This is a genomic window from Streptomyces sp. NPDC059696, assembly GCF_042733745.1.
Lineage (GTDB): Bacteria > Actinomycetota > Actinomycetes > Streptomycetales > Streptomycetaceae > Streptomyces.
On the sequence record NZ_JBHWFG010000030.1, the window covers coordinates 57,282 to 105,873 of the forward strand.

General features: G+C 71.9%; 42 protein-coding genes, 1 tRNA gene and 1 riboswitch (1 of these 44 running past the window's edge). Of the genes, 11 read left to right on the plus strand and 32 right to left on the minus strand.

Annotation, left to right across the window (positions count from 1 at the left end):
* The 3 genes from ACFV20_RS28130 to ACFV20_RS28140 form a co-directional block, all read right to left on the minus strand.
* Positions 1 to 458, minus strand: the 5' portion of a protein-coding gene (locus ACFV20_RS28130; RefSeq protein ID WP_385661245.1) for an LPXTG cell wall anchor domain-containing protein. Its footprint begins 262 nt before the window's first position; 458 of the gene's 720 nt are visible here — the first part of the coding sequence; the start codon lies at positions 456 to 458; its stop codon lies off the left edge, out of view.
* A 348-nt stretch (positions 459 to 806) separates the two neighbouring features.
* Positions 807 to 1,361, minus strand: coding sequence for an ATP-binding protein (locus ACFV20_RS28135; RefSeq protein ID WP_385661247.1), 555 nt, complete (start codon positions 1,359 to 1,361; stop codon positions 807 to 809).
* A 243-nt stretch (positions 1,362 to 1,604) separates the two neighbouring features.
* Positions 1,605 to 1,982 (minus strand): STAS domain-containing protein, encoded by a 378-nt coding sequence (locus tag ACFV20_RS28140; protein WP_385661249.1) that lies wholly within the window; start codon positions 1,980 to 1,982, stop codon positions 1,605 to 1,607.
* 250 nt (positions 1,983 to 2,232) lie between these two features.
* Between ACFV20_RS28140 and ACFV20_RS28145 the strand changes: the two genes are divergently transcribed.
* Complete coding sequence (locus ACFV20_RS28145) at positions 2,233 to 3,147, plus strand: RNA polymerase sigma factor SigF (protein WP_385661252.1); 915 nt, start codon at positions 2,233 to 2,235, stop codon at positions 3,145 to 3,147.
* 82 nt (positions 3,148 to 3,229) lie between these two features.
* On the opposite strand, the gene ACFV20_RS28150 is transcribed toward ACFV20_RS28145, so the two are convergent.
* The 5 genes from ACFV20_RS28150 to hutU form a co-directional block, all read right to left on the minus strand.
* Positions 3,230 to 3,550 carry a hypothetical protein gene (locus ACFV20_RS28150; protein WP_385661254.1) on the minus strand — a complete coding sequence of 107 codons (321 nt, stop codon included), beginning with the start codon at positions 3,548 to 3,550 and terminating at the stop codon, positions 3,230 to 3,232.
* Positions 3,551 to 3,617: 67 nt separating this feature from the next.
* On the minus strand, positions 3,618 to 4,913 hold the full coding sequence (gene hutI, locus ACFV20_RS28155) for an imidazolonepropionase (protein ID WP_385661257.1): 1,296 nt from the start codon (positions 4,911 to 4,913) through the stop codon (positions 3,618 to 3,620).
* Complete coding sequence (locus tag ACFV20_RS28160; protein WP_385661259.1) at positions 4,910 to 6,262, minus strand: formimidoylglutamate deiminase; 1,353 nt, start codon at positions 6,260 to 6,262, stop codon at positions 4,910 to 4,912. Before ACFV20_RS28160 ends, hutI begins: the two co-directional genes overlap by 4 nt.
* Complete coding sequence (locus ACFV20_RS28165; protein WP_385661262.1) at positions 6,253 to 7,470, minus strand: allantoate amidohydrolase; 1,218 nt, start codon at positions 7,468 to 7,470, stop codon at positions 6,253 to 6,255. The genes ACFV20_RS28160 and ACFV20_RS28165 overlap by 10 nt, the downstream gene beginning before the upstream one ends.
* Positions 7,467 to 9,131: a urocanate hydratase gene (gene hutU / locus ACFV20_RS28170; protein ID WP_385661265.1), complete on the minus strand. Its 1,665-nt coding sequence runs from the start codon at positions 9,129 to 9,131 to the stop codon at positions 7,467 to 7,469. Before hutU ends, ACFV20_RS28165 begins: the two co-directional genes overlap by 4 nt.
* Before the next feature lie 128 nt (positions 9,132 to 9,259).
* Here hutU and ACFV20_RS28175 point away from each other — a divergent pair, with 128 nt between their 5' ends.
* Positions 9,260 to 10,633: a diaminopimelate decarboxylase gene (locus ACFV20_RS28175; RefSeq protein ID WP_385661268.1), complete on the plus strand. Its 1,374-nt coding sequence runs from the start codon at positions 9,260 to 9,262 to the stop codon at positions 10,631 to 10,633.
* Between the two features lie 154 nt (positions 10,634 to 10,787).
* Here ACFV20_RS28175 and ACFV20_RS28180 read toward each other — a convergent pair whose 3' ends face one another.
* Both ACFV20_RS28180 and ACFV20_RS28185 read right to left on the minus strand, forming a co-directional pair.
* The gene (locus ACFV20_RS28180) at positions 10,788 to 11,372 is read right to left on the minus strand and encodes a hypothetical protein (protein WP_385661271.1); all 585 of its coding nucleotides are present in this window, start codon (positions 11,370 to 11,372) and stop codon (positions 10,788 to 10,790) included.
* A gap of 89 nt (positions 11,373 to 11,461) precedes the next feature.
* Positions 11,462 to 12,304: a MurR/RpiR family transcriptional regulator gene (locus ACFV20_RS28185; protein WP_234846903.1), complete on the minus strand. Its 843-nt coding sequence runs from the start codon at positions 12,302 to 12,304 to the stop codon at positions 11,462 to 11,464.
* Positions 12,305 to 12,477: 173 nt separating this feature from the next.
* Here ACFV20_RS28185 and ACFV20_RS28190 point away from each other — a divergent pair, with 173 nt between their 5' ends.
* Positions 12,478 to 12,903, plus strand: coding sequence for a hypothetical protein (locus tag ACFV20_RS28190; RefSeq protein WP_385661352.1), 426 nt, complete (start codon positions 12,478 to 12,480; stop codon positions 12,901 to 12,903).
* Positions 12,904 to 12,921: 18 nt separating this feature from the next.
* Here the strand turns inward: ACFV20_RS28190 and ACFV20_RS28195 are convergent, their stop codons facing one another.
* Positions 12,922 to 13,683, minus strand: a complete 762-nt coding sequence (locus ACFV20_RS28195; RefSeq protein WP_385661274.1) for an SDR family oxidoreductase — start codon at positions 13,681 to 13,683, stop codon at positions 12,922 to 12,924.
* 145 nt (positions 13,684 to 13,828) lie between these two features.
* Here ACFV20_RS28195 and ACFV20_RS28200 point away from each other — a divergent pair, with 145 nt between their 5' ends.
* Complete coding sequence (locus ACFV20_RS28200) at positions 13,829 to 14,680, plus strand: helix-turn-helix transcriptional regulator (RefSeq protein WP_385661277.1); 852 nt, start codon at positions 13,829 to 13,831, stop codon at positions 14,678 to 14,680.
* A 370-nt stretch (positions 14,681 to 15,050) separates the two neighbouring features.
* Here ACFV20_RS28200 and ACFV20_RS28205 read toward each other — a convergent pair whose 3' ends face one another.
* Positions 15,051 to 16,439 carry a cystathionine beta-synthase gene (locus tag ACFV20_RS28205; RefSeq protein WP_385661280.1) on the minus strand — a complete coding sequence of 463 codons (1,389 nt, stop codon included), beginning with the start codon at positions 16,437 to 16,439 and terminating at the stop codon, positions 15,051 to 15,053.
* A 158-nt stretch (positions 16,440 to 16,597) separates the two neighbouring features.
* Here ACFV20_RS28205 and ACFV20_RS28210 point away from each other — a divergent pair, with 158 nt between their 5' ends.
* The 3 genes from ACFV20_RS28210 (at position 16,598) to ACFV20_RS28220 (ending at position 20,086) form a co-directional block, all read left to right on the plus strand.
* Entirely contained in the window at positions 16,598 to 17,623 is a 1,026-nt protein-coding gene (locus tag ACFV20_RS28210) for an SGNH/GDSL hydrolase family protein (protein ID WP_385661283.1), read from the plus strand.
* 186 nt (positions 17,624 to 17,809) lie between these two features.
* Positions 17,810 to 19,030, plus strand: coding sequence for an acetyl-CoA C-acetyltransferase (locus ACFV20_RS28215; protein WP_385661286.1), 1,221 nt, complete (start codon positions 17,810 to 17,812; stop codon positions 19,028 to 19,030).
* Positions 19,031 to 19,303: 273 nt separating this feature from the next.
* Positions 19,304 to 20,086 carry a hypothetical protein gene (locus ACFV20_RS28220; RefSeq protein ID WP_385661288.1) on the plus strand — a complete coding sequence of 261 codons (783 nt, stop codon included), beginning with the start codon at positions 19,304 to 19,306 and terminating at the stop codon, positions 20,084 to 20,086.
* 85 nt (positions 20,087 to 20,171) lie between these two features.
* Here the strand turns inward: ACFV20_RS28220 and ACFV20_RS28225 are convergent, their stop codons facing one another.
* On the minus strand, positions 20,172 to 20,483 hold the full coding sequence (locus ACFV20_RS28225) for a hypothetical protein (protein ID WP_385661291.1): 312 nt from the start codon (positions 20,481 to 20,483) through the stop codon (positions 20,172 to 20,174).
* A gap of 101 nt (positions 20,484 to 20,584) precedes the next feature.
* On the opposite strand from ACFV20_RS28225, the gene ACFV20_RS28230 reads away from it, so the two are divergent.
* Complete coding sequence (locus tag ACFV20_RS28230) at positions 20,585 to 20,815, plus strand: DUF4287 domain-containing protein (protein WP_234846895.1); 231 nt, start codon at positions 20,585 to 20,587, stop codon at positions 20,813 to 20,815.
* A 72-nt stretch (positions 20,816 to 20,887) separates the two neighbouring features.
* On the opposite strand, the gene ACFV20_RS28235 is transcribed toward ACFV20_RS28230, so the two are convergent.
* The 3 genes from ACFV20_RS28235 to ACFV20_RS28245 all read right to left on the minus strand — a co-directional run bounded on the left by ACFV20_RS28235 (position 20,888) and on the right by ACFV20_RS28245 (position 23,409).
* Positions 20,888 to 21,796 carry a Bax inhibitor-1/YccA family protein gene (locus ACFV20_RS28235; RefSeq protein WP_385661294.1) on the minus strand — a complete coding sequence of 303 codons (909 nt, stop codon included), beginning with the start codon at positions 21,794 to 21,796 and terminating at the stop codon, positions 20,888 to 20,890.
* A gap of 180 nt (positions 21,797 to 21,976) precedes the next feature.
* The gene (locus tag ACFV20_RS28240; RefSeq protein WP_385661297.1) at positions 21,977 to 23,152 is read right to left on the minus strand and encodes a 4-hydroxybenzoate 3-monooxygenase; all 1,176 of its coding nucleotides are present in this window, start codon (positions 23,150 to 23,152) and stop codon (positions 21,977 to 21,979) included.
* A gap of 170 nt (positions 23,153 to 23,322) precedes the next feature.
* Positions 23,323 to 23,409, minus strand: a tRNA-Leu gene (locus tag ACFV20_RS28245).
* A gap of 415 nt (positions 23,410 to 23,824) precedes the next feature.
* Here ACFV20_RS28245 and ACFV20_RS28250 point away from each other — a divergent pair.
* Positions 23,825 to 24,595, plus strand: a complete 771-nt coding sequence (locus ACFV20_RS28250) for an ABC transporter ATP-binding protein (protein ID WP_385661300.1) — start codon at positions 23,825 to 23,827, stop codon at positions 24,593 to 24,595.
* A 38-nt stretch (positions 24,596 to 24,633) separates the two neighbouring features.
* Positions 24,634 to 27,165, plus strand: a complete 2,532-nt coding sequence (locus ACFV20_RS28255) for an ABC transporter permease (RefSeq protein ID WP_385661303.1) — start codon at positions 24,634 to 24,636, stop codon at positions 27,163 to 27,165.
* 75 nt (positions 27,166 to 27,240) lie between these two features.
* Here ACFV20_RS28255 and ACFV20_RS28260 read toward each other — a convergent pair whose 3' ends face one another.
* The 15 genes from ACFV20_RS28260 to ACFV20_RS28330 all read right to left on the minus strand — a co-directional run bounded on the left by ACFV20_RS28260 (position 27,241) and on the right by ACFV20_RS28330 (position 44,259).
* Positions 27,241 to 28,548, minus strand: a complete 1,308-nt coding sequence (locus tag ACFV20_RS28260; RefSeq protein ID WP_385661306.1) for a class I SAM-dependent methyltransferase — start codon at positions 28,546 to 28,548, stop codon at positions 27,241 to 27,243.
* Between the two features lie 505 nt (positions 28,549 to 29,053).
* A complete protein-coding gene (locus ACFV20_RS28265; RefSeq protein WP_234846889.1) occupies positions 29,054 to 30,442 on the minus strand; it encodes an NAD(P)/FAD-dependent oxidoreductase in 1,389 nt (462 codons plus the stop codon).
* Positions 30,443 to 30,863: 421 nt separating this feature from the next.
* Positions 30,864 to 31,805 carry an exopolyphosphatase gene (locus ACFV20_RS28270; protein ID WP_385661309.1) on the minus strand — a complete coding sequence of 314 codons (942 nt, stop codon included), beginning with the start codon at positions 31,803 to 31,805 and terminating at the stop codon, positions 30,864 to 30,866.
* Positions 31,802 to 32,332 carry a DUF501 domain-containing protein gene (locus tag ACFV20_RS28275; protein ID WP_385661312.1) on the minus strand — a complete coding sequence of 177 codons (531 nt, stop codon included), beginning with the start codon at positions 32,330 to 32,332 and terminating at the stop codon, positions 31,802 to 31,804. The genes ACFV20_RS28270 and ACFV20_RS28275 overlap by 4 nt, the downstream gene beginning before the upstream one ends.
* A 53-nt stretch (positions 32,333 to 32,385) precedes the next feature.
* The gene (locus ACFV20_RS28280) at positions 32,386 to 32,862 is read right to left on the minus strand and encodes a septum formation initiator family protein (RefSeq protein ID WP_385661315.1); all 477 of its coding nucleotides are present in this window, start codon (positions 32,860 to 32,862) and stop codon (positions 32,386 to 32,388) included.
* Positions 32,863 to 32,984: 122 nt separating this feature from the next.
* Complete coding sequence (gene eno, locus ACFV20_RS28285) at positions 32,985 to 34,274, minus strand: phosphopyruvate hydratase (protein ID WP_385661318.1); 1,290 nt, start codon at positions 34,272 to 34,274, stop codon at positions 32,985 to 32,987.
* Between the two features lie 284 nt (positions 34,275 to 34,558).
* Positions 34,559 to 35,260, minus strand: coding sequence for a transglycosylase family protein (locus ACFV20_RS28290; protein ID WP_385661321.1), 702 nt, complete (start codon positions 35,258 to 35,260; stop codon positions 34,559 to 34,561).
* Positions 35,261 to 35,264: 4 nt separating this feature from the next.
* A riboswitch (cyclic di-AMP (ydaO/yuaA leader) is annotated at positions 35,265 to 35,431 on the minus strand.
* Between the two features lie 228 nt (positions 35,432 to 35,659).
* Positions 35,660 to 36,634, minus strand: coding sequence for a transglycosylase family protein (locus ACFV20_RS28295; protein WP_385661324.1), 975 nt, complete (start codon positions 36,632 to 36,634; stop codon positions 35,660 to 35,662).
* Between the two features lie 121 nt (positions 36,635 to 36,755).
* Positions 36,756 to 38,081 (minus strand): cytochrome P450, encoded by a 1,326-nt coding sequence (locus ACFV20_RS28300; protein ID WP_385661327.1) that lies wholly within the window; start codon positions 38,079 to 38,081, stop codon positions 36,756 to 36,758.
* Between the two features lie 259 nt (positions 38,082 to 38,340).
* Positions 38,341 to 39,360, minus strand: coding sequence for a nucleoside triphosphate pyrophosphohydrolase (locus ACFV20_RS28305; protein ID WP_385661330.1), 1,020 nt, complete (start codon positions 39,358 to 39,360; stop codon positions 38,341 to 38,343).
* Between the two features lie 95 nt (positions 39,361 to 39,455).
* Positions 39,456 to 40,103: a SurA N-terminal domain-containing protein gene (locus ACFV20_RS28310; protein WP_385661332.1), complete on the minus strand. Its 648-nt coding sequence runs from the start codon at positions 40,101 to 40,103 to the stop codon at positions 39,456 to 39,458.
* A 139-nt stretch (positions 40,104 to 40,242) separates the two neighbouring features.
* On the minus strand, positions 40,243 to 41,739 hold the full coding sequence (locus tag ACFV20_RS28315) for a protein kinase (protein WP_385661354.1): 1,497 nt from the start codon (positions 41,737 to 41,739) through the stop codon (positions 40,243 to 40,245).
* Positions 41,740 to 41,777: 38 nt separating this feature from the next.
* Complete coding sequence (locus tag ACFV20_RS28320; RefSeq protein WP_385661334.1) at positions 41,778 to 42,473, minus strand: hypothetical protein; 696 nt, start codon at positions 42,471 to 42,473, stop codon at positions 41,778 to 41,780.
* A 187-nt stretch (positions 42,474 to 42,660) separates the two neighbouring features.
* On the minus strand, positions 42,661 to 43,407 hold the full coding sequence (locus tag ACFV20_RS28325; protein ID WP_385661337.1) for an N-acetyltransferase: 747 nt from the start codon (positions 43,405 to 43,407) through the stop codon (positions 42,661 to 42,663).
* Between the two features lie 75 nt (positions 43,408 to 43,482).
* Positions 43,483 to 44,259, minus strand: a complete 777-nt coding sequence (locus tag ACFV20_RS28330; RefSeq protein ID WP_385661340.1) for an HNH endonuclease family protein — start codon at positions 44,257 to 44,259, stop codon at positions 43,483 to 43,485.
* Positions 44,260 to 44,423: 164 nt separating this feature from the next.
* Here ACFV20_RS28330 and ACFV20_RS28335 point away from each other — a divergent pair, with 164 nt between their 5' ends.
* Complete coding sequence (locus tag ACFV20_RS28335; protein ID WP_385661343.1) at positions 44,424 to 44,609, plus strand: antitoxin; 186 nt, start codon at positions 44,424 to 44,426, stop codon at positions 44,607 to 44,609.
* A 168-nt stretch (positions 44,610 to 44,777) separates the two neighbouring features.
* Here the strand turns inward: ACFV20_RS28335 and mfd are convergent, their stop codons facing one another.
* Positions 44,778 to 48,311, minus strand: a complete 3,534-nt coding sequence (gene mfd / locus ACFV20_RS28340) for a transcription-repair coupling factor (protein WP_385661346.1) — start codon at positions 48,309 to 48,311, stop codon at positions 44,778 to 44,780.
* Positions 48,312 to 48,592 lie beyond the last annotated feature (281 nt).

Here is a 48,592-nt window from a genome sequence, read left to right on the forward strand (position 1 = left end):
CAGGTGGTCGTCGTGCCGAGTGCCGTGATGGTGAGGACACCGGCCGTGAAGGTGACCTCGCCGCTCTTCTTCGGCGTGTACGTGCCGCTCAGGTCACTGATCTTGATCGGTGTGTCGGCCGGGATCGCGGCGTCGTTGGCGGGGCCCGTCACCGAGAGGGTGCCGCTGTCGGCGCCGCCGAGGGCGATGGTGGCGCTCGGGGTCATCGCGCCCTTGCCCAGTTCGACCGGGCTGGAGGAGACGCCCTTCTGCCAGGACATGGTGATCCGGTAGCCGTTGCCGCGCTCGACGCTCTTGATGTCGATGGGAGAGACGGCACTCTTGTCGCCGATCGGCGTCTTGCACTGGTAGTTGACGTCGACGACCTCGGCCCGGGCGACGGGGGCGGCCATCCACACCGCCGAGCCGGCCAGGGCCGCGGCGGACACGAGCGCGGCGGTTCGTTTCCGGTACGACACGGTGCCGCTCCCCTTCCTGTTCCTGACGGCTTATCAGATAGGGCCGTCAAGGTACGCCCGGGGCCTTGAGGAAGGAAGAGACGGCGCACGCCGGATCTGTGCCGACCTGGCGTGCGGTGAGTGAGGCATGGGAGAGGAACGGGGAAGGCATGGGGGTGCTGCGCGGCGGAGCCCGGGGCGGACATCACCCGTTCGGACGCATCCCGGACCTGTCGAACAGAGCCGGGTGCGCGAGATCACGCGGGCGCGCCAGGACAACACCAGTGGGCCGGGACCTCGGGGGTACCCGGAGCGGGCCGGGAAGCCGAGCTCAGGCGGGTGGCCCCGACCGAACACGGTCCCCCGGAATCACGCAGGCGCGCCCAGTTCCGCCCATACCGTCTTGCCGGAGAGTCCCGGCGTGCGGATGACGCCCCAGTCCAGGCACAGCCGCTGCACGATGAACATGCCGTGACCGCCCGGGCGCCCCGCGCGGTGCGGGGTGCGGGGTGCCGGCTGACCGGTGCCCTTGTCGGCGACCTCGACGCGGATGACCTTGTTGTCACAGCTGATCCGCAGCTGGTCCGGCCCCCCGGCGTGCAGGCAGGCGTTGGTGACCAGCTCGGAGACGACCAGCAGCACGTCCTCGGCGGCGGCCCGCTGGTCGGCGGAGGCGGCGGGCAGCCACCCCCACGCGTACAGCGCCTGGCGGGTGAAGTCGCGAGCCAGCGGAACGACGCCGCTCTCGTCCTGGAAGCTCAGCCGGCGCACCTGTGGGCCCCCGGGCGGCGCCGCGGCCCCGGGCGACGCTTCCGCGCCCTCGCCGGACGCGCCGGCCGCCGCTACGCCACCCTCGGACGCCCCGGAAGCGCCGCCGGGCTCCGGCCCGCGGTCGCCCGGCGGGTAAGGCCGGGTGGTGCTCATCAGCGCTTCACCTCACCGATTCACCAGTTCACGATTCAAAGAAATCACTACACCGTCCGTCACGCAGTGCGCGGTACGTCGGTTTCGCGGCAGCTCTGCCACCGCGGCGCCCGACAGGTTCAGGATGACTCCTGCCCTGGGGGGCCGGGTGAACACCCATGCATTCCGCACGAAAGGCGTGACGGAACCGGGACACCGGCCACAAAGGGGTCGCCGAGGCACCGCGCGCCGACGCACCGCCGGTCAGTCCGACTCGTCGGCCAGGGCCGCCTCGAGCGAATCATGGACGCTGAAGACCGCATCCGCACCCGTGATCTCGAAGACGCGCGCCACCACCGGCTGCATACCGGCGAGGGCGACGCCGCCACCGGCGGCCTCCGCCTTCAGCCGCGCCCCGAGGAGCACGTTGAGGCCCGTGGAGTCGCAGAACTCCAGGCGCGTGCAGTCGATGACCAGGCGCTTGAATCCCTTGGCGAGGCAGTCCTCGAGTGGCTCCCGCAACAGATCGGCGGTGTGGTGATCCAACTCACCCGCCGGGGTCACGACGGCACTGGAGCCCTCTTCCCGCACCTCCACCAGAAGCCGGCCAGACTGTGCGCTGCCGACCGTCCCGCGGTCCATGCCGTCTCTCTCTCCCGACGTCGAAGTGGTTGCTGACGCACTCGAACACTACGCCTTCCCCACACGGTCCGACACCCGAACAAGTACACACAAACGGACATATGCCCACAGAACGCACTTGCGGTGGGCTCCGGAAAGCGGGTAGGCCTAGTAAGGACACGTACCCGACACGGCCGGCTTTGGAGGCGCCGCACACCGCAGTGCACCTAACGGCTCCGGCAGCCATATGCCGAGAACGATGGAGGACATCATGTCACCCCGGCTCGACGGATCGCGTACCCACAAAGCGACGTCGACACCCCTTGCGGAACATCTGGATCCCATCGAGCAGGCCGAGATGCTCGTCACACAGGACGGCCTTCTCGCCGGACTTCCGGACATCCCGCCGTACGAGGAAGTCGACGCGGTCGACGCCCGGGCGCTGTCCAGGACCCTCTTCGAGCGTCTGGAGACGCTGGAGGAAGGCACTCATGAGTACGCGTACGTCCGCAACACGCTCGTCGAACTGAACCTCGCGCTGGTCAAGTTCGCCGCCTCCCGGTTCCGCTCCCGCAGCGAGCCGATGGAGGACATCATCCAGGTCGGCACCATCGGCCTGATCAAGGCGATCGACCGCTTCGAGCTGTCCCGCGGTGTGGAGTTCCCCACGTTCGCGATGCCGACCATCGTCGGCGAGATCAAGCGTTTCTTCCGCGACACCTCGTGGTCCGTGCGCGTGCCGCGGCGGCTGCAGGAGCTGCGGCTCGACCTGGCCAAGGCCGGTGACGAACTGGCCCAGAAGCTCGACCGCGCCCCCACCGTGGCCGAGCTGGCCGAGCGCCTCGGCATCTCCAACGACGAGGTCGTCGAGGGCATGGCCGCCTCCAACGCCTACACGGCCTCCTCGCTGGACGCCCAGCCGGAGGAGGACGACTCCGAGGGCGCGCTCGCGGACCGCATCGGCTACGAGGACCACGGACTCGAAGGCATCGAGTACGTCGAGTCGTTGAAGCCGCTGATCGCCGAACTGCCGCCGCGCGACCGGAAGATCCTGTCCCTGCGGTTCGTCGCGGGCATGACCCAGTCGGAGATCGGCGAGGAGCTCGGCATCTCGCAGATGCACGTCTCGCGTCTGCTCTCGCGGACGCTGGTACGGCTGCGCAAGGGGCTGACCGTCGAGGAGTGATCCTCGACCCCGGTGTACGTGTCCCCCGGGGGCGGGCCGACCGGCCCGCCCCCGGGCGCGTGCCACCGGTGGCGGCGGCCCTTCAGGAATGGAGGAACAGCGCCGCGGTCGGCAGCAGCGGGGCTGTGAGGCTCAGCAGCCAGTAGGTGTGCGGGGCGAGTGCCGTCCGGCGCCGGAGCGGCCTGTTGGCGAGCCACCAGATCAGCCCGTACAGCACCACGACGGGCACCACGATCACCAGCCAGAGGGCCATGCCGTCGTTCTCGGTGGGTTCCCGTACGGTCCAGCCGGCTTCGGCGAGCGGCCAGTTCACCGCGAGGTACCACAGCAGCCAGAACGGCACCACGCCCGGTATCCCGAGCAGTACGTTCACCACGAGTGGTGCCGACCAGTGCCGCAACATCCGCCCCGCCCTCCGGTGATGCCCGTCGCCCGCCGACGCGGCACACCCCATTCTCACCGGACGGCGCTCACACCACGCGCACTCCGCGTCGCCACACCCCGCTGACCAGGGGGACGCCGGGGCGGTAGGCCAGGTGGACGTGGCTCGGGGCGTCGAGGAGCGTCAGGTCCGCGTACGCGCCCGGGGTGAGGCGGCCGACGTCGTCCCGCCGCAGGGCCGCGGCCCCGCCCGCCGTGGCCGACCACACGGCCTCGTCCGGCGTCATCCCCATGTCCCGTACGGCCAGCGCGATGCAGAACGGGACCGACGAGGTGAAGGACGAGCCGGGGTTGCAGTCCGTGGACAGCGCGACGGTGACGCCCGCGTCCAGCAGCCGCCGCGCGTCCGGCCATGCGGCCCGCGTGGAGAACTCGGCGCCGGGCAGCAGGGTGGCGACCGTGCGGCCGCCGGCCAGGGCGTCCACGTCCGCGTCGGTGAGGTGCGTGCAGTGGTCGGCGCTGGCCGCGTCGAGTTCCACCGCGAGCTGCACGCCCGGGCCGTAGGACAGCTGGTTGGCGTGGATGCGGGGGTGCAGGCCCTTCGCCTTGCCGGCGGTGAGGATCGCGCGGGCCTGGTCGCCGTCGAAGGCGCCCTTCTCGCAGAAGACGTCGATCCAGCGGGCGTGCGGGGCGCAGGCGTCGAGCATCTCGCCGGTGACGAGGGCGACGTAGCCGGCCGGGTCCTCGGCGTGGTCCGGCGGGACGATGTGGGCGCCGAGGTAGGTCACCTCGTCGGTGTGGGCGGCGGCGATCCGCAGGGCGCGGGCCTCGTCCTCGACGGTCAGACCGTAGCCGGACTTGGTCTCGAAGGTCGTCGTGCCCTGGCGGAGGGCTTCGGCGAGGTAACGGGTGACGTTGGCCTCGAGTTCCGCGTCGCTCGCGGCCCGGGTGGCCGCGACGGTGGTGCGGATGCCGCCCGCGCTGTACGGCCGCCCGGACATGCGGGCGTTGAACTCCTGCGTCCGGTCGCCCGCGAAGACGAGGTGGGAGTGGGAGTCCACGAAGCCGGGCAGGGCCGCCCGGCCTTCGGCGTCGACCCGGTTGTCAGTGGCGGGTGCTTTGCTTTGATCACCGGTCCACACGACGCGGTCGCCCTCGATGACGACGGCCGCGTCCTGGACCAGTCCCAGGGGGGAACCGTCGCCGGAGGAGGGGTCGTTGGTGACCAGGGCTGCGATGTTGGTGATGAGCGTGCTGGCGGTGCTCGCGGAGTGGGCGGGGCTGACGGTCGTCGCGTTGCTCATGGCGTCCTCGGTGGCCTGGTCGGCGGTGTGGGCGGGTTCGGGTGCGGTGGCGGGCCGCGCGTGCGGGCGGCCCGCGGTCATCCGCGCAGCTCTTCGACGGCGTCCGCGAGGGCGCGCGGCACATCCGGTACGAGACGGTGGACCCCGTCCCGTACGACGTGCCGCCCTGCCACGACCGTATGCGACACGTCCGCTGCCGACGCGGCGAATACGGCCGTCTCGGCCCCGAGCCGCGGAAGCGGCCCTGCCGTCCTGACCGAGTCGAGGGCGAGGGTGGTGAAGTCGGCGAGCGCGCCGGCCTCCAGGACCCCCGCCCCGTCCCAGCCGAGGGCCGCGTGGCCGTCCTCCGAGGCCGCCCGCAGCAGGGCCGCCGCCGTCCAGTGACCCCGGGTACGGGTGCGCAGCCGCTCGTTCAGCTCCATGGCCCGGGCCTCTTCGAGCAGGTCGATCACGGCGTGGCTGTCGGAGCCGAGACTGAGCGGTGAGCCCTCGTTCTGCAGGGCGACGGCCGGTCCGATGCCGTCCGCGAGGTCCCGCTCGGTCGTCGGGCACATGCAGGTGCCGGTGCCGCTGCCGCCGATGAGGGAGATGTCCTCGGCGGTGAGGTGGGTGTTGTGGACACCGGTGGTGCGCGGTCCGAGGACCCCGTGCAGGGCGAGGAGCTGGGCCGGGGTGCAGCCGTGGATCTCCCGGCAGGCCTCGTTCTCCGCGGTCTGTTCGGACAGGTGCACATGGAGCGGTGCCCGCCGCTCCTCGGCCCACCGCGCGACGGTCGCCAACTGGTCGGCGGGCACGGCCCGTACGGAGTGGATCGCCGCGCCGATCCGTGCGTGATCCCGTTCCTTGAGAAGTGAAGAGCGTGCCGCCCAGGCCTCGGCGTCCCCGTCGGAGAAGCGGAGCTGGTGGGCGGTGGGCGGTTGTCCGAAGCCGGAGGAGAGGTAGGCGGTGTCGAGGAGGGTGATGCGGATCCCGGCGTCGGCGGCTGCCGCGATGAGGGCCTCGCCCATCGCGTTGGGGTCGGCGTAGGGGGTGCCGCCGGGGGCGTGGTGGACGTAGTGGAACTCGCCGACGGCCGTGATGCCGGCCAGCGCCATCTCGGCGTACACCGCGCGGGCGAGGGCGTGGTAGCGGTCCGGGGTGAGGCGGGCGGCCGTGGCGTACATGACCTCACGCCAGGTCCAGAAGGTGCCGGAGCCGACCTGGACCGTGCCGCGCAGGGCGCGGTGGAAGGCGTGGCTGTGGGCGTTGGCCAGGCCGGGCAGGGTCAGCCCGCGCAGGACCTCGGCGGCGGGGGGCGGGGCGGGGACGCCGGTGCGGACGGCGGTGACGCGGCCGTCGGCGACCCCCAGGACCACTCCCGGTTCCACATGCGTGCCGAGCCAGGCGTGCTCCAGCCAGTACGTCCGCGGGGCTGCTGTCGTCACCTGCACGCCAGTCCTTCCAGTACGTCGGCGAGTGCGAGCACCCCGGCCACGCAGTCGTCCTCGCTCGCGGACTCGGCCGGGGAGTGGGAGACGCCGGTGGGGTTGCGCACGAACAGCATGGCGGTCGGGATGCTCCCGGACAGGATTCCGGCGTCGTGGCCGGCGCCGGTGCCGAGGACGGGGACCGTGAGGTCGGTGTCCGTGCCGAGGATGCGGGCCAGTTCGTCGCGCAGGGCATGGTCGAACTCGACGACGGGGGTGAAGGACTCACGGACGATGTCGAGGTCGACGCCGTGCGCGTCCGCGTAGCTCCGGGCCGCCTTCTCGATGCCGCCGACGACGGTGTCGAGGCTCGCCTGGTCCTCGGCCCGGGAGTCGAGCCAGCCGCGCACCAGGGAGGGGATGGCGTTGACGCCGTTGGGCTCGACGGCGATCTTGCCGAAGGTGGCGACGGCCCCGGCGAGTTCGGCCTCGCGGCGGGCGGCGAGGACGGTCTCGGCGTAGGACAGCATGGGGTCGTGGCGGTCGGCGAGGCGGGTGGTGCCGGCGTGGTTGGCCTCGCCGCGGAAGTCGAACCGCCAGCGGCCGTGCGGCCAGATGGCGCTGGCGATGCCGACCCGGTCGCCGGACAGGTCTAGGGCGCGGCCCTGTTCGACGTGCAGCTCGACGAAGGCGCCGATGCGGGCGAGCCGTTCGGGGTCCGGGCCGATGGCGTCCGGGTCGTATCCGGCCGCCTCCATGGCCCGGGGCAGGGTCACGCCGTCGCCGTCGGTGAGCCGGTGCGCCTGTTCGCGGGTGAGCTGCCCGGCGGTGAGCCGGGACCCGACGCAGGCGAGCCCGAACCGGGCGCCCTCCTCGTCACCGAAGTTCACGATGGCGAGGGGCCGCTCGAAGCGGGCGTCCCGGCCGCGCAGCTCGTCCAGGGCGGCGAACGCGGACACGACGCCCAGGGGGCCGTCGAAGGCGCCGCCGTCGGGCACCGAGTCCAGGTGTGATCCGGTGACGACGGCGTCGCCCTCGGCGGGGTCCCCGAGCCAGGCCCACTGGTTGCCGTTCCGGTCGCGCTCGTAGCGCAGCCCGCGGGCCGTGGCCTGCTCTTCGAACCAGGCCCGGCAGTCGGTGTCGGCGTCCGTCCAGGCGAAGCGGCGGTAGCCGCCGGACGCGGAGCTGCGGCCGACCGGCAGCAGCTCCGCCCACATGCTGTGGAAGGTCACGCGTCTTCACCCTCGCGCATGGGGACGCGGACGCCCCGCTCCCCCGCCACCGACTCGGCGATGTCGTACCCGGCGTCGACATGCCGGATGACGCCCATGCCCGGGTCGTTGGTGAGCACCCGGCGGATCTTCTCACCCGCGAGTGCCGTGCCGTCGGCCACGGTCACCTGGCCCGCGTGGATGGACCGGCCCATGCCGACGCCGCCGCCGTGGTGGATCGACACCCAGGACGCCCCGGAGGCGACGTTCACCATGGCGTTCAGCAGCGGCCAGTCGGCGATCGCGTCGGATCCGTCGAGCATGGCCTCGGTCTCGCGATAGGGGGAGGCGACGGAGCCGCAGTCGAGGTGGTCGCGGCCGATGACGACCGGCGCGGCCAGCTCCCCGCTCGCGACCATGTCGTTGAACCGCTCGCCGGCCTTGTCGCGCTCGCCGTAGCCGAGCCAGCAGATGCGGGCGGGCAGGCCCTGGAAGTGGACGCGTTCGCCGGCCATCTTGATCCAGCGGGCCAGGGACTCGTTCTCCGGGAAGAGGTCGAGGATCGCCTTGTCGGTCCTGGCGATGTCGGAGGCCTCGCCGGACAGGGCGGCCCAGCGGAAGGGGCCCTTGCCCTCGCAGAACAGCGGGCGGATGTAGGCGGGGACGAAGCCGGGGAAGGCGAACGCCCGGTCGTAGCCCGCGAGCTGGGCCTCGCCGCGGATGGAGTTGCCGTAGTCGAAGACCTCGGCGCCGGCGTCCATGAAGCCGACCATGGCCTCCACGTGCCGGGCCATGGACTCGCGGGCTCGCGTGGTGAAGCCGGCCGGGTCCTTCGCGGCGGCGTCGGCCATGTCCTCGAAGGCGGTGCCCAGGGGCAGGTAGGCCAGCGGGTCGTGGGCGGAGGTCTGGTCGGTGACGATGTCGATGGGCGCGCCCATGGCGAGCAGCTGCGGGAGCAGTTCGGCGGCGTTGCCGAGGACGCCGATGGACAGGGGGCGGCGGGCGTCGCGCGCCTCGGTCGCCAGCTTCAGGGCGTGGTCGAGGGAGTCGGCCCTCACGTCGAGGTAGCGGTGCTCGATGCGGCGCTCGATGGCGCGCGGGTCGCAGTCGATGCAGATCGCGACGCCGTCGTTCATCGTCACGGCGAGCGGCTGCGCGCCGCCCATGCCGCCGAGGCCGGCGGTCAGGGTGATGGTGCCGGCCAGGCTCCCGCCGAACTTCTTCGCGGCGACGGCGGCGAAGGTCTCGTAGGTGCCCTGGAGGATGCCCTGGGTGCCGATGTAGATCCAGGAGCCCGCGGTCATCTGGCCGTACATGGTCAGGCCGAGGTGTTCGAGGCGGCGGAACTCCTCCCAGTTGGCCCAGTCGCCGACGAGGTTGGAGTTGGCGATGAGGACGCGCGGGGCCCACTCGTGGGTCTGCATGACGCCGACGGGCCGACCGGACTGGACCAGCATGGTCTCGTCCTGCTTGAGGCCCTTCAGGGTGCGCACCATGGCGTCGAAGGAGCGCCAGTCGCGCGCGGCCTTGCCGGTGCCGCCGTAGACGACGAGCTTGTCGGGGTGCTCGGCGACCTCGGGGTCGAGGTTGTTCTGCAGCATCCGCAGGGCGGCTTCCTGCTGCCATCCCAGGGCGCTCGGTTCCGTGCCGCGCGGCGCTCGGACGGGGCGGGGTCCTGACATGGTCTGCCTCCTGGTGGGTGCTCCCGGCGGAATGTTGCTGCTTCTATTCACATCCTGGACTCATGAATAGAGCTAGTCAATACGTGGGGGCGTCGGCGCGGCGGCGCCGTGGATGTTTGGCTGGATGCATGGGCGCACACATCGAGACGGAAGAGACGGGCGACAGCGGGGCCGGGCGGGCGGCCCGGCGGGACGAGGCGGTGCGGGCCGCCGTCGAGCAGGGGCTGCTCGGGCCGGACAGTCCCGTGGTCGGGCTGCTGGACGTCACCGGCATCCGGGAATCGGCGGCGGAGCTGCGGGCGGCGTTCGAGGCGGTGGTGGCGCCGGGCACGCCCCTGCTGCACGCCTTCGCGGTGAAGGCGACCCCGCTGGTGCCGGTCCTGCGGCTGCTGCGCGAGGAGGGCGTGGGGGCGGAGGTCGCGAGTCCGGGTGAGCTGGCGCTGGCGCGGGCCGCGGGGGTGCCGTCGGACATGACGGTGCTGGACTCGCCCGCGAAGACGACGGCCGAGCTGCGTGAGGCGCTGGCCCTGGGCATCGCCGTCAACGCGGACAATCCGCAGGAGCTGGACCGCGTGGACTCCCTCATGCGGTCGCGGACGAGCCGCTCTCCCGTGGGAATTCGGGTGAATCCGCAGGTGGGCGGGGGTTCCATCGAGGCGCTGTCGACGGCGACGGCCACCTCGAAGTTCGGGGTGGCACTGCGCGACGAGGGCGCCCGGGAGTGGGTCGTCCAGACCTGTCTGGATCGGCCGTGGCTGACCCGGCTGCACACGCACACCGGGTCCCAGGGCGTCCCCCTGGCCCTGATGGCCCGGGGCGTGGCGGAGACGTACGCGCTGGCGGAGGAGATCAACCGGCGGGCCGGGCGGCGGCAGATCGACACGCTCGACATCGGCGGCGGCCTGCCGGTGAACTTCGCGTCGGAGGAGACGGCCCCGACGTACGCGCGGTACGCGCGGCTGCTGGCCGAGGAGGTACCGGGGCTGTTCGACGGACGGTACGGGCTGGTCACCGAGTTCGGACGGTCACTGCTGGCGAAGCACGGGACGGTGGTGGCGCGGGTCGAGTACGCGAAGGCCTCCGGCGGGCGGGCCGTGGCGGTGACGCACGCCGGGGTGCAGGTGGCCGCGCGGACGGTGTACGCGCCGGAGAGCTGGCCGTTGCGGATCGCCGCGTACGACGCGAAGGGGCGGCCGAAGGACGGGCCGGAGGTGGTGCAGGACGTCGCGGGGCCGGCCTGTTTCGCGGGGGACCTGCTGGCGCGGGGGCGGTCCCTGCCGCTGCTGGAGCAGGGGGACTACGCGGCGGCGCTGGACACCGGGGCGTACTACTTCGCGCACCACTACGGGTACAACTCGCTGGTCCGGCCCGGGGTGTACGGGTTCGGGCCGGGCGGGAGGTTCGCGGTGGTGCGGCCGGCGCAGACGGTCGAGGAGGTCGTCGCGGAGTCGGGTGGGGCGCAGGCCGATGCGTTGACGCGAGCGCCGTGGGGGGTTCCGTAGTTTCCCGGCTGCGGGTGCGTCGTGGCTTGTCGCGCCGTTCCCCGCGCCCCTGAGGGGACGCGAGCCGGGGGTTCGCCCAGGGCCCCCGGCTGCGGGTGCGTTCTGGCTTGTCGCGCCGTTCCCCGCGCCCCTGAGGGGGCGGGGAAGCGGGCGGTCAGACGAGGGCTGGTGTTTTCTTTCGGGCGCCTCCCGGGGCGGCGTCTCCCGCCGCGATGCCCGTGCTGCGGTAGGCCTTCACCCGCTTGCCCGTCGGGTGGGCCGCTCCGCCGCGCAGCCAGTCCACGCGGACCCACAGCAGTGCGTCGGCGTCCCGCTCCCGGCGGCCCAGCCAGGCCGACTTCAGCCACAGGCCCGCGCCGCAGCCGGCCAGGAGCATGCCCCCGGCCGCAGGGGCGGCGAAGGCGCTGCCCAGGGCGGCGAGGAAGGCGAGGAGGAGCCACCAGCGGTGTGCCCGGCGCCAGTTGCGCACGGTGACCGCGCGGTCCTGGAGCACGTCGTGCTTGCCGGCCCGGGACGCGGAGGCGGCCAGGGCCACGTAGCGCTTGCGGCGGCCGACGCCCACGACGGCCACCGCCACGACGAAGAGGGCCGCTCCGGCGAGGACCCCGATACGGCGCCCCGTCAGACCCGGTGCGAGCAGGCCGATGCCCGTCGCGAACACCCCCAGCCACCACAGCGGGGCCGCCCCCGCCCGTACGACGACGGCCACCCGGGCCAGTCCCTGTCCTCCACGCGTCACGTCCAGCCTCCGTCCGGTCTCCGAAGCCTTGGGGAGCCGTAGGGTAGCGCCGCAATGTGAGACGAATCTGAGAAGCCGAGGGGTGCGGTTCAGTCGACGAACAGGCCCCGCGCCGCGGCCTTCGCGTCGAACTCCTCCAGACGGGACTGCGCCTGGGGCAGGTCGTCGCACATGGCCTCCAGCAGGACCCGGCCGAGCAGCATCGGCGCACAGGCCGTGTCGAAGGCGAGGCCGGTGCCGACGGCGGCGGGCAGCAGCAGGTCGGACACCTTGGCGACGGGTGCGAAGGCGGAGTCGGCGACCGTGACGACGGTCAGCCCGGCCTCCCTGGCGTAGCCGAGGGTGTCGACGACCTCGCGGGGATGCCGGGGCAGGGCGAAACAGAGCAGTGCGCTCGCCCCGGCCCGGACGGCGGCGTCGATGCGGTCCTGGAGCATCGTGCCGCCCTCGCCGAGCAGCCGTACGTCGGGGTGGACCTTGGCGGCGAAGTAGGCGAAGCCGTGTGCCTGGGCGGCGGCCGCCCGCAGACCCAGGACGAGGAGCGGGCGGGAGGCCGCGAGGAGACGCCCCGCGCGCTGCACGGGCGCGGGGTCGGCCAGCGCCTCCGCAAGGTGCCGCAGGTTCGCGATCTCGGCCTCGACGGCCTGCTGGTACTCGTTGTGGACCCCGGCCTCCTCGGCCGGTTCGGCGGGGGCGACCTCGCGCAGGTGGCGGCGCAGGGCCGGGTAGCCGTCGAAGCCGAGGGCGACGGCGAAACGGGTCACGGACGGCTGACTGACCCCGGCCAGTTCGGCGAGTTCCACGCTCGACAGGAACGGCACGTCGGCGGCGCGTCGCACCATGCTGTGCGCGATGCGCCGCTGGGTCGGCGTCAGCCGGTGGCCCTCGAACAGGGCCTGCAGCCGCGCGGCAGGGCTGTCGGTCACGCTCATGACGTGCTCCCCCTCGCCTATTCAGTAGCTGAGGATTCTGCATGAGCATATGCAGGGCGGCAAGCCGGACCGGTGGGCGGCCGGGCCGGGACCGGCAGGCCCCTGGGGGAACAGGGGGGCTAACCCCAGTGCGGGCGGCGGCGGCGCTTTCTACCGTGGGGCGCATGACGGGAATGGACGCGCGGGACACCGAACTGAAGAAGGAACTCGACGCCACCCTGCACGCCCGCAGGGACCTCGGCGAGGAGTACGAGTCGGCGCTGGTCGAGTCGTTCCTGGAAAAGGTCGACCAGCGCATCGACAGCGCGGTGGAACGCAGGGTGCGGCGGCAGCTCGCCGAGCAGCAGATGCAGACGGCCCGGGACGCGCGGGCGCCGCGGGCCACCGACACCTGGGGCGAGCGGTTCGGTTTCGGGATCGTCTCCCTGGTCCTCGCGGTGCCGCTGTCCGCGATCGGCGGGGGCGTGGCCCGCCTGCCCGGCATGCTGGTCGCCTGGGCGGGCATCGTCGGCGTCAACCTCGTCCAGGCGGCCCGCAGCAACCCGAACCTCTTCGGACGCCGGCGGGAGCCCTCCCAGAGCGGTGACTGGCAGGACTGAGCGCCTCCCCGCCCCCTGTCAGACCTGCCGGGTGGGCAGCGCGACGATCTGCCGCAGATTGACCCGGCGCGGCCGGCTCGTCACGTAGGCCACCAGGTCGGCCAGCTCCTCGGCGGACAGCGCGCCCACCGCGTCGAGCATGCCCTCGACCTGCCGGGACAGTTCCGCGTCGGCGATGTGGGTGCGCAGCTCGCTCTCGACGAAACCGGGCTCGATGTTGGTGACCCGGACGTCCCGGGGCCCGAACTCCCCGCGCAGGGCCTCCGACAGATAGGTCACGGCCGCCTTGGTCGCGCCGTACACCGCGTAGTTCGGGAAGCTGACGTGCGCGGCGATGGACGAGATGTTGACGATGTCGGCCGTACGGCCGCTCGCTGCGGCGTCCACCAGGTCGCCGGTGAAGGCGCCGATCATGCGCAGCACCCCGGCGACGTTGGTGTCGAGCATCCGCTGCCACTCGTCGGCGCGCCGGGCGTCGAAGGGGTGCGGCAGCATCACGCCGGCGCAGTTCACGACCAGGTCGACGGTCCCGTACTCGGCGTGGACGCGGTCGGCGGCGTCCGTGACGGACGTCTCGTCGGTGACGTCGGCGGCGACCACCAGGGCCTGCCCGCCGTCGGCCCGGATCTTCCCGGCGATCGCCGTCAGCCGTTCCGCGCGCCGGGCCACCAGCGCCACCCGGGCGCCCTGAGCGGCCAGCAGCACGGCGACGGCCTCGCCGATCCCGCTCGCGGCTCCGGTGACGACGGCGGTGCGGCCGGCCAGGTTGTCGTACGACATGGGATACCCCTTCGGTGGCGGCCGGGGCGTCTCCCCGGCCTCGGACACCACCCTCGGCGGCTTCGGGCGCCCTACCCAGGGATGCGCTTTTCCTGGGTCTGCCGGTACCAGGTTCGCCGGGCCCGGACGGCCTAGGCTCGGGCCCATGGACGGAGAACTGGGAGACTTCCTGCGCTCGCGCCGCGCCCGGATCCGGCCGGAGGAGGTGGGGCTGCCGTCGTACGGCCGCCGCCGCGTCCCGGGCCTGCGCCGCGAGGAGGTGGCGCAGCTGGCCGGGGTGAGCGTCGACTACTACGTCCGCCTCGAACAGTCCCGGGGCCCCGGGGACCCGACCCGCACCAGGTCCGGGGGCGTGTCGGACGCCGTGCTGGACGCGATCGCGCGGGTGCTGCGGCTGGACGGGGCCGAGCAGGCGTACCTGCGGGCCGTGGCCCGGCCCCGTCGGCAGGACGGGCCCGACCCGGCCGCGTCCCGGGTGCGGCCGGGTGTGCGGCTGCTGCTGGACGGCATGGACCGCAGCCCGGCCTACGTCCTGGACCACCGGATGGAGGTGCTCGCCTGGAACGCCCTCGCCGGCGCCGTGCTCGGCTTCGACGGCCCGGGGGACCTCAGCCTGCCGCGGCGTCTGTTCCTCGATCCGGACGCGCGCGAGCTCTACCCGGACTGGGACGGCGTCACCGAGCAGATGGTCGCGCATCTGCGGCTGCAGGCCGGCCACCACCCCGGCGACCGGGCCACGGCGGAGCTCGTCGCCGAACTGTCCCGGGCCAGCGAGCGGTTCCGTCACCTGTGGGCCGACCACCTGGTCAAGCCCTGCGACCACGGCGTGAAGCTGCTGCGGCATCCGGTCGCGGGTCTGCTGACCCTCCCGTACGAGACCCTGACGGTCCCGGCCGCACCGGACCAGACGATCGTGGCGTACACGCCGGAACCGGGTTCGGAGACGGCGGAGCGCCTGGCGCTGCTGGGGAGCTGGGCGACCAGCGGGGCGGGCTGACGCCGGGTGAGGTGGGTGCGCGGGGACCGCCGCACCCCCGTGAACGGGGGGCGGGACGACGGCGGTCCCCGCGAGGGACGCGGGCCCGGTCAGGGCCGGGCGTGCGCGTCCATGGCGTCCGTGGAGGTCCGGGAGCCGCTCCGGAGGTCCGTCGACGCCGTTCGGCGCCGGTTCGGGCGGGGAGCCTCCCCCAGTGCTGAACGCCTGGGAGGTACCCCCATCGCCCTTGCCGACATCCACCAATGTGCAGGACGCGTGTTAAGCGGGTGCTGCGCGAACGTGACACCCGCGTACCGGTTGCGCGAAGTCCGCGAAGATCGCGGATGCCGTACATCGCCCGGTTCACGGGCGGTTCACCGGAGGCCGGCCGTCACTTCCCCGTGCGGGCGAGGAAGGACAGCAGGTCCTGGCGGCTGACCACACCGGTCGGCTTGCCCTCGACGAGGACGATCGCCGCGTCCGCCTTGCCCAGCACGGCCATCAGGTCCGCGACCGGCTCGCCGGAGCCGACCTGGGGCAGGGGCGCGGACATGTGCTTCTCCAGCGGGTCCTCCAGCGAGGCGTTCTTGCTGAACAGCGCGTCCAGCAGCTCGCGTTCGACGACGGAGCCGACGACCTCGGCCGCCATCACGTCGGGGTGGCCGGCGCCGGGCTTGACGACGGGCATCTGCGAGACGCCGTACTCGCGGAGCACCTCGATGGCCTGACCGACCGTCTCCTCCGGGTGCATGTGGACGAGGGAGGGCATGCGGTCGCCCTCCTTGTCGTTCAGGACGTCGCCGACGCGGGCGCTCGTGCCCGTGTCGTCCAGGAAGCCGTAGTCGGCCATCCACTCGTCGTTGAAGATCTTGCTGAGGTAGCCGCGGCCGCTGTCCGGCAGCAGCACCACCACGACGTCGTCCTCGCCGAGCCGCGCGGCGACCTCCAGCGCCGCGACGACCGCCATGCCGCAGGAGCCGCCGACCAGCAGGCCCTCCTCCTTGGCGAGGCGGCGGGTCATCTGGAAGGAGTCCTTGTCGGACACGGCGACGATCTCGTCCGCGACGGTCCGGTCGTAGGCGGTCGGCCAGAAGTCCTCACCGACGCCCTCGACGAGGTAGGGCCGGCCGGAGCCGCCGGAGTAGACGGAGCCCTCCGGGTCCGCGCCGATGACCTTGACCTTGCCGTCGCTGACCTCCTTGAGGTAGCGGCCGGTGCCGGAGATGGTGCCGCCGGTGCCCACGCCCGCCACGAAGTGGCTGATCTTCCCCTCCGTCTGGTCCCACAGCTCGGGGCCCGTGGAGTGGTAGTGGGAGAGCGGGTTGTTGGGGTTGGAGTACTGGTCGGGCTTCCAGGCGCCCGGCGTCTCCCGGACCAGCCGGTCGGAGACGTTGTAGTACGAGTCCGGGTGCTCGGGGTCGACGGCCGTCGGGCAGACCACGACCTCGGCACCGTAGGCGCGCAGCACGTTGATCTTGTCGGTGCTGACCTTGTCGGGGCACACGAAGATGCACTTGTACCCCTTCTGCTGCGCCACGATGGCGAGCCCGACGCCGGTGTTGCCGCTGGTCGGCTCGACGATCGTGCCGCCGGGCTTGAGAGCGCCGCTCTCCTCCGCCGCCTCGATCATGCGCAGGGCGATGCGGTCCTTCACCGAACCGCCGGGGTTGAAGTACTCCACCTTGGCCAGGACGGTCGCCCTGATGCCCTTGGTCACGTTGTTGAGCTTCACCAGCGGGGTGTTGCCGACGAGGCTGATCATCGAGTCGTGGAATTGCACCGTTGTCTCCGGATGCCGCAAAGAAGTGATCCTGATGGTGCCGCCAGCCTATGACCTCCCCGTGGTCCGTGACGGTCGTTCACTGCCGGTTGCGATTGGACGACGGGCTGTACGGGGCAAGCACTGGGTGTACGGGTTCGAGGAGGTGGCGGCGACGCATGACGAGCATGTCGAGGGCGAGGGTGGCCCGGCGGATCGCGGCCGGCGCGGCTTATGGCGGCGGCGGGGTCGGTCTGGCCGGGGCGGCCGCACTGGGGCTGGTACTGGCCGAGGTGCAGCTGGCGCGGCGCCGGGTGGGCAACGGCACGTCTCCTCGGGTACCGCACGCGGACGGGCTGTACGGCCGTACGTACGCCGGTCCGGGCGGGACACCGCTGAGGCTGACGATGCTGGGTGACTCCACGGCGGCCGGCCAGGGCGTGCACCGGGGCGGGCAGACGCCGGGGGCGCTGCTGGCGTCGGGGCTCGCGGCGCTGGCGGAGCGCCCGGTGGAGCTGCGCACGGTGGCGACCCCGGGGGCCTGTTCGGACGACCTGGACCGGCAGGTGGCCCTGGTGCTGGCCGCTCCCGGCCCCGTGCCGGACATCTGCGTGATCATGGTCGGGGCGAACGACGTCACCCACCGCATGCCGGCGACCCGCTCGGTGCGCTGTCTGTCCTCGGCGGTCCGGCGGCTGCGCACGGCCGGTGCGGAGGTCGTGGTCGGCACCTGCCCCGACCTGGGCACGATCGAGCCGGTGCGGCAGCCGTTGCGCTGGCTGGCCCGGCGGGCCTCACGCCAGCTGGCGGCCGCCCAGACGATCGGAGTCGTCGAACAGGGCGGGCGCACGGTGTCGCTGGGTGACCTGCTGGGCCCCGAGTTCGCCGAGAACCCGCGCGAGCTGTTCGGCCCGGACAGCTACCACCCCTCCGCGGAGGGCTATGCGACGGCGGCGATGGCGGTCCTGCCGACCGTCTGCGCCTCCCTGGGCCTGTGGCCCGCCGAGGAGGAGCGCCCGGACGCCTCCCGCCGCGAGGGCTTCCTGCCGGTGGCACGGGCCGCGGCGGAGGCCGCCTCGGAGGCGGGCACGGAGGTCGCGGCGGCGATGCCGAGCGGGCCGCGCGGCCCCTGGGCCCTGCTGAAGAGGCGGCGGCGCCGGCGGGTACCCGAGCAGGAGCCGGCGCCCGCGACGCCGTCGAGCTGAGGAGGGAGCCGAGGGCCGCGCCGGGGAAGCGACGCAGTGCAAGCGCTTCCGCGGGGGAAGCAACGCAAAGCAAGCGCTTGGAAACTGCGGTCAGGGTCACACCGCGACACCCGTGACCCAGCCCATACGTAGCGGTAACTTCCCAGTCAGCCCTGCCAGACCACCCGGTACGCCCCTGGAGCCGTGATGCCCGAAGCCGTGATCGTCTCAGCCGCCCGCTCCCCCATCGGCCGCGCCTTCAAGGGCTCCCTGAAGGACGTGCGGCCGGACGACCTGACCGCCACGATCATCCAGGCCGCCCTGGCCAAGGTCCCCGAGCTGGACCCGAGGGACATCGACGACCTGATGCTCGGCTGCGGCCTGCCCGGCGGCGAGCAGGGCCACAACCTCGGCCGCGTCGTCGCCGTGCAGATGGGCATGGACCACCTGCCGGGCTGCACCGTCACCCGGTACTGCTCCTCCTCCCTGCAGACCTCCCGGATGGCCCTGCACGCCATCAAGGCCGGTGAGGGCGACGTGTTCATCTCGGCCGGCGTCGAGACGGTCTCCCGTTACGTCAAGGGCAACTCCGACAGCCTCCCGGACACGCACAACCCGCTGTTCGCCGACGCCGAGGCCCGGACCGCCGCGGTCGCCGAGTCCGAGGGCTCGACCTGGCACGACCCGCGCGAGGACGGCCTGCTGCCCGACCCGTACATCGCGATGGGCCAGACCGCCGAGAACCTGGCCCGCTCCAAGGGCGTCACCCGTCAGGACATGGACGAGTTCGGCGTCCGCTCGCAGAACCTCGCCGAGGAAGCCATCAAGAACGGCTTCTGGGAGCGCGAGATCACCCCGGTGACCCTGCCCGACGGCACCGTCGTCGCCAAGGACGACGGCCCCCGCGCCGGCGTCACTCTGGAGGGCGTGCAGGGCCTGAAGCCGGTGTTCCGCCCCGACGGCATGGTCACGGCCGCCAACTGCTGCCCGCTGAACGACGGCGCCGCCGCTCTCGTGATCATGTCCGACACCAAGGCCCGCGAGCTGGGCCTGACCCCGCTCGCCCGCATCGTGTCGACGGGTGTCTCCGGCCTCTCCCCCGAGATCATGGGCCTCGGCCCGGTCGAGGCGACCAACCAGGCGCTGAAGCGCGCCGGCCTGACCATCGGCGACATCGACCTGGCCGAGATCAACGAGGCGTTCGCCGCGCAGGTGATCCCCTCCTACCGCGACCTGGGCATCCCGCTGGAGAAGCTGAACGTCAACGGCGGCGCCATCGCCGTCGGCCACCCCTTCGGCATGACCGGCGCCCGCATCACCACCACGCTCATCAACTCCCTCCAGTTCCACGACAAGCAGTTCGGCCTGGAGACGATGTGCGTCGGCGGCGGCCAGGGCATGGCCATGGTCATCGAGCGCCTCAGCTGAGCGACATGCCGTAGTCACCATAGCACCCGCTGTGAGCTCCCGGCCCGGAACCCTGGAAACACCAGGGTTCTGGGCTGTTTTGTGATCCAATCTCCCCCAGGATGTGACCTATCTCCCTGCGCCAGGGAAGAAGAGCAGGTCACAGTAGCCACACCCCCTCCCCCGACACCGAAGCCCTGTCCGTTTCGTGACGTTACGCACTGACAGCTGGTTAGTCCGCCCTTCAAGCTGATGTAGGAAGTCGGGGGTCGACTTTGAACCGGGAGTACGTCAGTGAGCGCCATGCCGATCGCGTTGCTGGTCACCACGGCCGCCACGGGAGCCGTGGGCGTCGCCGTCCTGCGCACCGTCCTGCAGCTGCGCCGACAGGTCGCGGCCCTGCACACCGCGCTGGCCGAGAGCCGCGCCGCCACCACCCGTGCGCTGCTGCCCGCCGCCCGCACCACTGCCGACACCGATGAGATACGGGCCGCGGTGGCGGCCGCGCTCGCCGAGGAGCGGGAGCGCGAGCTGGCCGAGGCGCGGGCGTTCTGGGCCGCCCAGGAGGCCCGTGACGCCTCCGACGCGCCCCCGATGCTGGGCCTGCCCGACCACGACCTGTTCCTGCCCCGGCAGGCCGATTTCGCGGGTCTGGAGCCGGTGTCCGAGCACGGCGCGGACACCGAGGAGCCGCTCGGCGAGTCCCCGGAGCTGGCCGCGGCCCGCCGTCGCCACCCCTCCCACCCGGACTTCGTACCGGCCCAGTCGCCGGTCGTGAACGACCACGAGCGCACGGTCGCCACCCTGGAGGAGCTGGCCTCGGCCCGCGTGGAGCTGACGGACGTCCGTCCCGGCCCGCTGGGCACCCTGGACGTCTACGTCTTCGCCGACGGCACGACCCTGTGCATGACCCCGGGCCACCGGGAGACGGCGGAGCACCTCGCCACGGCCCTGCGCGCGGGCGCCACTCCGGTCCTCCTGGGCGGCTCCGGCATCTCGGGCGCGTACACCCTCACGTTCGAATGCGGCGAGGAGAACGTCTACATCCTGGCGGACCGCGTCATCGCGTCCCTGTAGGGGAACGCCCGGTGGTGGAGCGCCCCGTCAGGGGCGCGGGGAACTGCGCGACAAGCCACGGACGACCCGCACCCGCGGACGAAGCTCAGACACCCGCCCGCTTCTGCGCTTCCTCCACCAGCCGCACCGCCTCACCGACGTCGGCATCACCGGCCAGCACAACCGCCAGGTCATGTCCGGCCACGGTGATCTGATCCGCGGCAGCAAACATCCCCGCATCCGGCATCTCCCGGGGCTCCGCGCCCGGCTCCTCGAGGACCTGCGCCCTCCGGGCCAACTCACGGGCCAGCTCCAGGGCCTCGGCGGCAGCGCCCCGCTGCAACCGGCTTTGGGGCGCGGCCCTCAATCGATCGGCGAAGTGCTCCACCGCACGGCTCAGAGGCGTCGTATCAACCACGCCGCGAGCGTACGCGTCGCACCGGGACTGTTGCCAACGGGCGAACACTCAGGCACCGTGACCTGAAGGACCGGCTTACATCCCAGCGTCCGGAGGCGCCGATGTCCCAAGTCTTCTCCGAAGAGACCCATCGCAACATGCTCGCCCGCATCCCGCACTGCACCGGTCGTGAGATCTCCGACTGGTTGCGCACCGTCGACGAAGGCCCGGCGCTCTTCCGCTTCGAGGAAAAGGTCAGCTGGCTCCGGCACGAACACAACCTCGCTTACGGTCACGCCAAGGCGATCGTCCACGAGTACGACCTGAGGAGGGCCGCGCGCAAACTCGTCTAGGCGCGCGTCCTCCCCCCGACGACGAAGGGCCCCGGCCGAAGCCGGGGCCCTTCGCGCTACGACCGTCGAGGACTAGTCGCTGCTGTTCAGGATGGACAGGAGCCTCAGGAACTCCAGGTAGATCCACACCAGCGTCAGCGTGAGGCCGAAGGCCGCGAGCCAGGCCTCCTCGCGCGGGGCGCCGTAGGCGATGCCGTCCTCGACCTGCTTGAAGTCCAGGGCGAGGAAGCAGGCACCGAGGATGATGCCGATGACGCCGAAGACGACGCCGAGGGCACCGCTGCGGAAGCCGAGGCCGTCACCGCCGCCGAACACCGCGAACAGCAGGTTCACGGTCATCAGCAGGATGAAGCCGAGCGCGGCCGCCATCACGAAGCCGTAGAAGCGGCGGTTGACGCGGATCCAGCCGGCCTTGTACGCGATCAGCACACCGGCGAAGACCGCCATGGTGCCGATCACGGCCTGCATGGCCGCACCGTCGGCGATGCGGTTGTCGACGATGTTGGAGACGACGCCGAGGAACACACCCTCGAACGCGGCGTACGTCAGGATCAGCGCGGGCGAGGCCTTGCGCTTGAAGGACTGCACGAACGCCAGGACCATGCCGATCAGGGCGGCGCCGATACCGATGCCGTAGCTCCGGCCGATGTTGGCGTCGTCGATCGGCAGCAGGGCCCAGGAGAGCGCCGCGGTGAGGATGAGCACGCCGAGCGTGCTCGCCGTGCGCAGGACGACGTCGTCGATGGTCATCCGGCCGGTGGTGGCCGGAGCCTGCGGCGGCGCGCCGTACTGCAGGTCCTGCTGGGCGTAAGGGTTCTGCGCGTACGGGTTCTGCGCGTACGGGTTGCCCGTCGGCTGGGCGTACGGGTTGCCCTGGGTGGCGACAGCGGGACCCCCGGCCTGCGGCGCGGTGTTGAAGCCCGCGTAGCCGTTGTCGCGGCTGAACCCCCGTCGCGAGAAGACCGGGTTTCTGCTCCTCATTTCACTCCTCCATGGCCACCAGGCGTGGCCTTGGCTCAAGAGTAATAGGTAGGCAAAGGAATGACCCTACTGCTTGGGGAGGATCTTTCCCTCGTCATGCTCCGCAACACGCTACGTGGCGGGGTGATTCCCCTCACCGGAGGGGGGCGCCCGCTCACCGGCGGCGGGGCGTGAGCAGGATCAGCCGAAGGGGAAGCCCGTGTACGCCTCCGCCAGGTCCGTCTCGGCGGCGCGGGAGCTCGCGATCCGCTCCAGCCGGGCGAGCTGGAGCCGGTCCTCGAAGGGCGTCGCGCCGGGTGCGCGGTGCAGCAGGCTCGTCATGTCGTAGGAGAACCGCTCGGCCTGCCAGACCCGGCGCAGGCAGGTCGCGGAGTAGGCGTCGAGCAGCTCCGCCGATCCGGTCTCCTGCTGGTGTGTCAGGGCCCGTGCGAAGGTCACGACGTCGCCGACGGCGAGGTTGAGGCCCTTGGCGCCGGTGGGCGGGACGATGTGCGCCGCGTCGCCGGCGAGGAAGAGGCTGCCGTGGCGCATGGGCTCGTGGACGTAGGAGCGCATGGGCGTGACCGACTTCTGGGTGATCGGGCCGCGCTCCAGGCGCCAGTCGTCGGCGGTCTCGAACCGGCGTTCCAGCTCGTCCCAGATCTCCTCGTCGGACCACGCCTCTGCGTCGGTGCCGTCGGGCACCTGGAGGTAGAGGCGGGAGACGGACGGGGATCTCATGGACAGCAGGGCGAAGCCGCGATCGTGGCGGGCGTAGACGAGCTCGTCGTGGGAGGGCGGCACGTCGGCGAGGATGCCGAGCCACCCGAAGGGGTACGTCCGTTCGAAGACCCGGGTCAGTTCGGCGGGGATCGCCTTGCGGGCCACGCCCCAGAAGCCGTCGCAGCCGACGACGTAGGAGCACTTCAGGACGTCCTCGCGGCCCTCGTGCCGGAAGCGGATCCGCGGGGCCTCGGTGCCGGCGTCCTCCACGGCCAGCGCCTCGGCCTCGAAGAGCAGGGGACCGCCCTCGCGCACCTGGAGGGCGATGAGGTCCTTGCAGACCTCGGTCTGGGCGTAGACCGTCACGGACCGCCCGCCGGTGAGGGCGGGGAAGTCGACGCGGTGGCGCCTGCGGTCGAAGCGGAGCTCGATGCCGTCGTGGCGCAGCCCCTCGCGGTCCAGGCGCTCCCCGGCGCCGGCCGCCCGCAGCACGTCCGTCGTGCCCTGCTCCAGGATTCCGGCGCGCTGCCGCCGTTCGACGTAGGGGCGGTCGCGGCTCTCCAGGACGACCGAGTCGATGCCGGCGTTGTGGAGCAGCCGGGCGAGGAGGAGGCCGGCGGGACCCGCTCCGATGATGCCGACGGTGGTGCGCATCGGACGACCTCTTCTCCTCCACGTGCGCCGGGTGGCGACAGCGCGCGCCGGGCGACGACGCGTTCGTCAGGTGAAATTTCTTTCACCACGTGCCTGCGAGTCTCCGACGGCATGCGACCGCTGTCAACGGGCGCGCCGTGAACTCTTCAATGGACCACACAGGGATCGGATGGTGCCCGGAGCCGGACTCGAACCGGCACGCCCGCGAAGGGGCAGCGAGGTTTAAGCTCGCCGTGTCTGCATTCCACCATCCGGGCAGGCCGTGGGCTCCGCATCGAGGTTCCGAGACTATCCGGACGGGTCCCCCGAACAGCGGAAGCGTGGACCGATGTTGTCTTATTTTATTGACGTCTGAGGGTGCATCAGCACACGGAACGCACCATCCGCACTTGCCAATAGCCTTGCGCGCGGCGGTCGGCGGCGTATGCGGAATGACGGAATTTCACCGCCCGAACGAGGGCACTCCACCTGTTCTCGACACCCGGACGCATCCATTCCCGACACCGGGGCCTCTCAGGGGTGTTCGTCATCCCCAGGTATGAGACTCCCCCGCGCGGTCAGACTGCAGTCGGCCTTCGGAACCGGAACAACGGGTGACTACACGGCGGCGAGGGACCCGGACGATGGAACACGTCCTTCCCCCTCACCGTCGTCCGACAGGAGAGTCATCCCGTGACCACCGCCTCCCTCACCGACCGGGCCACCGCAGCGGCCGCGCGCGCCACGGATCTGTCGAAGATCTACGGGCAGGGTGAGACCCAGGTGGTCGCCCTGGACCGCGTCTCCGTCGACTTCCGGCAGGCCGAGTTCACCGCGATCATGGGCCCGTCCGGCTCCGGCAAGTCCACCCTGATGCACTGCGTCGCCGGACTCGACACCTTCTCCTCGGGGTCGGTGCGCATCGGCGACACCGAGCTCGGCTCGCTGAAGGACAAGCAGCTGACCAAGCTGCGCCGGGACAAGATCGGCTTCATCTTCCAGGCGTTCAACCTGCTGCCGACCCTCACGGCCCTGGAGAACATCACCCTTCCGATGGACATCGCGGGGCGCAAGCCGGACAAGCAGTGGGTGGACTCCGTCATCCGCATGGTCGGCCTGGCGGACCGGCTCGGCCACCGGCCGGCGCAACTGTCCGGCGGTCAGCAGCAGCGCGTCGCGGTGGCCCGGGCGCTGGCCTCCCGGCCCGAGATCATCTTCGGTGACGAGCCCACCGGAAACCTCGACTCGCGCTCGGGCGCCGAGGTGCTGGGCTTCCTGCGCAACTCCGTGCGGGAGATGGGCCAGACGGTGGTGATGGTGACGCACGACCCGGTGGCCGCCGCCTACGCGGACCGGGTGATCTTCCTGGCGGACGGCCGGATCGTCGACGAGATGCACGGGCCGACGGCCGACTCCGTGCTCGACCGCATGAAGGCGTTCGACGCCAAGGGCCGCACCAGCTGATCCCCCGTCAGGACCGACAGGACTGAGAAGAAGAACCCATGTTCCGTACCGCCTTGCGCAATGTGCTCGCACACAAGGCCCGGCTCCTGATGACCGTGCTCGCCGTGATGCTCGGCGTCGCATTCGTCTCCGGCACCCTGGTCTTCGCCGACACCCTCTCCAGCGCCTTCCGCAACCAGTCGGCGAAGAGCTACGACGACGTCGCCGTCTCCGTCTCCTCGCACGCCGACCCGGACGACCCCGAGCAGGAGCCGGGACTGTCCGGCAAGGTCCTCGACAGGATCTCCGCGGTGGACGGCGTCGCCGGGGTGTACGGCCGGGTCGAGGGCTTCGCCGGGGTCGCCGACCCCGACGGGAAGCTGATCGGCGTCGGCTGGTCCAACAAGGGCTCCAACTTCGCCCCCGGCAAGGACGGCAAGGACGCCGCCTACACGTTCACCGACGGCTCCGGCCCGGTGAAGGACGACCAGATCGCCCTGGACGAGGACTCCGCGGCCAAGGGCGAGTACAAGGTCGGCGACCGGGTGCGCGTCGCGACCAACGGCCCGGTGAAGGAGTACACCCTCAGCGGCGTGTTCACCACCGAGGACGGTGCCGTCAACGCCGGCGGCAGCCTCGTCCTCTTCGACACCGCCGTCGCCCAGAAGCAGTACCTCAAGCCGGGCTACTTCGAGAGCGTCACCGTCACCGCCGCCTCCGGGGCCGACGACGCGAGGATCCTGGACGCCGTCAAGCCGCTGCTGCCCGAGACGGCCGAGGCCCAGACGGGCAAGGCGCTCGCCGACGAGCAGGCCGAGCAGATCGAGCAGGGCATGGGCAACCTCAAGCAGGTCCTGCTCGGCTTCGCGGGCATCGCGCTCTTCGTCGGGATCTTCCTGATCTCCAACACCTTCACGATGCTGGTCGCCCAGCGCACCAAGGAGATCGCCCTGATGCGCGCCGTCGGCGCGTCCCGCAGGCAGATCACCCGCTCGGTGCTCGCCGAGGCCGCGCTGGTGGGTCTGGTCGCCTCGGCCGTCGGTTTCGTCCTCGGTATCGGCCTGGCCGTCGCACTGCGCTCCGGCATGGCCGCGTTCGACATGAAGATGCCGGGCGGTCCGCTGGTCCTGTCCGCCACGCCGGTGCTCGCGGCGTTCGCGGTGGGCGTGCTGATCACGACGTTCGCCGCCTGGCTGCCCGGCCGCCGGGCCGCGAAGATCCCGCCGGTGGCCGCCATGAACAGCGTCCACGCGGTGGCCACCACCAAGTCGCTGGTGCTGCGCAACTCCATCGGCGCGGCCGTCACCGCCCTCGGTGCGGCGGGGATCATGGCGGGTGCCTCGACCGGTGGCGACGACGGCCGCATGTACATCGGGGCGGGCGCCTTCCTCGCGCTGATCGGCGTGATCATCCTGATTCCGCTGCTGTCCCGGCCCGTGATCGCGCTCGTCCGTCCGCTGCTCGTCGGCCCCTTCGGGGTGGCCGGCAAGCTGGCCGGGCAGAACGCCGTCCGCAACCCGCGCCGCACCGGCGCCACCGCCTCGGCGCTGGCCATCGGGCTGACGCTGGTGACCGGCCTGTCGGTGCTCGGCATCACGGTCGGCACGGCCATCGACAAGATGACCACCGACAACATCAAGGCCGACTACATGGTCTCGATGGCCAACGGCGGTGACCTCGACCGGTCCGCGCTGTCGGCGCTGGAGAAGGCCAAGGGCGTCTCGGCCGTCTCACCGCAGCAGGACGCCTACCTCCAGGCCGGCGGCGACTACGTGTCCGCCTCCGCGGTCACCCCGGGCGACATCCAGCGGGTCCTGAACGTCGACGTCGTCGACGGCAGCGTCGACTCGCTCGCCAAGGGGCAGATCGCGGTCGCCGAGAAGACGGCCAGGAGCAAGGGCTGGAAGCCCGGCGACAGCATCCCCTTCACCTTCGCCGACGAGAAGAAGACCACGCTGACCGTCGGTGCCGTCTACAAGGACAGCGAGTTCCTCTCCCCCGTCCTCGTCGACCGCGAGATCGTGGAGCGGCACGAGGCGAAGCCGTACATCCGGCAGATCTTCGTGAAGGTCGACGGCGGCCAGACCGCGGCGAACGAGAAGGTCCTCATCGACGCGCTCGGCGACAACCCCGCGATCACCGTGATGGACCGGCAGGACATCCGCAACGAGTTCGGCGGCGCCATCAACACCCTGCTGAACGTCATGTACGGCCTGCTGGCGATGGCGCTGATCATCGCGGTGCTGGGCGTGGTCAACACCCTCGCGATGTCGGTCTTCGAACGGCAGCAGGAGATCGGCATGCTCCGCGCCATCGGCCTGGACCGGCGCCGGGTGAAGCGGATGGTCCGGCTGGAGGCCGTCGTCATCTCGGTGTTCGGCGCGGTCGTCGGCATCGGGCTCGGGGCCTTCCTCGGCTGGGCGATCGGCGAGACCTTCGCGGACCAGATCCCGGGGTACGCGCTGGTCCTGCCCTGGGACCGGATCGGGATCTTCCTGGTGCTGGCCGGTCTGGTCGGTGTCCTGGCCGCGATGTGGCCGGCCCGCAACGCCGCGCGGCTGAACATGCTGAACGCGATCAAGGCCGAGTGACCTCGCCGCTCCGCGGCACGCCGAAGGGCCGGGTTCCCCGTCACGGGGAGCCCGGCCCTTCCGCTCGTGCCCGGGTCAGCCCTGGCCGGGCGCGCCCCAGGTGCGGGCCCGCAACGGCATCCCGGAGGCGCCCGGATCCGGGGTGCGGACGGCCAGGACCTGGTTGACGCCGATGCGGTTGCGTTCGAAGGCCAGGGCGGAGGCCGCCATGTACAGGCGCCAGACGCGGGCACGGCCCGGGGACGTCAGCCGCACGGCCCGCCCCCAGTCGGCTTCCAGACGGGACACCCACCGGCGCAGGGTGAGGGCGTAGTGCTCGCGGATCGCCTCCACGTCACGCACCTCGAACCCGGCGCGCTCCAACTGGGCCACGGTGGCCCCGATCGGCTGGAGTTCGCCGTCGGGGAAGACGTAGGAGTCGATGAAGGCGTCGACGCTGTACGCCGTCTCGTCCCCCTGCGGGCGGCGGGCGATCTGGTGGTTCAGGAGCCGCCCGCCGGGCTTGAGCAGGTCGTACAGGTCGGCGGCATACTCCAGGTACCGCTCGGAGCCGACGTGTTCGGCCATGCCGATGGAGGAGATGGCGTCGTAAGGGCCGTCCCGGACGTCGCGGTAGTCCTGGACGCGGATCTCGACCCGGTCGGTGAGACCCTCGTCGGCGACGCGCTTGCGGGCGTAGGCGGCCTGCTCCTGGGAGAGCGTGACGCCGACGACGCGCACGCCGTGCTCGCGGGCCGCGTGAACGGCCATCGAGCCCCAGCCGCAGCCGACGTCGAGCAGCCGCAGGCCGGGTCTCAGTCCGAGCTTGCGGCAGACCAGTTCGAGCTTGTCCCGCTGGGCCTGTTCGAGAGTGCTGTCCGGGGTGGGCCAGTAGGCGCAGGAGTACACCATGGACGGGCCGAGGACGATCTCGTAGAAGTCGTTGCCGACGTCGTAGTGGTGGCTGATGGCGCGTCGGTCGGTGCGCTTGGTGTGCAGGTGGCGGCGGGGGTTGCGGGTCTCCTCGCGGGGCGGTGCGGGCGGCAGCGGGGGCCCGGCGAGCCTGACCAGGCCGCGGACGGCGGCGCGCACCTCCGGGTCGCGCAGGGCCTGGACGAGGGTGCGGGCGTCCTCGCCGCGCTCCCAGACGAGTCCGGCGAGCAGATCGAGGGTCGTGTAGAGGTCGCCCTCGATGTCGAGGTCCCCCGCCACCCAGGCGCGGGCCAGGCCCAGTTCGCCCGGCTTCCACAGCAGGCGGCGCAGCGCGCGGCGGTTGCGTACGACCAGGGTCGGCGCACCCGGGGGCCCGGACTGCGAACCGTCCCAGGCGCGGATGCGCACCGGGAGCGGTGCTCCCAGCAACTGTGTGAAGAGGCCCTGCAGCCGCGGCGCGGCGTCTGCCATGGTGTACACCTCCGATAGGGGTGTCCCCTGCTCACGCGAAGTCCAGAGCTTGGGGAGGGGAATACCGGAATGTCCGACACCACGAAAACACCTGCGGGGCTTCGGCGCAGTCCCCGGCACGCGTCATGTCTGGGCAAAAACGCCCCTTCGCCCACCCGGACGCGACGGCCCGACGTGCGGACGCACTGCCCGCCGAAGAACAGCGTGCCAGCAAGCCGAAGGGCAGCGAGCCGGACGACGGAGAGCCGAAGGGCAGCGTGCCGAGGGACTTGACGGAGGGCCGAAGAGCAGCGGCCGAAGAGCAGCGTGCCGAGGGACTTGACGGAGGGCCGAAGAGCGGCGAGCCGAAGGGCAGCGGGCCGAAGGGCAGCGGGCCGGACGACGGAGTGCCCACGGGCAGGGAGGGAAGGCCGGCGCGCTCGGTGGTGGGGTTCCGGCACGCCGAAGGGCCTCCCGCACCACGGATGGCGGGAGGCCCTTCGTCAGGCGGACGACCGACCGGAGATCAGGAGGCCTTGGCCTTCTCCTCGGTCTTCTCCTTCGGCGCGGCGGCGACCGGAGCCGGCTTGGCGGCCTCGTAGAACTCCTCGCGCGGCGTTTCGATGGCGCCGAGCGAGACGACCTCGCGCTTGAGGAACATGCCGAGGGTCCAGTCGGCGAAGACGCGGATCTTGCGGTTCCAGGTCGGCATCGCCAGACCGTGGTAGCCACGGTGCATGTACCAGGCGAGACGGCCCTTGAGCTTGATCTTCATCTTGCCCATGACGATCATCGCGACGCCCTTGTGGAGCCCGAGGCCGGCCACGGCGCCCTTGTTGGCGTGGCTGTACTCCTTCTGCGGGAAGCCCCGCATGCCGGAGACCACGTTGTCGCCGAGGACCTTGGCCTGGCGCAGCGCGTGCTGGGCGTTCGGCGGGCACCAGGCGTTCTCGTTGCCCGCCTTGCGGCCGACGAGGTCCGGGACCTGGGCGTTGTCGCCGGCGGCCCAGATGTAGTCGGTGCCCTTGACCTGGAGGGTCGGCTCGCAGTCGACGTGACCGCGGGGGCCCAGCGGCAGGCCGTAGCGGGCCAGGGCCGGGTTGGGCTTGACGCCGGCGGTCCACACGATGGTGTTGGAGTCGACCTCGAGGCCGTTCTTCAGCACCACGTGGCCGTCGACGCAGGAGTCCATGGAGGTGGACAGGTAGACCTCGACGCCGCGGCCCTCGAGGTGCTCCTTGCCGTACTTGCCGAGCTTGGGGCCGACCTCGGGGAGGATCTTGTCGGCGGCGTCGACCAGGATGAAGCGCATGTCCTCACGGGACACGTTCTTGTAGTACTGCGCCGCGTCGCGGGCCATGTCCTCGACCTCGCCGATGGTCTCGGCACCGGCGAACCCGCCGCCCACGAAGACGAAGGTGAGCGCCTTGCGGCGGATCTCCTCGTCGGTGGTGGAGTCGGCCTTGTCGAGCTGCTCGAGGACGTGGTTGCGCAGGCCGATGGCCTCCTCGACGCCCTTCATGCCGATGCCCTGCTCGGCGAGGCCGGGGATCGGGAAGGTGCGGGAGACCGCGCCGAGCGCGATCACCAGGTAGTCGAAGGGCAGCTCGTAGGCCTCGCCGACCAGCGGGGAGACCGTGGCGACCTTGCGGTCCTGGTCGATGGTGGTGACCCGGCCGGTCAGCACCTCCGCCTTGGGCAGCACGCGTCGCAGCGGGACGACGACGTGGCGCGGGGAGATGTTGCCGGCGGCGGCTTCGGGGAGGAAGGGCTGGTAGGTCATGTACGACCGGGGGTCGACGACCGTGACGGTCGCCTCGCCGTAGCGCATCTTCTTCTGGATGCGCCGAGCTGCGTACAGGCCTACGTACCCACCGCCTACTACGAGGATCCTGGGACGCTCCGTGGTGCTCATGCCATCGAGTATCCACCCGCCTCAGGGGGGTGGCTCGTGCGCCCCTTCACAAGCTTGGGTGGGGTGTGTGCTATCCTCCGCGGCCCGCGTGATCCATGTCATGGTGACAATCGGGCCCGTTTATGCACCCCGGACCGATGTCAAGGCCGCGTGAGCTGCCTCTCTGCGCCGCGGGAGCCTCCGTGAGGCACTCCGCGAGCACCGCCCGGAGCACCCTCCCGGGCACCTCCATACCATGCTTCTGAACATGTTCAAAGGGCCGTTCAGCCCCCGGACGGGTCAACGAGGCCCCTCTCGTCGCCCGGGAGGGCCGAATTCCTTGTGAAGAACTTCACGAACTTTTCCGACGGGCCGTCGCCGGGAGGTCCGCCAGACCCCCCGGGCGACGCTCATTCGTGATCCATGCCTGCTCAGAAGCGGGCTACGCCACCGACCACGCGATGCCGTCGAGGATGTCGTGCTCGCTCACCACGACCTCCCGTGCCCCGATCCGCTCCATGATCGCCAGCAGGACGAGGGCGCCCGCCCCGATCACGTCGACCCGGCCCGGATGCATGGAGGGCACGGCCGCCCGCTCGGCGTGCGTGGAGCGCAGCAGCCACTCGGTGATCTCGCGGACCCGGTCGTAGGAGACGCGGGAGTGGTGGATGGCCTGCGAGTCGTACCCCGGCAGCCCCTGCGCGATCGCCGACACCGTCGTCACGGAGCCGGCCAGGCCCACCAGGGTGCGCGCCTCGCGCAGCGGAACCGTCTGCTCGGCCAGGTCGAGGGCCGCCTCGATGTCGGCCCGCATCGCCGCGATCCGCTCCTCGGAGGGCGGGTCGCTCACCACGCCGTCCCGGACCAGGTGCCGCTCGGTCATGCGGACACAGCCGACGTCCACCGAACGGGCCGCCCGGACGTGGTCGTCGCCCACGACGAACTCGGTCGAGCCGCCGCCGATGTCCACGACCAGGTAAGGCCTGGGGAGGCGGTCGTCCCCGGCGAGCTCCTTGGTGGCGCCGGTGAAGGAGAACTCGGCCTCCTGGTCCCCGGTGATCACCTCGGGCTCCACGCCCAGGATGTCCAGCACGCCGCGGACGAACTCGTCCCGGTTCTCGGCGTCCCGGGAGGCCGACGTCGCCACGAACCGCAGCCGCTCGGCGCCGTGCTCCTTGATGATCGCGGCGTACTCGCGGCACGCCGCGAAGGTCCGCTCCAGCGCCTCGGGGGCGAGCCGGCCGGTGCGGTCGACGCCCTGCCCGAGCCGCACGACCATCATCCGGCGGTCCAGGTCGGTCAGCTCTCCCGTCCGCGGGTCGGCCTCGGCGACCAGCAGCCGGATGGAGTTCGTACCGCAGTCCACGGCGGCGACACGGGTCACTGGGCGTCCTCCTCGGCGGTCGTCACACAGGTGCCCTTGCGCCACCACTCCGGCAGCATCGCCAGCGCCTCGTCGCCCAGCGGGTTCACCCCCGGCCCCGCGGCCAGCGAGTGCGCCACCAGGACGTGCAGGCACTTCACCCGGTCCGGCATGCCGCCCGCGCTCGGGAAGTTCTTCAGCTCCTCGATCTCGTCACGGCGCCGGATGTAGTCCTCGTGCGCGGCACGGTAGGCGGCGGCCAGCTCCGGGTCCGAGCCGAGCCGCTCGGTCATCTCCTTCATCACGCCGTTGGCCTCCAGCGTGCCGATGGCCGAGTTCGCCTTCGGGCACGTCAGGTAGTACAGCGTGGGGAAGGGCGTGCCGTCGGGCAGGCGGGGGGCCGTCTCGACGACGTCGGGCTGTCCGCACGGGCAGCGGTGCGCGATCGCGCGCAGGCCGCGCGGGGGCCGACCGAGCTGCTGCTTGAAGGCCTCGACGTCGGCGTCGGTCGGCTCGGTGCGCGGGGTGGTCGGCGGGGGCGTTTCCATGACTGTCTTCAGGCTGTCTTTCTCTGGGTTCAGGTCACTGGCTGGGGCTCGGGTCACCGGTCGGCGGCGTCGGCCTTGTCGACCCCGTCCCAGACGTTGGTGTACCAGGGGCGGTCGGCCGCCCCCAGGTCGGTGCGCGACTGCCGCGCCGCGTGCGGGTCGACGACGATGAAGCCCGTCTCCCCCGGCATCACGTAGTGCAACCGCTGCCGGATCTGCTGCTCGGCGTACGCGTCGTCCTGCCAGCGCGCCTTCAGGTCGCGCAGCCGCTCGACGCGCTCGCGGGCCTGCCGCTGTTCGCGCTGCAGGTCGTCGATCTCGGCGCGCTGCGAGACGTACTCCCGCATCGGGTAGGCCAGGGCCACGATCAGCGAGCACATCACCAGGGCGAGCAGCGCGGCCCGGCCGGTCAGCCGCGAGCGGCGGGCCTGGCGCCTGGTCTGGGAACGGTAGACCCGGGCCGCGGTCTGCTCTCCGAGCAACCGGATCCTGGTCGCGGTGGAGAACCGGTCCCGGTCCTTCACGGCCATCTGTCCGCCTCCCGCTCCACCGTCCTACGCGCGTACGTCCCCGGACACGGTACGGGACCGGGTACGGGGACGTACGTACGACTGGCTCAGGCTTGACCCGCCGGGTTCAGCCCTTGCCGTGCTTACTGGTTCGCAGAGCGAAACCGCGGGAAGGCGCTGCGGCCGGCGTAGACCGCGGCGTCGTCGAGGATCTCCTCGATGCGCAGCAGCTGGTTGTACTTGGCGACGCGCTCGGAGCGGGCCGGGGCGCCGGTCTTGATCTGGCCGCAGTTGGTGGCGACGGCCAGGTCGGCGATGGTGACGTCCTCGGTCTCGCCGGAGCGGTGGGACATCATGCACTTGAAGCCGTTGCGCTGGGCCAGCTCGACGGCGTCCAGGGTCTCGGTGAGGGAACCGATCTGGTTCACCTTCACGAGCAGCGCGTTGGCCGCGCCCTCCTCGATGCCGCGGGCGAGGCGCTCGGGGTTGGTGACGAACAGGTCGTCGCCGACGAGCTGGACCTTGTCACCGAGCTTGGCGGTGATGGTCTTCCAGCCCTCCCAGTCGTCCTCGAACAGCGGGTCCTCGATGGAGACGAGCGGGTACGCGTCGACGAGCTCCGCGTAGTACTCGGTCATCTCGGCGGCGGAGCGGGTCTTGCCCTCGAAGGTGTAGGAGCCGTCCTTGTAGAACTCGGAGGCGGCGACGTCGAGGGCCAGGGCGATCTGCTCGCCGGGGGTGTAGCCGGCTTCCTTGATGGCCTCGAGGATGAGGTCGAGGGCCTCGCGGTTGGAGCCGAGGTTCGGGGCGAAGCCACCCTCGTCGCCGAGGCCGGTGGCCAGGCCCTTGCTCTTCAGGACCTTCTTCAGCGTGTGGTAGACCTCGGCGCCCCAGCGCAGGGCCTCGGAGAAGGACTCCGCGCCGATCGGGGCGATCATGAACTCCTGGATGTCCACGTTGGAGTCGGCGTGCGAGCCGCCGTTCAGGATGTTCATCATCGGCACCGGCAGCAGGTGCGCGTTGGGGCCGCCCAGGTAGCGGAACAGCGGCAGGTCGCTGGCCTCGGAGGCGGCGTGGGCGACGGCGAGCGAGACGCCGAGGATGGCGTTGGCGCCGAGGGAGCCCTTGTTGTCGGTGGCGTCCAGGTCGAACATCGCCTGGTCGATCAGGCGCTGCTCGGTGGCGTCATAGCCGACCAGCTCCGGGCCGATCTGCTCGATGACGGCGAGGACGGCCTTCTCCACGCCCTTGCCGAGGTAGCGGTTCGAGTCGCCGTCGCGGAGCTCGATGGCCTCGAAGGCGCCCGTGGAGGCGCCGGACGGGACGGCGGCACGACCGGTGCTGCCGTCGTCGAGGCCGACCTCGACCTCGACCGTGGGGTTGCCTCGGGAGTCCAGGATTTCCCGGGCTACGACGACGTCGATGGACGGCACGAGCATCTCCTTCTTGATGTGACGCGGTACGCGGGTCGCGCGGACCCGGCGAGGTGCGGGCCCGGTGGCTCGCGACATGAGCCTAACCGGCCCGGGGCGATCGGCCACCGGGTCGCCCACCCCATGGACAGAACCGAGCGTAAATTGTTTCCGAACGGAACAAAGCCCGTTGCCGAAAAAACCCCGCCCCGGTGCGTACGGGGGGTGACGCACCGGGGCGGGGAGCCCGTGGACCCGGGGGTCCGGGTGGGCCGGACCCCGCGGGGTCCGGCGTGGGCCGCTGCTTACTTCAGGTGCAGCTGCTGGCCCGGGTAGATGAGGTTGGCGTCCTCGACGATGTCCTTGTTCAGCTCGAACAGCTTCTCCCAGCCGCCCTTGACCTTCTGGTCCGCGGCGATCGAGCTGAGGGTGTCACCCTTGACGACCTTGTACTCGCCGTCACCCTTCTTGACCTTCTTGCCGGTCGGGGTGGTGACGGTCTTCTTGGCCGCCGGGCGCTCGTCGGAGCGGGAGGCCGGCTGCTCCTGGGTCTCGCGGGACTCGGTGCTCTGCTGGCTCTGCTGGCTCTGCGCGGAGCTGCCGGAGTCGCTGGAGGAACCGCTGCCGGTGTAGCCGGCGCTCGACAGGCCCTTGCCGCAGACCGGCCAGGCGCCCTTGCCCTGGCTCGCCAGGACCTTCTCGGCGACCTGGATCTGCTGGTCCTTGCTGGCCTGGTCGGCGGTGGAGGCGTACTGGGTGCCGCCGTACGCGGCCCAGGTGGAGGCGGAGAACTGCAGACCGCCGTAGTAGCCGTTGCCGGTGTTGATGGACCAGTTGCCGCCGGACTCGCACTGGGCGACGGCGTCCCACTCGGAGGCGGTGGCGGCGGAGGCGTTGCCGGCCGCCATCAGCGGGGCGGCGATGGCGACACCGGTGACACCGGCGAGCGCGGCGGCGCGGGTGGCCTTGGACGGACGACGGTGCTTGCCCTTGCCGGAAAACAGCATGGATGGATCCCCTCACCGACGCCTGCGAGGTGAGCTGTCGGGTTCGGGCCGGTTGAGTTGCCCGGCCGCGTCCCTCCCGGGACACGGCTTCACCCCAAGCCCTTCCGGCACAACCTGCCGGTCGGGCACCTACCTTGGGTCCCCCGCTCCTGCCTACGGCGCTTGACGCGACGACTGTTCCCGTGCGGCCGCTGGCAGGATTCGGCGTTGCGGCAGCCGGGGCTCGCGGTGGCGAGCGGTCACGACCGTAGACACGCGATCGACGGAATTTCAAAGACGATCAGGGCTTCTGAGATCTATCTCTCACGGGCCCCAAACAGGACATCAGTCGCGAATCAGGACGCTAACTCGCGCGGTTTCGGGGCGACTTCCGCCCCGGTTTCCGCACTGCCCGAACCGCTACTTCTCGTCCGCTTCGCCCTCGACCGTGAGCTTCTCACCGGGGAGGATGAGGTCCGGGTCGGCGCCGACGGCCTTCTCGTTGCCCTCGTAGAGCGCGTGCCATCCGCCGCTGACCTCAAGGGAGTCGGCGATGGACCAGAGGCTGTCGCCGACACCCACGATGTAGGCACCCTCGGAGGCCTCACGGGAGCTGTCGTCACCGCGCGAGGCGTGACGTCCCGCCGACTCACCCGTACGGCCGTCCTCGGCGCCCTGCGTCTCGTCGGCGCTGGGGCCGCGGTGGCGACCGGAGCCGGTGTCGGCCGACTTCGAGGAGCCGCCCGCGGACCGCGACGTGTCGGACGCGCCACTCTCGGAGGGGGCCGGCGAGGAGTCGTCGGACTGGCGGCCCTGCGACGATCCTGATTCGGGCGACTTGTCCGGATCGGCGCCCTTGCCCTTCGCGTCCGACGACCCGTCAGCCGACGACGAGGGGGACGGGGACGCGTCGCCCGAAGGGGACGAACCGAGCGAGTCGAGCAAACCGGGCGAGTCCACTTCGCCGGACGAGTCGGACGAGTCGGACGAGTCCGATGATTCGGATGACCCCGTCCCCTTGCCCTGCTCCAGGCCGGAGAGCAGGCCGCAGGTGCGCCACGCGCCGACCCCCTGGTCGGCGAGGACTCTCTCGGCCACGGCTATCTGCTGGGAGCGGCTGGCCAGGTCGGCGCTCGCGGCGTAGTCGAGACCGCCGTGGTTCTCCCAGTCCTCCTGGGACAACTGCAGACCGCCGTAGTAGCCGTTGCCGCTGTTCTGGCTCCACGCGCCGCCGGTCTCGCAGTCCGCGACCCGGTCCCAGGTCGTGCCGTCGGCCGCGCTGGCGCCGGAGGCCCCGAGGAGGGGGATCGCGATGGCGGAGCCGGTCACTCCGGCCGCCACGAGGAGAGCCGGAGCCTGGCGGGGGCGACGGTGCCGACCGTTCCCGGAGAGCATACGGAGACCTTTCGCGAGACAGCAGTGACCGACGCGGCGTGATTCCCCGCCGCGTTGATGGGTGAACGTATCGGCAGTCGATCACTTGTCACAAGTTCATGCCGCGTAGATCACGTGAAGATCACAGGTCTGATGTTTCGTCACGTCCGCCCGGGGCTACCGGTGCCGCCGGCGCCGCCGGTGCGAATTCCACCGGCAGAGTGCGCAGCCCGCGCATGATGAGACCGCCGCGCCACCGCAGCTCGGCCGGATCCGCGGCCAGCCGGAGGTCCGGGAGGCGGGTGAGGAGCGTGGCGAGCGCGGTCTGGCCCTCCAGGCGGGCGAGCGGGGCGCCGAGGCAGTAGTGGATGCCGTGGCCGTATCCGAGGTGCTGGTTGTCGCGGCGGGAGAGGTCCAGCACGTCCGGGTCGGCGAACCGCTCCGGGTCCCGGTCCGCGGCGGCCAGGACGACGAGGACGGGGTCGCCCTCCTCGATGCGCTGCCCGCCGAGGGTGAGGGACTGCGTGGCGAAGCGCCAGGTGGCGAGTTCGACGGGGCCGTCGTAGCGGAGGAGTTCCTCGACGCCGGTCTCCAGGAGGGCGCTCTCCCCGGCGGCGAGGGACGCCTGGAGCCGGGCGCGCTGCCCGGGGTGGGTGAGCAGTGCGTAGGTGCCGTTGCCGATCAGGTTGACGGTCGTCTCGAAACCGGCGAACAGCAGGATGAAGGCCATGGCCGCCGCCTCGTTCTCGGTGAGGTGCTCGCCGTGGTCGGAGGCGCGGATCAGGCCGGAGATGAGGTCCTCACCGGGGGCTGGCTCGGCCGGCAGCGCCTCGCGCTTGCGGTGGATGAGGTCGGCGAGGTAGCCGCGCATCTTCTTCACCGACCGCGCCACACCGCCCCTGGGCCCGCCCTGGTGACGGATCATCATGCCCGCCCAGTCGCGGAAGTCGTCCTGGTCCTCGCGCGGGACGCCGAGCAGGTCGCAGATGGCGTAGATGGGGAGCGGGAAGGCGAACTCGTGGATCAGGTCGGCGGAGCCCTTGGCCGCGAAGCCGTCGATGAGGGTGTCGGTGAGCTCCTGCACCCGTGGCGCGAACTCGGCGACCCGGCGGGGTGTGAACGCCTTGGACACGAGCCGCCGCAGCCGGGTGTGGTCCGGCGGGTCGATGTTGAGCAGGTGCGTCATCAGCTCGGCCTTGCGCTCGCCGGGGATCCCCGTCTTGCCCTTGGCGTGCGCCGGTTCGTCGTGGTGCGCGGGGTTCTTGGAGAGCCGGGGGTCGGCGAGCGTCTGCTTGGCGTCGGCGTACCGCGTGACCAGCCAGGCCTCCACACCGCTCGGGAGCCGCGTCCTGTGCACGGGGCTGTGCTCGCGAAGCCAGGCGTAGGCGGGGTAGGGGTCGCTCGCGAACTCCCAGGTGAAGAGGTCGGGGGCCGGCGGGGGCGGGCTGGGGCTGTGCTGGTCGGTCACACGTCGACGGTATCCGGCTTCGAGCGGCACCCCTGCCCGGCGTCCGAGCACGGCGTCCGGGCACGGCGTCCGGGCTCTCGGCGTCCGGCCCGGCGTCCGGGCTCGGCGTCCGGGCACGGCGTCCCTGCCCGGCGTCCCTGCCCGGCGTCCGGGCTCGGGGTCCGGGCACGGCGTCCCTGCTCGGCGTCCGGCGTCCGGCTCTCGGCGTCCGGGCTCGGCGTCCGAGATGCCGGCGCGATCCGCACGACCGGGCGGGTGTCTAGCCCTCCGCCTGGCGGATCGCGTCGCGGTACGCGCGGGCCGCCGCCCTGAGGGCCGCCTCCGGGTCGACGCCCTCCGACTCGGCACGCACGGCCAGGGCCAGCAGGTCGTAGCCGATGCCCTCGACGGGCGGGAGCGGTATGTCCAGGCGGGCGGTGCGGACGCGGGAGGCCAGCTTGGCGGCGAGGGCGAGGCCGGGCTGGCCGAGGGGGATGCCCTCGGTGATCGAGGTGCGCTGCTTCTCGACCGCCTTGGTGCGCAGCCAGTGCTCCTTGACCTCCTCGGGGGTGGTGGCCGTCGCGTCGCCGAAGACGTGCGGGTGGCGGTGGATCAGCTTGGCGACGATGCCGCCGGCCACGTCGTCGATGGAGAAGGGGTCCTCGCCGTCCTCCGGGCGGCCCTCCTCGGCGATGCGGGCGTGGAAGACGACCTGGAGGAGGACGTCACCGAGCTCTTCGCGCAGTTCGTCGCGGTCGCCCTCCTCGATCGCCTCGACGAGCTCGTACGCCTCCTCGATGCCGTACTTGGCCAGGCCCTCGTGGGTCTGCTGCGAGGACCAGGGGCACTCGGCGCGGATGCGGTCCATGACCTGGACGAGGTCCAGGAGCCGGGCGCCGGGAAGGTCGTAGGAGGCCGGCAGCAGCTCCAGCTCGGGCATGGCGACGCGGCCGGTGCCGGCGAGGCGGGCCAGGCCGTCGGTCAGGGCCGGCTCGCCCTCGCCCGTCGCCACGACGACCACCGTGTGCCCGCCGGCGCAGGCGTCGACCAGCTCCTGCGCGGTCGGGGACGCCTCGGCGACGTCGATCCCGGCCTCACGCAGATACGGCAGCTGTGGGTGCGTGCCGTCCGCGCAGAGCACCCGGTCGGCCTCGTGCAGGGCCTGCCAGGCCGGCCAGGACAGCAGGCCGGGGGCGACGCGGTGGCTGGTGGTGAGCAGGACGACGCGGCCGGGCGGGGCGGCCGCGTCGGGAGCGGTCCGCTCGGGGCCCGGGGTGGCTTCGGGGCTGTTGGCGTTCACGCTTCGAAGCTATCCCACGCCACGGACAGCACCCGAAGTTGTCCACAGGGGGCGGTGGAGGGCGGGCCGCCGCAGGGGCGGCGGCCCCCGCCTGCTTACATGCCCTGCTGCGTCTGTGCCGCCGTGACGTCGCGGACCCAGGGTGTCTTCGCGTCGGCGCGGCTGCTCTTCTGGACGTCCCAGGTGCCGTAGCGGGGGTTGAGGTCGACGTTCAGGTCCTTGGAGGCGTCGGAGAGGGCCTTCCAGAACTCGGGACGGTCGGTGCTCGTGCCGAGCTTCTCGGCGAGCTTCTGGGCCTCCAGCTGGAAGCGGAGGTTCTCGTCGAGGCGCTGCGGCGGGATCCCGTACTGCTGGAGCCAGGTCGTCTCCAGACCCTTCGCGCCGCCGGCCTGCTGCTCCAGGCCGGACCGCATCGCCTGGACCTCCTTGCGGGAGACCGTCACCCCGGCGTCCTGGGCGGCGCGGTGCAGCACCCGGTCCAGGACCATCGTGTGCAGGGTGTCGCGGGTGAGGGTGCCGGTCCGGGCGATGGCCTGCTGGTACTGGGCCTGGTCCTGCACGGCCGCCCGCTGGGCCGCGCGGACCTCGCCGACCCGCTCGTCCAGCTGGGAGACGGTGATGCGCTGTCCGCCCACCACGGCCGCCGCGCCGGGATGCGCGTCGTTCCCGCAGGCGGTGAGCAGGGGTGCCGCGGCGGCGATCGCGGCGGTGAGGACGAGCGCGGTGCGACGGCGGCGGTGCAAGGAGACCTCCTGAGGAGTTTGTGCGACGGTGCACAAGGTCTTGCGGTGATCGATGGTAGGCAGTGACCAGGCTCTGGCCAACCCATTCGACCAACGATTCACCGGGACTTCGGGCACCGCCGCGCCTCCGGGTCGCCCGTCAGCCGCGGACCTGCCCCAGCCACTGGAGCGTCCGGCGGATCTCCGCGCCGAGCGGATGCCCGGGGCCGTGGGTGCGTTCCACGTCGTGCAGCAGCCGGGCCAGGGTGTCGTGGGCGGCCCCGCGGTCGCCGAGGGCGAGCAGCAGGTGGCCGATCCGGCGGCGTACGTCGTGCGCCAGCTCCGGGCCCCCGGCGGCGACGTACTGGTTCTCGTAGTAGGGCAGCACCGCGCGGTACTCGGCGAGCGCCGCGGCCGGGTCGCCCAGCTGTTCCAGGCATTGGGCGGCCTCGTAGCGGAAGCGCAGGGCCTGGGGGTCGGCCTGGCCCGCCTCGGCGGCGCGTTCGTCGGCGAGGCGGCGCAGTTCGGGCAGCGCGCGCCGGTACTGGCCGTCGTCCAGGAGGGTCGCCGCGTACTGCTTGCGCAGGGTGCGCACGACCGGGGAGTGCGCGCCGTGCTGTTCCGCCGCGGCGGGCAGGATGCCGCCGAGGATGTCGACGGCCTGGGTGACGCGGCCCTCGCCGAGGAGGCGTTTGACCTCGTCGACGGCGCGGGCGATGTCCGTGTGCCCCGGGGCCTCGGTGACGGGTGCGGCGGGCGCGGGCCGGGGCGCCGGGGTGCGCGCGCGATCCGGCCAGGGGGCGTGCGGGCGCAGGAAGGGGCGGGTGGGGTCGAGGGCCGCTCCGGTGGGGGTCCCGCGCGACGGCAGGAGCAGCTCCAGGTGTTCGTAGACCTCCTGCGCGGAGGCGGGCCGGTGCTGCGGGTCCTTGGCGAGCAGGCGCAGGACGAGGGCCTCCAGGGCCTCGGGCACCTCGGGCCGCAGGCGGCGCACGGGCAGCGGCGGTTCGTACAGGTGCCGGTGCAGGACGCCGAGGGCCGTGGAGCCGGAGAAGGGCACATCGCCGCTGAGCAGTTCGTGCAGGACCACACCGAGCGCGTACAGGTCGGTGTACGGGCCGACCGCGCCGCCCATCGCCTGCTCCGGGGCCATGTAGGCGGGCGAGCCGATGGGGGTGCCGGTGTGGGTGAGGCGGGTGGTGTCCGTGTCCATCACGGACGCGACGCCGAGGTCGAGGACGGTGACGGTGCCGTCCTGCTTCACCATCACGTTGCGCGGCTTGAGGTCGCGGTGCACGATCGGCACCGCGTGCACGGCGCTCAGCACGGCGCACAGCTGCGCGGCGACCGCGACCGCCCACTGCCAGGGGTACGGAGTGTGCTCGGCGAGGTGGCCGGCGAGGTCGGACCCGTCGATGTACTGCATGACGAGGAACAGCTCCTCGCCCTCACTGCCCGCGTCGTGCACGGTGACCAGGCCGGGGTGGTCGACCTGCGCGGTCACCCGGCACTCGCGCACGAAGCGGCGGCGCAGCTCCTCCGCGTCCTGGCCGGCCACCTTGTCGGGGCGCAGCAGCTTCACCGCCACACGGCGGTCGAGCCGCTGGTCGTACGCCGTCCAGACCTGGCCCATGCCGCCCTGCCCGAGGACGGTGGACAGTTCGTAGCGGCCGGCGACGACCCGTCCCGCCGCCGCGGTCACCGTCCGTCCTCGGGGGCGTCGCCGCGCCGGCCGCCCGCGTGACCGTCGCCCTCGTGCCGGCGCAGGTAGTCGCTGAGCTCGTCGAGTTCGGCGCGGACCTGGTCGATGCGGGCGGGGGCGGGCCGCTGGGGGGCCGGGGGCGGCTGGATCGCGCCCGGGCCCGGCGGCGTGTCGTGTGCGGTGGGGGTGTGGTGCGCGGGGGGTGTGTGCGGCGGCGCGGGTGTGGGGGGCGTCGCGGGTGTGGGGGGCGCGGTGGGCCGCGGGACGGGGGTGGACGTCGGTGCGTAGGGCGGCGCGGGGTGCGGGTAGCCGTACGGGGTGTGGGTGACGGTCGCCGCGTGAGGCGAGGCGTAGCCGGTGAACCTCCGCTGCGCGGCGTGGTGGCCGATGTCCACGACCAGGAAGTAGATGGCGGAACCCGCCCCGAGCAGCAGGATCGCGGCCAGCGCGATGTCGGTGCGGACGTCGTCCTCCGGCAGGGAACCGACGACGGCGAAACAGGCGATGGCCAGCGGCAGGCTCACCCAGGCCAGCACCCAGTCGAGGGCCCGGCCACGCAGGACGGCCACGCGGAACAGCGGTACGCAGGCCAGCACGCCGCACGTGAGGAAACCGGCTGCGGCGAACAGCACGCGCAGGGAGATGACCGTTGCCGCGCTGCGGGGAGGCGGCGCCGCGCCGTGGCCGTACATGACTGCTCCTGGACCGGGGGGGGACCGATGGGGACGGGTGTGCGAGTGACAGACCCTGTTGGGGATCCGAGCGTATAGCCCGACACGGACAAGCGGTCACGGGTTGTACCGAACCGTTGTCATGCTGATCACTTCGTGCGAACAGCCCGCCCCCGGCCCGGTCGTGGGCCGGAGCGCGCGTCACGCCCTACAGGGGGTGCCGCATCCACACGTTGGGCTCGACGTACACCGCGTATCCGCGCTCCGCTTCGCAGCGCACCGGCACCAGAGCGCCCGGCACGTCGATGTCGCCGTCGGTGTCGAAGGGCAGGCCGGTCCAGCGGCGCCAGTCGGCGAGCGGGGCGGACACCGTCATCGACGCCGGTGCGACGGAGTCGATGACGGCTCCGGCCCGGGCGTGGACACGCAGCCACGGGTCCTGGGGCAGGCCGTCGGGGCGGACGCGGTGGGCGTACTCCTCCATGGGCGTGTGCGGTTCCAGGTGCTTGCCGTTGGGGCGGACCGGCGCGACGACCTCCCGGAAGCCGCGGGCCCGGGCGTTGTCGCGCATGGCCGAGAGCATCACCCCGGACAGGCCGCTCCCCTGGGCGTGCGGGGCGACGGAGACCGAGATCGCGCTGACGGTGTCGGGCCGTACTGCGCGCCGGAGGTCGGAGAACGCCCAGACCAGGACCGCGTCCCAGCCGTTGGCCGGCAGCCGGCCCCCGCGGTGCTCGGTGCCGAGGGCGAAGGGCACGCTGTAGGCGTTCGCCACGATCTCGCCCTGCTCGTCCTCGGCGAACAGGACGTACTCCGGGAGTTCGGCGGCGATCCGCGGGAAGTGGGCGGCGCCCACGAGGTCCTGGATCACGAACTCCGGCCAGCTGTCGGCCATCCCGACGACCCGCTCCAGCATGTCCGGGCGGTCGGCGAGGCTCGATATCGTCGGCTGCATGTGATCACCGTAGGCGGGGGCGGTGCACGCCCGGAACCGAATTACCCGGCGGGCGCGACCGCCGGGCGGGGGCGCTCACCCGCCGCACTGCCGCAGCATCATCTCCTTGTCCGGTGCCGTCACGGGCAGTTGGTACTTCAGCGACACCTGGGCGAAGCGCACCGAGTAGGCGCAGCGGATCCGCTTGTTGGGGGGCAGCCAGGACGCCGGGCCGGAGTCTCCCTTGGAGCCGTTGGTCGGGCCGTCCACCGGGACGAGGTTGAGCGGGTCGTTGGCGATGGACTCCCGCTTGTCCTCGCTCCAGCGGGAGGCGCCCATCTGCCAGTCGTACGAGAGCGGCATGACGTGGTCGATCTGGACCTCGATGGCATGGGACTTGGTCCACTCGATGACCTTCCCGGTGTAGGGGTCGTGCAGCGTCATGGAGGTGACGACGCAGTTCGACCCCTTCCGGAACCGCAGGTCCTGGCCGTCCCGTTTGAGGAGGTCGTTGCGCGAGTCACAGCCGTTGTGGGAGAAGGGGACGTCGCGCGGTGCCGAGTCCATCCAGGCGTAGCCGAACTTGTCGCGCTCGTAGCCCGTCCTGGGGCCGCGGCCCTTCGTCGCCACCTTCTCGATCAGGGCACGCGCCCTCTCCTTGTCCGCGTCCGACGTGACGGCCGCCAGACCCGGCTCGGTGCCGTCCGGGTTGTCCAGCGGGTTCACGGCCCGTCCGTCGCCGGCGGCCGCCGCACCGTTGCCGGAGGGTCCGCCGCCGTCCACGGGCGGGGCCAGGCCCTCGCAGCCGGCGAGTGCCGAACCGGTGAACACCATCGCGGCAGCCAGTGCCGCCCCACCCCTCAGACGCGTCACCCTGCGCCCCCTCCTCTGTCTGCCTGTTCCGCTCCGGCACGGGTGGCCGGCGCCCGGTTCCACGGTAGCGAGGAAGAGGTTCAGACCACATCGGGCCTCAAGGCGCATACTTCACATCTCGCGCGTATCGTCGGTTCTGAGTCACCTTCGGAGGGAGCTTGCGCATGGGCATCTTCGACAAGTTCAAGAGCCAGGCGCGGAACAAGGGCAAGCAGGGCTCTGACGCCGCGGAACAGCGGATCAACGAGAGGACCGGCGGCAAGTACGAGGACCAGGTCGACTCCGGCCAGCAGCGCGTCGAGGGCTCGCTGGGCATGGACCGCGACCGCGACCGTCCCGAACAGCAGTAGGGCCTCCGACTCCGGGGCCGTCCGGGGAGATTCGGACGCATCTCCCGCGGACGGCTTCCCCACGCCCGGCCGCCCCCGCAGCAGCAGGACAACCATGCGTAGGCGGATCGGTGAACTCGCCGCGGCGGCCGGCCGAGGTGTCGGGGCGTTCCCGTCACCGTCGCGGCATCACGAACCCAGCACCGATGTGAGGAACTCCCCGACCCAGGCCAGCAGTTCGCGCCCGACCAGCGGCTTGCCGCCCACCTTCGCCGTCTTCGGGCGCGGCACCAGCACCTGGTGGACCGCCGGCTTGATGACCACCCCGGGGTAGAGCCGCTTGAGCCGCAGCTCCTGCGACTCGCGCAACTCCACCGGGGCGAAGCGGATGTTGTTGCCCTGCAGCACGATCTCGCCGACCCCGCACGCGCGCGCGAACATCCGCAGCCCGGCGACGAGCAGCAGGTTCTCCACCGGCTCGGGCAGCTTGCCGTAGCGGTCGACGAGTTCCTCGCGGACCGCCTTGATGTCCTCCTCCGAGTTGGCGGAGGCGATGGCCCGGTACGCCTGGAGGCGCAGGCGCTCGCCCGGCGCGTAGTCGTGCGGGACGTGCGCGTCGACGGGCAGCTCGATCTTCACCTCGAGCGGCGGCTCCTCCTCGATCTCGCCGGTCTCCAGCTGGCGCCGGTAGTCCGCGACGGCCTCGCCGACCATCCGCACGTACAGGTCGAAGCCGACGCCCGCGATGTGACCGGACTGCTCGCCGCCGAGGAGGTTGCCCGCGCCGCGGATCTCCAGGTCCTTCATCGCCACGTACATGCCCGCGCCCATCTCCGTGTGCTGGGCGATGGTCGCGAGCCGCTCGTGCGCGGTCTCGGTCAGGGGCTTCTCCGGCGGGTAGAGGAAGTAGGCGTAGCCGCGCTCACGGCCTCGGCCCACCCGGCCGCGCAGCTGGTGGAGCTGGCTGAGGCCGAAGTTGTCGCCGCGCTCCACGATCAGGGTGTTGGCGTTGGAGATGTCGATGCCGGACTCCACGATCGTCGTGGACACCAGCACGTCGAACTTCTTCTCCCAGAAGTCGACGACGACCTGTTCCAGCGCCTGCTCCGACATCTGGCCGTGGGCGGTGGCGATGCGCGCCTCGGGGACGATCTCGCGCAGCCGGGCCGCCGCGCGGTCGATCGACTCGACCCGGTTGTGGATGTAGAAGACCTGGCCCTCGCGCAGCAGCTCACGGCGGATGGCGGCGCCGATCTGCTTCTCCTCGTAGGGGCCGACGAAGGTCAGGACCGGGTGGCGCTCCTCCGGCGGGGTGGTGATCGTCGACATCTCGCGGATGCCGGTGACCGCCATCTCCAGGGTCCTGGGGATGGGGGTCGCGGACATCGTCAGCACGTCGACGTTCGCGCGGAGCTTCTTCAGCTGCTCCTTGTGCTCGACGCCGAAGCGCTGCTCCTCGTCGACGATGACCAGACCCAGGTCCTTGAACTTGGTCTCGGACGAGAACAGGCGGTGCGTGCCGATGACGATGTCGACGGAGCCCTCGCGCAGCCCCTCCAGGACCGCCTTGGCCTCGGTGTCGGTCTGGAAGCGGGAGAGCGCCTTCACGTTGACCGGGAACTGCGCGTAGCGCTCGCTGAACGTCCCGAAGTGCTGCTGCACGAGCAGGGTCGTGGGCACCAGGACGGCGACCTGCTTGCCGTCCTGGACGGCCTTGAACGCGGCGCGGACCGCGATCTCGGTCTTGCCGTAGCCGACGTCGCCGCAGATCAGGCGGTCCATCGGGACCGTCTTCTCCATGTCCTCCTTGACCTCGGCGATGGTGGTGAGCTGGTCGGGCGTCTCCGCGTAGGGGAAGGCGTCCTCCAGCTCGCGCTGCCAGGGGGTGTCCGCGCCGAAGGCGTGCCCGGGGGCGGCCATGCGCGCGCTGTACAGCTTGATGAGGTCGGCGGCGATCTCCTTGACGGCCTTCTTCGCGCGGGCCTTGGTCTTCGTCCAGTCGGCGCCGCCGAGGCGGTGCAGGGTGGGGGCCTCGCCACCGACGTACTTGGTGATCTGCTCCAGCTGGTCGGTGGGGATGTAGAGGCGGTCGCCGGGCTGGCCGCGCTTGGCTGGGGCGTACTCGACGACCAGGTACTCGCGGGTGGCGCCCTGCACGGTGCGCTGGACCATCTCGATGTAGCGGCCCACGCCGTGCTGCTCGTGGACGATGTGGTCGCCCGGCTCCAGGGTCAGCGGGTCGATGGTCTTGCGGCGGCGGGCGGGCATGCGGGCGCCCTCGCGGCCGGAGGCCTTCTGCCCCGACAGGTCCGTCTCGGTCAGGACGGCGAGCTGGAGGGCCGGGTCGACGAAGCCGTGGTCGATCGAGCCGCACGCCACGTGCACGACGGACGGGGAGATCTCGGCGAGGTCGGAGTCGAGGCGGGCCGCGACGCCCTCACCGCCCAGCACCTCCACGGTCCGGGCCGCCGGGCCGTGGCCCTCGGTGACGAAGACCGTGCGCCAGCCGTCGGCGAGCCAGCCCTTGGTGTCGGCGAGGGCCTTGGCGGTGTCGCCGCGGTAGGTCTCCGGGGCGTGCATGCCCAGCTTGAGGGTGTCCCCGTCGATCTCCTCGTCGGCGGCGAACGGCGACACCGACCACCACATCATGTCCAGCTCGCGGGCCCGGTCCCGGACGTCGGCGATGGACCACAGGGAGGCCGCGCCGACGTCGATGGGGGCCTCGCCGCCGCCGGCGGTGGCCGCCCAGGAGGCCTGGAGGAACTCCTGCGAGGTGGCCACCAGATCCGACGCGCGTGTGCGGACCCGCTCGGGGTCGCAGACGACGGCCATGGCGCCCTTGGGCAGCACGTCGAGCAGCAGCTCCATGTCGTCGACGAGGACGGGCGCGAGGGACTCCATGCCCTCGACGGCGATGCCCTCGGCGATCTTGCCGAGCAGTTCACCGAGCTCGGGGTGCTGTTCGGCCAGGGCGGCCGCGCGGGTGCGCACGTCCTCGGTGAGCAGCAGCTCGCGGCAGGGCGGCGCCCACAGGCCGTGGTCGGCGACTTCGAGGGAGCGCTGGTCGGCGACCTTGAAGTAGCGGATCTCCTCGACGTCGTCGCCCCAGAACTCGACGCGCAGGGGGTGTTCCTCGGTGGGCGGGAACACGTCGAGGATGCCGCCGCGCACGGCGAACTCGCCGCGCTTCTCGACGAGCTCCACGCGCGCGTAGGCGGCGGCCGCGAGGGCGTCGACGACCTCCTGCAGATCGGCGCTCTGTCCCGTCCTCAGGGAGACCGGCTCCAGGTCGCCGAGGCCCTTGACCTGCGGCTGGAGCACGGACCTGACGGGCGCGACGACGACGGAGACCGGGCCGGTCTCGGGGTCGTCGGGGCGCGGGTGGGCCAGCCTGCGCAGCACGGCCAGGCGGCGGCCGACGGTGTCGCTGCGGGGGCTGAGCCGCTCGTGCGGGAGCGTCTCCCAGGACGGGTACTCCACGATCCCCTCGGGGGGCAGCAGGGAGCGCAGGGCCGCGGCCAGGTCCTCCGCCTCACGGCCGGTCGCCGTGACCGCCAGCACCGGGCGGCCGGTGTCCCGGGCCAGGGCGGCGACCGCGAAGGGCCGGGCGGCAGGGGGGCCGACCAGGTCGACGTGCATGCGGTTGCCGTCTGCGGCCGTCCTGATCGCTTCGGCGAGGGCGGCGTCCTTGACTACGGCGTCGAGCAGACCGTGCAGGCTCATTCGGGGGCTTTCCGTCCAGGGGGGTGGGCAACACCACGGGCCCGACGCGCGCCGCGGGCCGGGGGGTCTCCAGCGTACGACGCCGCGCGGCCCGGCGGCGGGGCCTGTGGATGACGCCGCCCCGGGGCGGGGTCCGGGGCGCGACAGCACCCGGCGCCGGGGCGGCCCCGCCTGGGGAGCCCCGCGCCCGGGGCCCCCCCCACCCCCGGGGGGGGGGGTTTTAGGGGTCGGGGGCGCGACCAGGGGAATTAAAAACAAAGTCCCAGACCCACAAAGGATAA

Bases quoted from the DNA above. Each gene is read 5' to 3' on its own strand.
- ACFV20_RS28210 (WP_385661283.1), top strand. From the start codon at position 16,598: ATGACGAGCATGTCGAGGGCGAGGGTGGCCCGGCGGATCGCGGCCGGC.
- ACFV20_RS28275 (WP_385661312.1), bottom strand. From the start codon at position 32,332: ATGGAAACGCCCCCGCCGACCACCCCGCGCACCGAGCCGACCGACGCC.
- hutI (WP_385661257.1), bottom strand. From the start codon at position 4,913: ATGACCGCGGGCCGCCCGCACGCGCGGCCCGCCACCGCACCCGAACCC.
- ACFV20_RS28195 (WP_385661274.1), bottom strand. From the start codon at position 13,683: ATGTCGTACGACAACCTGGCCGGCCGCACCGCCGTCGTCACCGGAGCC.
- ACFV20_RS28335 (WP_385661343.1), top strand. From the start codon at position 44,424: ATGGGCATCTTCGACAAGTTCAAGAGCCAGGCGCGGAACAAGGGCAAG.
- ACFV20_RS28325 (WP_385661337.1), bottom strand. From the start codon at position 43,407: ATGCAGCCGACGATATCGAGCCTCGCCGACCGCCCGGACATGCTGGAG.
- hutU (WP_385661265.1), bottom strand. From the start codon at position 9,131: ATGTCAGGACCCCGCCCCGTCCGAGCGCCGCGCGGCACGGAACCGAGC.
- ACFV20_RS28280 (WP_385661315.1), bottom strand. From the start codon at position 32,862: ATGGCCGTGAAGGACCGGGACCGGTTCTCCACCGCGACCAGGATCCGG.
- ACFV20_RS28140 (WP_385661249.1), bottom strand. From the start codon at position 1,982: ATGGACCGCGGGACGGTCGGCAGCGCACAGTCTGGCCGGCTTCTGGTG.
- ACFV20_RS28190 (WP_385661352.1), top strand. From the start codon at position 12,478: ATGGACGCGCGGGACACCGAACTGAAGAAGGAACTCGACGCCACCCTG.
- ACFV20_RS28290 (WP_385661321.1), bottom strand. From the start codon at position 35,260: ATGCTGTTTTCCGGCAAGGGCAAGCACCGTCGTCCGTCCAAGGCCACC.
- ACFV20_RS28235 (WP_385661294.1), bottom strand. From the start codon at position 21,796: ATGAGGAGCAGAAACCCGGTCTTCTCGCGACGGGGGTTCAGCCGCGAC.
- ACFV20_RS28260 (WP_385661306.1), bottom strand. From the start codon at position 28,548: ATGGCAGACGCCGCGCCGCGGCTGCAGGGCCTCTTCACACAGTTGCTG.
- ACFV20_RS28135 (WP_385661247.1), bottom strand. From the start codon at position 1,361: ATGAGCACCACCCGGCCTTACCCGCCGGGCGACCGCGGGCCGGAGCCC.
- ACFV20_RS28175 (WP_385661268.1), top strand. From the start codon at position 9,260: ATGGGCGCACACATCGAGACGGAAGAGACGGGCGACAGCGGGGCCGGG.
- ACFV20_RS28200 (WP_385661277.1), top strand. From the start codon at position 13,829: ATGGACGGAGAACTGGGAGACTTCCTGCGCTCGCGCCGCGCCCGGATC.
- ACFV20_RS28240 (WP_385661297.1), bottom strand. From the start codon at position 23,152: ATGCGCACCACCGTCGGCATCATCGGAGCGGGTCCCGCCGGCCTCCTC.
- ACFV20_RS28230 (WP_234846895.1), top strand. From the start codon at position 20,585: ATGTCCCAAGTCTTCTCCGAAGAGACCCATCGCAACATGCTCGCCCGC.
- ACFV20_RS28215 (WP_385661286.1), top strand. From the start codon at position 17,810: ATGCCCGAAGCCGTGATCGTCTCAGCCGCCCGCTCCCCCATCGGCCGC.
- ACFV20_RS28145 (WP_385661252.1), top strand. From the start codon at position 2,233: ATGTCACCCCGGCTCGACGGATCGCGTACCCACAAAGCGACGTCGACA.
- ACFV20_RS28265 (WP_234846889.1), bottom strand. From the start codon at position 30,442: ATGAGCACCACGGAGCGTCCCAGGATCCTCGTAGTAGGCGGTGGGTAC.
- ACFV20_RS28185 (WP_234846903.1), bottom strand. From the start codon at position 12,304: ATGAGCGTGACCGACAGCCCTGCCGCGCGGCTGCAGGCCCTGTTCGAG.
- mfd (WP_385661346.1), bottom strand. From the start codon at position 48,311: ATGAGCCTGCACGGTCTGCTCGACGCCGTAGTCAAGGACGCCGCCCTC.
- ACFV20_RS28295 (WP_385661324.1), bottom strand. From the start codon at position 36,634: ATGCTCTCCGGGAACGGTCGGCACCGTCGCCCCCGCCAGGCTCCGGCT.
- ACFV20_RS28150 (WP_385661254.1), bottom strand. From the start codon at position 3,550: ATGTTGCGGCACTGGTCGGCACCACTCGTGGTGAACGTACTGCTCGGG.
- ACFV20_RS28255 (WP_385661303.1), top strand. From the start codon at position 24,634: ATGTTCCGTACCGCCTTGCGCAATGTGCTCGCACACAAGGCCCGGCTC.
- ACFV20_RS28320 (WP_385661334.1), bottom strand. From the start codon at position 42,473: ATGTACGGCCACGGCGCGGCGCCGCCTCCCCGCAGCGCGGCAACGGTC.